Genomic DNA, 57,671 nt, shown 5'->3' with positions numbered 1-57,671 from the left:
CGGCGTCGGGCCGCTCGCGCCGGGAAAAGAAAAAGTTGAATCCCCTACCGGTTCCGCTCCGGGTGCGCGCCTGCCCCTCTTTACTCACACCAAACACAACAGTGGCACGGCTCACAAAGGTCACAGGTTTGACACGGGGTCAGTCGCGACCCGGACACGCCCGCTCGCGACCCACTCGCGACTCACGGTGAGCGGGGGCGCACACCGGGCCCTGTCAGTGGGGTGCGGCATCATCGGCGTGTGACTCGACGCCTGATGCTCCTCGACACCGCCTCGCTCTACTTCCGCGCGTACTTCGGCGTGCCGGACTCGGTCCGCGCCCCGGACGGCACGCCCGTCAACGCCGTACGCGGCCTGCTGGACTTCATCGCCCGCCTCCTCCAGGACCACCACCCGGACGACCTGGTGGCCTGCATGGACGCCGACTGGCGCCCCCAGTGGCGGGTGGACCTCATCCCCACGTACAAGGCGCACCGGGTCGCCGAGGAGGCCCCCGAGGGCTCCGCCGAGCCCGACGAGGAGGAGATCCCGGACACCCTCTCGCCGCAGGTCCCGGTGATCGAGGCGGTGCTGGACGCGCTGGGCATCGCCCGGGTCGGCGCCGCGGGATACGAGGCGGACGACATCATCGGCACGCTCGCCACCCGGGCCACCGGGCCCGTCGACATCGTCACCGGCGACCGCGACCTCTACCAGCTCATCGACGACCGGCGCGGCGTCCGCGTGCTGTACCCGCTCAAGGGCGTCGGGACGCTGCAGCTCACCGACGAGGCGTGGCTGCGCGAGAAGTACGGCGTGGACGGCGCCGGCTACGCCGACCTGGCCCTGCTGCGCGGCGACCCGAGCGACGGCCTGCCGGGCGTGCCGGGCATCGGCGAGAAGACCGCGGCGAAGCTGCTGGCGACCTTCGGCGACCTGGCCGGGATCATGGCGGCGGCCGAGGACCCGGCGGCGAAGCTCACCCCCACCCAGCGCAAGCGGCTGACCGAGGCCCGTCCGTACCTCGACGTGGCACCCAAGGTGGTGCGCGTCGCCACGGACGTCGCGCTGCCCGCCTTCGACCCGGCGGTGCCGAAGGAGCCCGCCGACCCCGCGACGCTGGAGGAGCTGGCCGGCCGGTGGGGCCTGGGCGGGTCGCTGCAGCGCGTCCTCACCGCACTCTCATGATGTGCTGTTAGGTTAGGTGTACCTAACTTATTCTCAGTACGCCCAGGGGGCCCACCGTGGCAGCAGACCGACCCGCCGAACGTCCCGCACGCAAGAAGGCCGTCACCCACCGCGCCCGCGTGGTGCACACCGAGCGCCTCAGCCCGCACATGATGCGGGTCGTGCTGGGCGGCGCCGGCCTGGCGGACTTCCACGCCGGGGAGTACACCGACCACTACGTCAAGCTGCTCTTCCCGGTACCGGGCGTGACGTACCCGGAGCCGTTCGACATGGCGCAGATCCGGGCCGACTTCCCGCGCGACCAGTGGCCCCGCACCCGCACGTACACGGTGCGCGCCTGGGACCCGCAGAGCCTGGAGATGACCCTCGACTTCGTCGTCCACGGCGACGAGGGCCTGGCCGGTCCGTGGGCGCAGCAGGCCGAGGCCGGCGAGGAGATCCGCCTCCTCGGCCCCGGCGGTGCGTACGCGCCCGAGGAGGCGGCCGACTGGCACCTGCTCGCCGGTGACGAGAGCGCGCTGCCGGCCATCGCCGCCTCGCTCGCCCGGATGCCGGCGAACGCGGTGGTGCGCGCCTTCATCGAGGTGCCGGACGCGCGCGAGGAGCAGAAGCTGCGGGCGCCGGCCGGCGCGGAGGTCGTCTGGCTGCACCGGAACGGCGCTCCGGTGGGCGAGCGGCTGGTCGAGGCCGTGCGCGGCATGGAGTGGCTGCCGGGGCGGGTGCAGGCGTTCGTGCACGGCGAGGCGGGCTTCGTGAAGGAGCTGCGCCGGCTGCTGCGCGTCGAGCGCGAGATCCCGCGCGCCGACCTGTCCATCTCCGGCTACTGGCGCCGCGGCCACGACGAGGACGGCTGGCAGGCGTCCAAGAAGGAGTGGAACGCCGCGGTCGAGGCGGAGCAGGAGCAGCAGGCGGCCACGCCGGACGCCTCCTGACCGGCGGGCCCGTCCCGGGCGCCCGCGCACGGCGGGCGCCTCAGCGGTCCCCGGAGCCGTATATCCGGGACGAGGCGTCCGTGTGCGCCATCCGCCGCATCGCCGAGAGCACGGCGTCGCCGATGACGGTGCCCACGACGACGCCTTCGACCAGCCGTTCCACGTCAGCGGCCCGCCCGACGTACGCCAGGTCCGCCGTCGCTATCCGCTCGCACGCGTCGGCGTAGACGTCGAGCACCTCCTCGAAAGCGCCGTGCCCCAGGCCGCGCATCGTGGCCAGCGCACCGGCCAGCGCCTCGCCCGCCGGGCCGTCCGGCGCCGTACGCCAGCCCCGCCGGGCGACCAGCGCGGCGACCGCCTCGCGCGCCCCCGCCAGCTCCGCGGGCTCGGCGGCGTGCGGCGGCGTCAGGCTCTCGTGGGCCGAGCCGAGCACCTTGTGCACCGGCCGGTCCGCGTCCTCCACCGCCGCCAGCACCTCGCGCACGGCCGCGACCGAGAGCCCGCCGACCTCCAGCAGCCCGCGCACCAGCCGCAGCCGCCGCTCGTGCGTCTCGTCGTAGTCGGCCTGGTTCGGGCTGGTCAGACGGCCCGCCGGAAGCAGCCCCTCCCGGACGTAGTACTTGATCGTCGGTACCGCGACCCCGGTCCGCCGGCTCAACTCGCCGATACGCACGCGCCGTTCACTCCCCTTCGAGCCTTGCCAGATGGCTCCCCATCATAGATAGTCCAGCTATCGGATAGCGGTAAGTGCCGCTATCCATTCCTGCGACATGACGATGACGGGGGTCACTCATGCCCGCTCCACTTCTGCCTGCCCTGCGCCGGGCGGCACCGCACCGCCCGCTCACCTGGTTCTCGCTCGCCATGGCCGGCCTGGCCGTCGTCTCGGCGGCGGGCCTGGTCGCCGACGACCGGGTGCTCGTCGGGGCGCCGGTCTGGCTCAAGCCACTGAAGTTCTCGCTCTCCTTCGTCCTCTACGGGCTGACGCTCGCCTGGCTGCTCGGCCGGTCCCCGGCACGCAGCCGTACCGGCTGGTGGGCCGGTACGGTCGTCGCCGCCACCGGAACCGCCGAGATGGCCGTCATCGTCGGCCAGGCCGTCCGAGGCCGGCGCAGCCACTTCAACCTCGCCACCCCGCTGGACGCGGCGCTCTTCCAGGCCATGGGCGCCACCATCGTGGTCCTGTGGCTCGCCACGCTGGTCATAGCCCTGCTCCAGTTCCGCCGTGGCCGGGGCGCCGACCCGGCCGCGACCTGGGCCGTCCGGCTCGGCGTGCTCATCGCGCTGGCCGGCCTGGCGCTCGGCGGGCTGATGCTCGCACCCACCCCGGACCAGCAGGCCGCGGCCGCGCACGGCGTGCGGGACGTCCTCGGGGCGCACAGCGTGGGCGTGCCGGACGGCGGTCCCGGCATGCCGCTGACCGGCTGGAGCACCACCGGCGGCGACCTGCGCATACCGCACTTCGTCGGCATGCACGCACTGCAGCTGCTGCCCCTGTTCCTGCTCGGCCTCGACGTCCTCGGCCGCCGCATACCGAGGCTGCGGGCCGGGCGCACACGGCTGGGGCTCGTCCTGGTCGCCGCTGGCTTCCTCACCGGGCTGCTGGCCCTGGTCACCTGGCAGGCGCTGCGCGGCCAGCCGCTGATACGCCCGGACGCGGCGACGCTGGGCGCGCTGGCGGCCCTGCTGGCCGCGACCGCCCTCGGTGCGTACGCGGCACTGCGCGCGCCGGCCCGGCCCGGCGACGCCCCCACGGACACCACCGCACCGCCCCCTGCCACACCCCGGGAGCTCACCGCATGACGGACGTCCTCTTCGACCTCGCGTTCTGGCTCGCGGCGCCCTTCTGGGCCCTGCTGATCCTCGCTCCCGGCCGGCGGTGGACCGACCGGATCGCCGCCTCGCCGCTGCCGCTGGTCCCGGTCCTCGCGGTCTACGTCGCGCTGACCGTACCGGTCTTCCCGCGGCTGTGGGCCGCCGTGTCCCGCCCCGAACTGGGCGGTTTCCAGGAGCTGATGACCGTGGACGGCGCGGCGGCGGCGATCTGGGCCCAGGTCATCGCCTGGGACCTCTTCCTCGGCCAGTGGATGTACCGCGAGGCCCGCCGCCTGGGCATCCACCCGCTGGTCATGGGGCCGTTGCTGGTCCTGACCGTGCTCCTGTCGCCGATCGGCGTGCTGCTGTTCCTGGCCTTGCGGGTGCTGCGCAGCCGCACGCCGGGGAGGCGTACGGCGAGCCGTACAGCGAACAGCGGGACGGCGGACCCGAAGCCGTCCGCCGTGTGAGGACGCTCCCGTCGGGCGGCCGGCACGCATGCGTGCGCACCGGCCGCCCGACGGCGGGGCTCACCCCACCGACGAGTACGCCACGACCCCGCGCAGCACCCCGTCGACCGCCTTGCGGGCGGCCCGGGTCACCGTCGAGCCCTCCGGCGCGGCTGCCGCGATCTGGCCGAGGACGTCGATGAGCTGCTTGCACCACCGGACGAAGTCACCGGCCGGCATCTCCGCCTCACGGAGCACCGCGTCCAGCCCGACGCCGGACGCCCACTGATACGCCGCCCACGCGAACCCGAGGTCCGGCTCCCGCTGGCCGACGCCCTCCGCCTGGCTGATCCGGTGGTCCTCCTCCAGGGCGTCCAGCCGGCCCCAGATGCGCACCATCTCGCCCAGCGCGGCCCGGGCCTTGCCCGAGGGCAGCTTCGGCGCGACCGCGTCGTCCGCCTGGCGCGCCTCGTACACCAGCGCCGACGCGCACGCCGCCAGCTCCTGGGCCGACAGGCCCTCCCAGACGCCCTCGCGGAGGCATTCGCTCGCCAGCAGGTCCAGCTCGCCGTAGAGCCGCGCCAGCCGACGGCCCTCGTCCGTGACCGTGTCGCCCTGCAGATAGTCCAGCTCGGTCAGCAGCGAGCAGATCCGGTCGAAGGTGCGCGCAATGGTGTTCGTACGGCCCTCGATACGGCGCTCCAGCTGACGCGTGTCCCGCCGCAGCCGGTGGTAGCGCTCCGCCCACCGCGCGTGGTCCTCGCGCTCGTCGCAGCCGTGGCACGGATGCGCGCGCAGCGCGGTCCGCAGCCGCTTGATCTCCCTGTCGTCCGCGGCCTCCGACCGCCTCTTGCGGTGCCGCTCCGGCGGGATGTGCCCGGCCTTCGTCCGCAGCGCGGAGGCCAGGTCACGGCGCGACTGCGGATTGCGCGCGTTGAACGACTTGGGGATGCGCATCCGGTCCAGCGGCTGCACCGGCACCGGGAAGTCGATCGACCCCAGCCGCTTGACCTGCCGTTCAGCGGTGAGCACCAGCGGCCGCGGCCCGTCCTCGGCGTGATGGCCGCGGTGCCCGTTGGTCCGCCCCGACGGCATGCCCGGGTCCAGCACCAGCGCCAGGCCCGCGAACTTCCCCGTCGGCACGTGGATCACATCGCCCGGCTTCAGCTTCTCCAGCGCCGCCGCGGCGGCCGCCCGGCGCTGCGCCGCGCCCTGCTTGGCCAGCTCCGTCTCGCGGTCCTTCAGGTCCCTGCGGAGCCGCGAGTACTCCTCGAAGTCGCCGAGGTGGCAGGTCATCGCCTCGCGGTAGCCCTCGAGGCCCTCCTCGTTCTTCTGCACCTGGCGCGAGATCCCGACCACCGACTTGTCGGCCTGGAACTGCGCGAAGGACATCTCCAGCAGCTCGCGCGAGCGGTGCCGGCCGAACTGCGAGACGAGGTTGACCGCCATGTTGTACGACGGCTTGAAGGAGGAACGCAGCGGATACGTACGGGTGCCCGCCAGGCCCGCGACGGCGGCCGGGTCCATGCCGCGCTGCCACAGCACCACCGCGTGGCCCTCGACGTCGATGCCGCGGCGCCCGGCCCGGCCGGTGAGCTGGGTGTACTCGCCGGGGGTGATGTCGGCGTGCTGCTCGCCGTTCCACTTGACGAGCTTCTCCAGGACCACGGAACGGGCCGGCATGTTGATGCCCAGGGCCAGGGTCTCCGTCGCGAAGACCGCCTTGACCAGGCCCTTCACGAACAGCTCCTCGACCACCTCCTTGAAGGTGGGCAGCATCCCGGCGTGGTGCGCCGCGATGCCGCGCTCCAGGCCCTCCAGCCACTCGAAGTACCCGAGGACGTGCAGGTCCTCGTCGGGGATGCCGGCCGTACGCGCCTCGACGATCTTGCGGACCTTCTCCCGCGCCGCCTGGTCGTTCAGCCGCAGGCCCGAGTACAGGCACTGCTGCACCGCCGACTCGCAGCCCGCCCGGCTGAAGATGAAGGTGATCGCGGGGAGCAGGCCCTCGCTGTCCAGCCGGTCGATCACCTCGGCCCGGCTGGGCGTCCAGATCCGGCTGCGCTGCCGCCGCTCCCGCTCGCGGTCGGCCTCGCGCAGGCCGTTGCGCCCGCGGCGCTTGTCGCGGCCGAAGGTGGGGCGGCTGTTCTCCAGCCGGGCGAGCCGCACCAGGTCGGGGTTGACCTCGCGCTTGCCCTGCCCTGCCTCGCCGTCCTTCTCCTCGAAGAGGTCGTACATCCGGCGGCCCGCCAGCACGTGCTGCCACAGCGGCACCGGGCGGTGCTCCGAGACGATCACCTCGGTGTCGCCGCGCACGGTGTCCAGCCAGTCGCCGAACTCCTCGGCGTTGGAGACCGTGGCGGACAGCGACACCAGCGTCACGGAGTCGGGCAGGTGGATGATCACCTCTTCCCAGACGGCACCGCGGAAGCGGTCGGAGAGGTAGTGCACCTCGTCCATGACCACATAGCCCAGGCCGTCGAGCGCCTGGGAACCGGCGTACAGCATGTTCCGCAGCACCTCGGTGGTCATCACGATCACCGGGGCGTCGCCGTTCACGCTGTTGTCGCCGGTCAGCAGGCCGACCTTCGCGGCGCCGTACCGTTTGACCAGGTCCTGGTACTTCTGGTTCGACAGGGCCTTGATCGGGGTGGTGTAAAAACACTTGCGGCCCTGTCTCAGGGCCAGGTGAACGGCGAACTCGCCGACGATCGTCTTGCCGGATCCGGTGGGAGCGGCGACCAGCACACCCTTGCCGGCCTCAAGGGCCTCGCACGCCTCGATCTGGAACGCGTCCAGCGCGAAGTCGTACATCTCCTTGAAAGGGAAGAGTGCGGTGGCCTGCTCGGCCGCGCGCTCACGCGCGGCGGCATAGCGCTCAGCAGGGGACATGTCCTCGGTCATCGTGTCTACGAGCCTACCGGCCACCTCTGACAGTCACGCGATCTTTATGCCAGGCGGTCCCGCCCGCCCCACGGGAAACACGCCCGAGGGCCCGTTCCCGCCCGGGAACCGGCCCTCGTACGTTCTCCCGCCGCGGCGCACGCGGCGTGGCAGCCGTTACGTGATGTCGTCCATGTCCCCGCGGCGGCTCTCCAGCTCGTGGCCGTTGACCGACTGCTCGGGGAGCGCGCGCGGCGGCGCGACGGGCTCGATGCTGCCGATGTCCTCGGGCGTGAGGTCCAGCTCGGACGCCTCGTCGTCGGCGGGGCCGGACTCGGCGGCCTGCGCCCTGCGGCGGTCGTTCACCAGGGAGACGACCACGGCGGCGAAGTAGAGCACCACGATGGGCGCGGCGAGCGCGATCATCGTGAGCGGGTCGGTGCTGGGCGTGGCGATCGCGGAGAAGACCGTGATGCCCATGACCATGCCGCGCCACCAGCCGAGCATCCGCTTGCCGGAGAGCACGCCGCCGAAGTTCAGCAGGACCAGCAGCAGCGGCAGCTCGAAGGAGAGGCCGAAGACGACGATCATCCTGATGACGATGTCGAGCAGCTTGTCCAGCGGCAGGAGGTTGTCGATGCCGATCGGCGTGAAGTCCAGCAGGACCTTGGCGGTGGTCGGCAGGACGGAGTACGCGAAGTAGCCGCCGACCACGAAGAGCGGGAAGCCGGCGCCGACGAAGCTGAGCGCGTACCGCTTCTCGTTGCGGTGCAGGCCGGGCGCGAGGAACGCCCAGAGCTGGTACAGCCAGATCGGCGAGGAGAGGATCAGGCCGGACATCAGCGAGACCTTCAGGGCGAGCGTGAAGGGACCGAGCAGGTCCAGCATCACGATGCGGGCGCACGTCTCGCCGCCCTGCTTCTTCGCCAGCTCACCGAAGGACAGGTCGCAGCCCACGGACTGCAGCACCGGCTTGGTGATCAGGTTGATGAGGTCGTTGTAGAAGAACGCCGAGACGATGCTCGCCACCACGATGGCCAGCACGGCCTTCGCGAGCCGGTTGCGGAGCTCACGCAGGTGTTCCGCGAGGGGCATCCGTCCCTCGGGGTCCTTGATCTTCTTTTCTTTCCTCGGGGCAGACTTGAGCAACCCACGTCCTCATCTCGTGCGGCGGGCAGCGGTACCGGTCCGCCGCCCCAGTCGGCCCTGGATCAGCGCTTGGTCGTGCTGTCGGTCGGCTCGGCGACCGGACGCGAGCTGTTCACGTCGCCGGGCGCGGCCTGGATCGTCTTCGGGGTCTCGCCCTGGGCGTCCTTGGGCTCGGCGGGCGCGGACTCCGACTGCGAGCCCTCGGACTTCATGGCCTTGGCCTCGCTCTTGAGGATGCGCGCCGACTTGCCGAGGGATCGCGCCATCTCGGGGAGCTTCTTGGCGCCGAAAAGCAGGAGGACGACGACGAGGATGAGGATGATCTCGGGTACGCCGATCTTTCCAGCGAACATAAGTGGTTACCTTCTCACCGAGGCGGCTGGGGTGGGGCTGCCCGGCGGGTCGGACAGGTGTCCGTTCGCCGTGCTCCAGCGATCGTAACGCGCGGGGGTTAACCGGCGGCAATCCCTGTGCATACGCCCGATTGCGGGCCGTGCCTCGCTCGTCGTCCCGCAGTCAGCAGCGTACCGCTCAGGCCCCGCCGGTTTTCAGACCCCGTCCCGACGGGTTCCGGCCATGGTCCCGGCGTCCCCGGCGAGCGGCGCGGCGGCCCGTTCCAGGTCCTGTGCGGCCTGCTGGATCCGGCGGGAGGTCCGGTCCACCTGCCGGGCGAGCCTGCGTACCTCGACGAAGACGCGGACGGCCAGGACGCCGAGCACGGCGAGGCCGAGGAAGCCGAGGGCGATGGCGATCATGGGCCAGAGCATGGGGCGAGCCTACCGGCGCCTACGGGGCAATTCGAACGAGCCCGCACCCCCACCGGGGGATTACCCGGGGCGGGGCGCGCCGGAACCCGCAGGGCCCGCGCGCGCCCCCGGCCACCGACGGCCCCGGTGTCCCGGCAGCATCCGCCCGCCCGGCCGCCCCGCGGCCCGCCGGCTCACCCCGTGTGCAGCCGCAGTGTCCGTACGCCGCCGCCCGTGAGAAGTTCCACGATGCGTTCGCCGGCCGGCTTGCGGACGGCGGAGCCGCAGGCGGGGCAGGTGAAGGAGTAGAAGGTGGTGCGGCGGCTGCCGCCGATGGCCAGCCGCAGTGCGTCCGAGGCCAGCTCGACGCGGCCCCGGCAGTCCGGGCAGGCCGCTTTGAAGACCACAGGCGCGGCCGGTGTCGTCACCGTCGTCATCGCACTCACAGCTCCCCTGCTGTTTCCTCGACTGTCCTGCCTGCTCCGGGCGGGCCGCTCAGCCGCCGTACGCGGCGAGCGCCCGGGCCGCCGCGTCGCGTGCGCTCTCGGCCAGCTCCTGCGGGGCGACGATCCGCCCGTCCCGGCCCAGCCGCAGGGCGAGGCGCCGCAGCGACGCGGGGTCCGGCGTACGGAGGGTGATGCGCAGGCCCCCCTCGGGCAGCTCCTCGGCGGTGTCGTGCGGGTAGTACTCGGCGACCCAGCGGCCGCCGGGCCCCACCTCGATCACGACCTCCGGGTCCTCGGCGGCCGGCTGCACCAGTCCCTCGGACAGGTCACGCAGCTCGACCGGCGGCGGGTCGGAGGGCGCGTCCAGCAGCTTGATCTCGGCCACCCGGTCCAGCCGGAAGGTGCGGCGCGCCTCGGACAGCCGGCACCACGCCTCGACGTAGGTGTGGCCGATGGTGAAGAGGCGGATGGGGTCGACCTCGCGCTCGGTGAGCTCGTCGCGGGCCGGGGAGTAGTACTTCAGCCACAGCCGGCGGCGCTCGGCGATGGCCCGGTCGACGTCGGCGAAGACGCCGCCCTCGGACTCGAAGGTGACCGCGAGCCGGGAGCTGGCGCCCGCGGCCTCGCCGGCCGCTGCCTCCAGCTTGGCGGTGGCGCGCAGTAGCGCCTGCCGGTCGCCCTCGCGCAGGCCCGGCAGGGTGGCCACGGCACGCGCCGCCACGAGCAGCGCGGTCGCCTCGTCGGCGGCCAGCCGCAGCGGCTCGGCCACGTCGTCGGGGTTGTGCCACCAGATGCGGTCGCCGTCGGTGTCGATGTCCAGCAGGTCGCCGCCGCGGAAGCTCGTCCCGCACATGGGCAGGACGTCGAGGTCGGCGATCAGCTCGTCCTCGGTGATGCCGAAGGCCCGGGCCACGTCGCTGACGCGGGCGCCGGGGCGCTCGCGCAGGTACGTCACCAGGGACAGCATGCGGCGGGTCTGGTCGATGGCGTTGGTCGCCATGGTCGGTCGTGTCCCCCTCAGCCCTTGGCCACGGCGCGCAGCCGTTCCACGACGTCGTTGCGCAGTTCGGCCGGTTCCAGTACGACCACGTCGGGTCCCAGTTCGACGAGCCAGGCGTCCAGCCCGTGCCCGTACGGGATCTCCAGCTCGTCCCAGCCCTCGCCCGCCTCGCGGACGGACAGGGCGCGGGCGCGCAGCGGGTAGCCGTGGTCGGCGCGGAGCTTGATGCGGGCCGTGCCGGTGGCGGTCTCGCCCGCCCAGCTCTCCACCGTCTCCCGCACGGTGACGTGGTCGGGCACCTCGGCGGTGAACTTCCCGGCGCGGGAGCGGACCTTGCCGGTGATGCGGGAGAGCCGGAAGACCCGCTCGGCCTGCCGCTCGCGGTCCCAGCCGGCGAGGTACCAGTGGCCGCGCCAGCACTCCAGGATCCAGGGCTCGACCTGACGCTGCTCGGGCGTGGCCGCGTTGGCCTTGCGGTAGTCGAAGACGACTGGGCGGCGGTCCCGGCAGGCCAGCATCAGCGGCTCGAAAGCGGCTTCGTGCGCGGGGATGCGGGGTTCCAGGGCGCTGTGCGGCTGCGCGGGGTCGTACGGGTCCTCGTCCTCGGCGGCGAGCGGCATGCCGGCCGCGCGGAGCTTCTGGAGCGCGCCGCTGGCCGCGCCCGCGAGCCGGGCCTGCTGCCAGATCTTCGCGGCCAGCCCGAGGGCCGCGGCCTCCTCGGCGTCCAGGGTGATCGGCGGGAGGCGGTTGGAGTCGCGGCGGGCGAGGTAGCCGGTGTCGCCGTCGAGGCCCTCGACGGTCTCGATGACCATGCCGAGCTCGCGCAGGTCGTCCTTGTCGCGCTCGAACATGCGGTTGAACGCTTCGTCGCCCGCGCCGGCCACGGTGTCGCCGGGGCCGAACGCCTCCACGTACGCCTCGATGGAACCGCGCAGCTCCCGCTTGGTGAGCGGGCGCCGGGTCCCCAGCAGGCACAGCGCCAGGTTCATCAGCCGCTCGGCCTTGGCAATGGCCATCGACGCCCCTTCTTTCTGTCTCCCGACCGATGACCGTACCGCTACCGCGAGCCGCTTCAAAAGCCGAGGGCCCATACCCCCACAAGGGGGCACGGGCCCTCAATACTCGCGCCTCGCGCCGTGCCGGCGCCGCCGAAGGACGGAACCGGCCACCGGACGCGGTGCCGGCGGGCGAAGATCAACGCCGGGCCGGTGCCGACCGGCCGCCGGCTGCGCCCCGGCTCAGACCGAGACCAGGTCGCAGACGAAGATCAGGGTCTCGCCCGGGGCGATGCGGCCGCCGCCGGCGCCGCGGTCGCCGTACGCCAGGTGCGCGGGGATGGTCAGCCGGCGGCGGCCGCCGACCTTCATGCCCTGCACGCCCTGGTCCCAGCCCGCGATGACCTGGCCGGCGCCCAGCTGGAACTGCAGCGGCTTGCCGCGGTTCCAGCTCGCGTCGAACTCCTCACCGGTGCTGAAGGAGACGCCGACGTAGTGGACGGAGACGGTGTCCCCCGCCTTGGCGACCGGCCCGTCACCCTCCCACAGGTCCACGATCTCCAGATCGGTGGGCGCGGGGCCCTCCGGGAAGTCGATCTCGGGCTTGTCGATGCTCACGTATGTGCTCCTACGAACGAATCGTTCTACAACGCGTGACAGTCTCGCAGATCACGGCCGCGTGATCACCGCGGCCCGCTGCCGGCCTCAGACCGTGCCGAGGATGTCCACCGAGAAGACCAGCGTCTTGTTGGCGAGCTGACCGCCCTGCTGCGGGTTGGTGCCGTACCCGTCCTCGGGCGGGACGACGATGGTGACCCGGTCGCCGACGTGCTTGCCGACGAGGGCCTTGTCCCAGCCCTTGACGACGGAGTTGGTGCCGATCTGGAAGGCCGTCGCGCCGCCGTGGTCCCACGAGGAGTCGAACTTCTTGCCGTCCTCCCAGGACACGCCGGTGTACTGCGCGATCAGACCCTGGCCGGCCTTCACCTTCGGGCCGTCACCCTTGATGAGCACCTGGTCCTTCGTCTCCTTCGGGGGCTTCTGCCCCTTCGGGACGGTGATCGTGGCGGCCTTCTGGCCGTTGTCCTTCACCTCGGGCATGCCGGCCTCGGGGGACGCCTGCTCGCCCTTGGCCATGCCCTTCTTCTCCGCCTTCTTGGCGGCGACCACGTCGACGACCCAGACCAGGCCGTCGCCCGGCTTCACACCGGCCTGCGGGTTCAGCTGGTCGCCGATGAGCGCCTTGGCGGTGCCCTCGATCTCGAAGCGGCTGCCGACCTTCTGGCCCACCACCGACTGCATCACCTTCGTCGGCAGCTGCTGGCTCGCGGTGCCCGCCTCGCCGACGGGCTGCATGCGCGGCGCGCCGGCCTTGGCGCCCGGCGTCTTGGTCCAGCTGCTGCCCAGCGAACGGCCCTTCGTCGTCTGCCCGACGAAGTCCAGCCGGACGAAGTCGCCCTTGGCGACGGTCGCGCCCTTGCCCTTGCTGAGCGTCTTCACGACCGCCTTGTCGGGCGCCTTGGCGTCCTTGTCGACCTTGATCTTGGGCTGCTCGCCGGCCTTGCCCTCCACCGACGCGACACTGGAAGCGGAGTCGTCGTCGGACCCGCACGCGGCGGTGAACAGCAGGACGGGCACGGCGATCGCCGCGGCCGCGGCACGGCGGGTGTTCTTCGTGAGCTTCATCAGTCCAACTCGGGCTAGAGGGGTGGGTGGGCAATGCCCGCCACTCTACGACCTGAACCCCGCCGTGCCACGAGCCGAACGCCGCCGCTTTACCGGAGACAACACGGCGGTGTGCACCGGCGCAATAGCCGTTGACACACCGCCGTGCTCGCGGAACCGTCACATTCCCGCGATGAGCTTCTCCACCCGGTCGTCCACCGACCGGAACGGGTCCTTGCACAGCACCGTGCGCTGCGCCTGGTCATTGAGCTTGAGATGCACCCAGTCGACCGTGAAGTCCCGGCGCTGTTCCTGGGCGCGGCGGATGAAATCGCCGCGCAGCCTGGCCCGTGTCGTCTGCGGCGGCACGGACTTCCCCTCGAAGATCTTCAGATCATTGCACACCCGCGCCGCCTGGCCCTTTTTCTCCAGGAGGTAGTACAGCCCGCGGCGGCGGTGGATGTCGTGGTACGCGAGGTCTATCTGCGCCACCCTCGGGTGCGACATCGTGATGTTGTTCTTGCTGCGGTAACGGTCGATCAGCTGGTACTTCATCACCCAGTCGATCTCGGTCGCGACGCGGTCCAGCTGCTCGTCGCGGATCGCCTCCAGCGTCCGGCCCCACAGCTCCAGGACCCGCTCGACCGTGCCCGTGCGGATGCCGCGGCGGTCGCAGAAGTCCACCGCCTTCTCGTAGTACTCCTGCTGGACCTCCAGGGCCGAGGCTTCCCGGCCGCTGGCCAGCCGCACCTTGCGCTGACCGGTGATGTCGTGGCTGACCTCGCGGATCGCCCGGATGGGGTTCTCCAGGGTCAGGTCGCGCATCACCGTGCCCGCCTCGATCATGCGCAGCACGAGGTCGGTGGCGCCGACCTTGAGCAGCATGGTCGTCTCGGACATGTTGGAGTCACCCACGATGACGTGCAGGCGGCGGTAGCGCTCGGCGTCCGCGTGCGGCTCGTCGCGGGTGTTGATGATGGGCCGGGAGCGGGTCGTCGCGGAGGAGACCCCTTCCCAGATGTGCTCGGCGCGCTGGCTGACGCAGTACACCGCGCCGCGCGGCGTCTGCAGCACCTTGCCGGCGCCGCAGAGCAGCTGACGGGTCACCAGGAACGGAATGAGGATGTCCGCGAGCCTGGAGAACTCCCCGTGCCGGGCCACGAGGTAGTTCTCGTGGCAGCCGTAGGAGTTTCCCGCCGAATCGGTGTTGTTCTTGAAGAGATAGACGTCTCCGGCGATTCCCTCCTCGTGCAGACGGCGTTCGGCGTCGACGAGCAGGCCTTCGAGAATGCGCTCACCGGCCTTGTCGTGGGTGACCAGTTCGGTCACGTTGTCGCACTCGGGAGTTGCGTATTCCGGGTGCGATCCCACGTCCAAGTACAGGCGGGCGCCGTTCCGCAGGAAGACATTGCTGCTGCGGCCCCATGACACGACACGGCGGAAGAGGTACCGCGCCACTTCGTCGGGAGACAGGCGGCGCTGTCCCCTGAACGTACACGTGACGCCGTACTCGTTCTCCAGCCCGAAAATGCGGCGGTCCATGACTGAACATTACGCCTGATGGCCAGCTCTGAAACCGGGTTCGACAGCACCGTTCCGATCATTTTCCGCCGGGACGCCACCCGTGGTCCGCATCGCGGACGGCAGCAGAAAACGCCGCGCGGCCACCATCACTGCCAGCGCGGCGACACCGCCGCCGCCCGCGACCGCGAAACCCGCGGCCGCGCCGCCCAGCTCCACCGCCGGGCCCACTACGGACGTACCCACCGCGGCCCCCACCCCGAACGTGGTGACCAGCCACGAAAAGGCCTCCGTGACCGTGCCGCGCGGCGCGTGCCGGTCCACCACCACGAACGCGCACGCCAGCGCCGGGGCCAGGAACACCCCCGCGAGCCCGGTCAGCGCCGTCATCCCCGCCACGCCCGGCACCAGCGGCAGCGGCAGGTATCCGAGCGCCAGCAGCCCGATCAGCACCCGCAGCCGGTTCTCCGGCTCCCCCGGCCACTCCCGTGCCCCGTACACCACACCGCCGACCAGCGCCCCCGCGCCCAGCGCGGAGAGCAGATAGCTGGACACCATGCCGCCGCCGTGCGTGTCGGCGTACGCCACCGCCGCCACCGCGATCGACCCCAGCGCCAGCCCGACGAAGAAGAACGACCCGACGAGCACGAGCATCCCGGAGGAGCGCAGCGCACCCAGCCAGTGCGCCTCGCGCGGCGCGCTGCGCCATTCGCGGGACGGGGCCGAGACGACCACGGAGAGCGCGCCCAGCACCCCGAGCAGGTTGATGACGAGCAGCGCCACCCGCTCGGACCAGGCCGCGACGCTCAGCGTCACCAGCAGCGGGCCGACCGCGAACATCACTTCCTGGGCCACCGCGTCCAGCGCGTACGCCGCGTGAACCCGCTCCGGGCGCTTCAGCACCCCGGGCCACAGCGCCCGCAGCCCGCCCTCCAGCGGTGGCGTGAAGAACCCGGCGACCACCATCGCCGCGTACGCCGGCCAGAGCGGGTCGATGCCGACGGCGGCCAGCAGGACCATCCCCAAGGCCGACAGGACGGCCGAGGGGAGCATGACCCTCGGCTGGCCCCACAGGTCCACCGCGCGGCCCAGCAGCGGCTGTCCTACGGCGTTGCAGACGCCGTACACGGCCGACAGCGCACCCGCCAGGGCGTAGCTGCCGCCCTCGGCACGGGTGAAGAGCACCACGGCCAGCGCGGCCGTGGCGTTCGGCAGCCGGCCGACCAGCGTGCCGGCCAGCAGCCGCGCCGCGTGGCGCGTCCTGAGCAGCTCCGCGTACCCCGCGGCCATGTCCGCCCCTCTCCCCCGGCCTCCGAGCCGGTCAGCCACCGTGAAGTTTTACGTATAACGCAACCCGCCATACGTACCACGACCACTCACCGGCGGTCCACCGCTGGGCTCTGGACACGGTCCGAACCACCGGCCTCGGGCCGCACGGGCCCGATCCCGGCCGCCGCAGCGGTGCGTACGCCGCGCCCCCTCCTACGTACCATTGCCGCTGACCGCGGATCGGCACGGACCGCAGCACCGCGCGCACGACCACAGCACCGCCGCACGAAGGGCAGCCACACCAGTGACCGAAGAGGGGGCGGCGCGGGGCGACGTGGCGGACGCGCGGGGAGCGACCGCCGCGCCGGGCGCGGGGGCACGTGGCGCCGGAGCACACCCGGCCGCCGACGCCCCCCGTGTCACCAGCAAGGACGTGGCGCGCGCCGCCGGCGTCTCGCAGGCCGCCGTCTCCCTCGTCCTCGGCGACAAGTGGCGCGGCCGGGTCTCGCAGGCCAAGGCCGACGCCGTACGCGCCGCCGCACGCGAACTCGGCTACCGGCCCAACCTCGCGGCGCGCAGCCTCCGCCTCGGCCGTACCCGTACGGCGCTGCTCGTCGTCCCGGCCCTCACCACCGAATTCTTCGCCCGCGTCTACACCGGCGCCGCCCGCATCGCCGCCGACAGCGGCTTCGGCCTCGTCCTCTACCCCTCCCCCGAGGGCATCGGCCCCGCACGGGACCCCTTCGACTCGGCGCGCGCCACCCTCGACGGCGTCATCGCCTCCTCCATGGCGGCCGACGCCCTCGCCGCGCTCTACGGCGAGGGCCTCCCCCTCGTCATGCTCGACAGCGATCCCGACAGCACCCCGGCGGCCGCCACCGTCAACCTCGACATCGCCGACGGCGCCCGCCGCACCGCCGACCACCTGCTCGGCCTCGGCCACCGCCGCCTGACCCACCTCGCGGCGGCCGTCGACTCCTGGACCTTCCACCTGCGCGCCGGAGCCCTGGCCGAGGCCGTACGCGCCGTACCGGGCGCCACCCTGCGCACCGAACCCGCACCGCTCAGCGTGGACGCCGGACTCCGCGCCGCGCACGCGGCACTCACCGCGCCGGGCCCCCGCCCCACCGCCCTCGTCTGCGACGACGACCTGCTCGCCGCGGGCGCCTGCAAGGCAGCCCGCCGCCTCGGCCTCCGCGTCCCCGAGGACGTCTCCGTCACCGGCTTCGACGACCTCGCCCTGGCCACCGCGCTCGAACCCGAACTCACCACCGTACGGCTGCCCGCCGAGGAGTTCGGCGCCGCCGGCATGCGCGCCCTCATCGACGTACTCGACGGCCGGCCGCCCGCAGCGCCCACCACCCTGCCCGTCGAACTGGTCGCCCGCGGCTCCACCGCCGCGCCGCCTCCCGACGCGCCGTAAGGCGGCGCGGCCCCGAAACGCCGCGCGCCCCGGCAGGCAGGGCCCACCGGGGCGGCGCGGAACGCCGGAAGCGCGGCTCAGCTCTCGGAGTCGGAGCCCTCCTCGGCCTCGCCGCCGGCCTCGCCGGACTCGGCGGCCGGCGTCGCGGCAGCGCCGTCCGCCTCCAGCAGCCGGGCCAGCTGACGGCCCAGCACCCGCTTGAACTTCCGCTGCTGCGGCCGCTTGCGGTCCAGCACCGCGACCTCCAGCTGCTCGGCGGTCAGCGTGCGCTCCCCGCCGTTGTTGTCCCGCGACAGCGACTCAACGGCGAGCTTCAGCGCCTCGCCCAGCGTCATGCCGTCCCGGTGGTGCTGATCGAGGTAGCTGCTGATCTGGTCGGCATTGCCGCCGACCGCGACCGAACCGTGCTCGTCCACGATCGAACCGTCATGCGGCAGCCGGTAGATCTGGTCGTCCTCCGGGGTGGCACCCACCTCGGCGACCAGCAGCTCCACCTCGTACGGCTTCTCGCCCGCACTGGAGAAGATCGCGCCGAGCGTCTGGGCGTAGGTATTCGCCAGCCCGCGCGCCGTCACGTCCTCACGGTCGTAGGTGTACCCCCGCAGATCGGCGTAGCGCACACCACCGATCCGGAGGTTCTCGAACTCGTTGTATTTGCCGACCGCCGCGAAGGCGATCCGGTCATAGATCTCACTGACCTTGTGCAGTGCACGGGAAGGATTCTCGGCGACGAAAACGACGCCGTCGGCATACTGCAGGACGACAACACTGCGACCACGCGCGATGCCCTTGCGGGCGTATTCGGCGCGATCGGCCATGGCCTGCTGGGGTGAGACATAGAACGGCGTCGACACCGGCTATCCGTCCCTTTCTGTCAATGGCTCTCTCACGGCGAAAGCCCCTCCGGATCCGTCATCCACTGTCGTCACGTCAGAGCAGCGCGGCCCGCGGACCGTCGGGCTGCTCCATACGCCGCTCGTGGACGGCACGGGCGATCTCGGAGACCTCGTCCTCGGTGAGCTTCTTGAAACCCTCGTCATTGATCACCGTGACGATGGGATAGATCCGCCGGCCCATGTCCGGACCACCGGTGGCCGAGTCGTCGTCCGCCGCGTCGTAGAGCGCCTGCACGACCGCGGTCGTCGCCTCGCCCTCGGAGAAGTCGTCCCGGAAGAGCTTCTTCAGAGCACTGCGCGCGAACACCGACCCGGAGCCGGTCGCCGCGTACCCCTTCTCCTCGGAACGCCCGCCGGTCACGTCGTACGAGAAAATACGGCCCTTCTCGCGGTCCAGGTCGTACCCCGCGAACAGCGGCACCACGGCCAGGCCCTGCATGGCCATGCCCAGGTTGCTGCGGATCATCGTCGAGAGGCGGTTCGCCTTGCCCTCCAGGGACAGCTGCGCACCCTCGACCTTCTCGTAATGCTCCAGCTCCAGCTGGAAGAGCTTGACCATCTCGACGGCCAGGCCCGCGGTGCCGGCGATGCCGACCGCGCTGTACTCGTCCGCCGGGAAGACCTTCTCGATGTCCCGCTGCGCGATGACGTTGCCCATCGTCGCCCGGCGGTCACCGGCGAGCACGACGCCCCCCGGGAAGGTCGCCGCCACGATCGTCGTGCCGTGCGGCGCCTCGATCGCACCCTGCACGGGCGGCAGCGGCCGGTTCCCCGGCAGCAGCTCCGGCGAGTGCTCACTGAGAAAGTCCATGAACGAGGAGGACCCAGGCGTCAGGAAGGCAGCCGGTAGACGCCCGGTGTTGTGAGTATTGGCTTCCACACGTTTCCTTCCGGATATGCGATGGCCCGACGCGCGACGTCGGGGTCACCCTGAAACTTGCCTAGTGCCGAACAGAAGTCGAAGCAGTATGCCCCGGACCTTACCTCTCCCGTGATCATGATTCTCATGCACGGGCAGGGGCTTGAGGCGGGTACCGCTGCGCCGCCGGGGAGGGCTGCTTCGGCCACGCGTCGTCCTGCGCCGGCGAAGGCCGCTCGCGGCGTCCGAAGGTGACGCCGCGAGCAGCTCCCCGACTCACAACCGCTGGCCGGCACCCCGACCAACTCGACTGAATGCCTTCGTTACGAAGGCGAGATCACTCTCCGCCCTTCTGAACGAAGGAGCGAACGAAGTCCTCGGCGTTCTCCTCGAGCACGTCGTCGATCTCGTCCAGGACGGAGTCCACGTCGTCCGACAGCTTCTCCTGGCGTTCCTTGAGGTCCTCGGACGCCTCAGCGTCCTGGGTCTGCTCCTCGACCTCTTCGGTGCTGCGCGAAGCCTTCTGCTGCCCGCCGCCGGTGTCCTTGGTCGCCATATCCCTCACCCCGCTCGGTTCGCCCCGCTCGATGTGACTGTCAAGATCAGACCCTACAAGCTGGGTCCGACATCGGCCCTGCACTTTCCCTCAACGTTCGGGACCCACTTCGATGATTCCCGCCGGGCGGCCTTTTCAGCCGCCCGGCGGGGACCGGATCGGTCACGATCGGGCCGCTCATCAGGCCGTGAGCGGCCCGTACGCGCCCTCGCCGCCTCAGCCGCCGCTCAGCACCCGCACCAGGTCTTCCGCCGTGCGGCAGCGGTCCAGGAGCTCCTTGACGTGGTTCCGCGTGCCCCGCAGCGGCTCCAGGGTCGGAACCCGCTGGAGGGAGTCGCGGCCCGGCAGATCGAAGATCACCGAGTCCCAGGAGGCGGCCGCGACGTCGTCCGCGTACTGCTCCAGGCAGCGGCCCCGGAAGTAGGCCCGGGTGTCCTCCGGCGGCTTGATCTCCGCCGTCTCCACGTCCGGCTCGGTCAGCAGCCGCTGCATCTTGCCGCGCGCCGCCAGCCGGTTGTACAGGCCCTTGTCGGGCCGTACGTCGGCGTACTGGAGGTCGACCAGGTGCAGCCGCGCGGCGTCCCAGTCCAGGCTGTCACGGCGCCGGTAGCCCTCCATGAGCTCCCGCTTCGCGACCCAGTCCAGGGTGCCGGACAGGCTCATCGGGTCGTTCTCCAGCCGGCCCAGCACGTCCTCCCAGCGGGTGAGGACGTCCTTGGTCTGCTCGTCGGCGTCGGCGCCGAACCGCTCCTCGACGTACTTACGCGCCAGCTCGTAGTACTCCATCTGGAGCTGTACGCCGGTGAGCGTCCGGCCGCTGCGGAGCGTGATCAGGTGCTGCAGCGACGGGTCGTGCGAGACCTGGTGGAGGGTGCGCACGGGCTGGTCGACGGCGAGGTCGACATTGATGAAGCCGTCCTCGATCATGGAGAGGACCAGGGCCGTCGTGCCGAGCTTGAGGTACGTCGAGATCTCGGAGAGGTTCGCGTCGCCGATGATCACGTGCAGCCTGCGGTACTTCTCCGCGTCGGCGTGCGGCTCGTCGCGGGTGTTGATGATGGGCCGCTTGAGCGTCGTCTCCAGCCCCACCTCCACCTCGAAGTAGTCGGCGCGCTGACTGAGCTGGAAGCCGTGCTCGTGGCCGTCCTGGCCGATGCCGACCCGCCCCGCGCCGCAGACGACCTGCCGGGAGACGAAGAAGGGGGTGAGGTGGCGCACGATGTCCGAGAAGGGGGTCTCCCGCTTCATCAGGTAGTTCTCGTGCGTGCCGTAGGAGGCGCCCTTGTTGTCGGTGTTGTTCTTGTAGAGGTGGATCGGCTGGGCGCCGGGGACCTGGCCGGCCTTCTCGGCGGCCTCGGCCATGATGCGCTCGCCGGCCTTGTCCCACAGCACGGCGTCGCGCGGATTGGTGACCTCGGGGGCGCTGTACTCGGGGTGCGCGTGGTCGACGTAGAGCCGCGCACCGTTGGTGAGGATGACGTTGGCCAGGCCGATGTCCTCGTCGGTGAGCTGGCTGGCGTCCGCATTCTCGCGCGCGAGGTCGAAGCCGCGGGCGTCCCGCAGCGGGTTCTCCTCCTCGAAGTCCCACCGGGCGCGGCGCGCCCGGTGCATCGCCGCCGCGTAGGCGTTGACGACTTGGGACGAGGTGAGCATGGCATTGGCGTTGGGGTGGCCGGGAACGGAGATGCCGTACTCCGTCTCGATGCCCATTACTCGCCGTACGGTCATGCGGCCCTCCTTGCCCGGCGGCGCCCCCGGCTGGGGTCGGCGCTCAAGTACCGCTGCGCTTCCGGTCCGTATGCGGTCCCCGCTTCCGCACGTAGTAGTGCGGCGGTACCGAAGAGCCTAGAACGCCGGAACGGCGCTGGGGAGATCATTACAGTCATTGCTCCAGTCCGGTTTTCCCTGTTCCGCCGGGTCCCCTCCAGGGCGCGTCCCACCCCTGGAAATGCGTCCGGCTGCGGACGCCCCGCCTGGGACATCCGCAGCCGGTGAGCGGTGTTACAGGTACTGACCGGTGTTCGCCACCGTGTCGATGGAGCGGCCGGTGTCCGCGCCCTGCTTGCCGGTGACGAGGGTGCGGATGTAGACGATCCGCTCGCCCTTCTTGCCGGAGATGCGGGCCCAGTCGTCGGGGTTGGTGGTGTTGGGGAGGTCCTCGTTCTCCTTGAACTCGTCCACGCACGCCTGGAGCAGGTGGGCGACCCGGAGGCCCTTCTGGTTCTGCTCGAGGAAGGCCTTGATCGCCATCTTCTTGGCGCGTCCGACAATGTTCTCGATCATGGCGCCGGAGTTGAAGTCCTTGAAGTACAGGACTTCCTTGTCACCGTTGGCGTAGGTGACCTCCAGGAAGCGGTTCTCCTCGGACTCCGCGTACATCTGCTCGACGACCGACTGGATCATGGCGCTGACCGCGGCCTTCGGCGATCCGCCGTGCTCGGCGAGGTCGTCGGCGTGCAGCGGCAGCCGGTCCGTGAGGTACTTCGAGAAGATGTCCTTGGCGGCCTCGGCGTCCGGACGCTCGATCTTGATCTTCACGTCCAGCCGGCCGGGGCGCAGGATCGCCGGGTCGATCATGTCCTCGCGGTTCGAGGCACCGATGACGATCACATTTTCCAGGCCCTCCACGCCGTCGATCTCGGAGAGCAGCTGCGGAACGATGGTGTTCTCCACGTCCGAGCTGACGCCCGAGCCACGGGTGCGGAAGAGGGAGTCCATCTCGTCGAAGAAGACGATGACGGGCGTGCCCTCACTGGCCTTCTCCCGCGCCCGCTGGAAGACCAGGCGGATGTGCCGCTCGGTCTCACCGACGTACTTGTTGAGGAGCTCGGGGCCCTTGATGTTGAGGAAGAAGCTCTTCCCCGCGGGCTTGCCGGTCACCTCGGCGACCTTCTTGGCCAGGGAGTTGGCGACCGCCTTGGCGATGAGCGTCTTGCCGCAGCCGGGCGGGCCGTAGAGCAAGACACCCTTCGGCGGGCGCAGTTCGTGCTCCTTGAACAGATCGGGGTAGAGATACGGGAGCTCGACGGCGTCCCGGATCAGCTCGATCTGGCCGCCCAGACCGCCGATCTTGGTGTAGTCGATGTCCGGTACCTCTTCGAGGACCAGCTCTTCGACCTCGCTCTTGGGGATGACCTCGTAGACGTAGCCGGAGCGGGGCTCGAGCAGCAGGGCGTCGCCGGGACGGATGGTGACGTCCAGCAGCGGCTCGGCGAGCCGTACCACCCGTTCCTCGTCGGTGTGCCCGATGACCAGGGCGCGCTCGCCGTCCTCGAGGATCTCCTTGAGGGTGACGATGTCCCCGGCCCGCTCGAACTCCATGGCCTCGACCACGTTGAGCGCTTCGTTGAGCATGACCTCCTGGCCACGCCTGAGCTCTGCGAGCTCGACGCTCGGGCTGACATTCACACGGAGCTTTCGGCCTCCGGTGAAGATGTCGGCCGTGTCGTCCTCGTTCGCCTGCAGGAAGACGCCGAAGCCGGCCGGCGGCTGAGCGAGCCGGTCGACCTCCTCCTTGAGCGCGACGATCTGGTCGCGGGCCTCACGGAGTGTGTTGGCGAGCCGCTCGTTCTGAGCCGATACGCCAGCCAGGTTTGTCTGCAGCTCGACGATCCGCTCTTCGAGAATCCTCGTGTGACGCGGAGAGTCGGCGAGCTTGCGTCGCAGGACGGCGATCTCCTGCTCGAGATAGGCAACCTGGCCGGCAGGGTCGTCAGACCCCCGCCCCGGCCGGATGCCGCGGTTGATGTCGTCGTCGTGGGCTGCCACGGTCCTCACCTCCTCCAAGGGGAGCTGGACGCTTCCTGACCCTACCTGGGCCGGTGCAGGTTGAAACCCCTAGATCGAAAAGACTGTCGGGGTGTGTCCGATCTTCACCCTTGCGCACGTCCTCACCCTGGGGTGATACCCACCCGACAACATCCGAAAGCGACCGGTTGTATCGTCGACACGGTCAACACCCGTCAGGGGTGGCACCACTTAGTCGGCAACGATGGAACGTACGCGGGAACGGCAGGCGAGATGAGCGCCCAGGAAGAAGTCACCGAGCTCGAGGTCTGGATCGACCAGGACCTGTGCACGGGGGACGGCATCTGCGCGCAGTACGCGCCGGAGGTCTTCGAGCTCGACATCGACGGGCTGGCGTACGTGAAGAGCGCCGACGACGAGCTGCTGCAGGAGAAGGGCGCCACCACTCCGGTCCCGCTGCCGCTGCTCAACGACGTGCGGGACTCCGCGAACGAGTGCCCCGGCGACTGCATCCACGTGCGCCGCGTGTCGGACAAGACGGAGGTCTACGGGCCGGACGCGGAGTAGCCGCGGGAGGACGCCTCGCGACCGGTTGCCGGCGCGGGGCGGGGCCGGGCTCCGGCGGTCGCGGGCGGCTGTCCGCGGGGCGTGACGGGTTTGCCAGCAGGGCCTGGCGGTTCCTGGTGGACCATGGCCGGTTTCCGGCGGGGCATGGGCGGTTCCTGGCAGGCGACGGCCGGTTCTGACGGGTCCGTGGCCGGTTTCCGGCGGGTCCACGGCCGGTCTGCAGCGGGGCGCGGGCGTTCCGTACGGGCTCGGCCGGTACGTGTAGCGGCCTCTTCCGGTACGTGTACCGGACTCCGGCCGGTCGTTATCGGGCTCCGGCCGGTCGTTGTCGAACCTCGGACGGTCCGTGCCGGGCTTCGACGGTCCGTACTGTGCTTCTACGGCCCGTACTGGGCTTCAACCGTCCGTACTGGGCTTGGGACGGCCCGTATCGGCCTGGGGCCGGGCGGTGCCTGGCAATGACCGGCAGCGCCCGCCCGTATGCCGCCGCCCGTCGGCCGTCGACCGACGGGCCTTCACGGCCGGGCCTCTCAGACGCCTCGGGACTCGGAGACGTCGCCATTCGACGCGGGGAGTTCGCTCTGGACGAACTTCCCGTTCTGCCACTGCCACTTGGCGCCCTTGCGGACGTCGGGGCAGCAGCGCGGCACATCGGTGGCGGAGTACCCCAGCAGCGTGGCGCGCACGGCCCGGCCGGTCAGCCCGAGGTCCTGCACGCTCATCTTTTCCCTGGGGTCGACGAGGGTCGCCACCACGCGCGGCGCTGCGCCCTTCACGGAGGGCGTGGCGAGGACGTACACACCGCTGGGCGGGGTGCCCATCTCGGCCTTGCAGCGCACCACCGCGACGGTCTCGGGGCCGCCGTCGCCGTCGAGGTCCCCCGAGACCTTGTCGGTCACCTGTACCGGGTTGGGGCCGCAGTCGAGGGGGTAGTGCGCGGCGCGGGCGTCCGGGGCGGTGGCCGCGGGGGCCGGCCGGGCGCCGGACGAGGTCGCGGCGGAGGCGGTGGGGACCGTGGCAGTGGGCTGGACCAGGGAGGCGAGGGCGACCACGCCGGCGACGGCGGTCGCCGTGGCGAGCCACTGCATGGGGGTCGTGCTGGTGTGCGGAAGGTCCGGACCTGCCAAGGACTGCACGCGGGATAACTCCTGGGAAGAGCTGTGGCGGTGGGGGTTGCCGGGCATCGTTCCACACGACGCACCGCCACGGAACCAACAAGTCCGGGCCAAGAAGAAAACTTGAGGAACTCGGCCCTTGTCCTGGAAACGCGGGTGCCGCGCCGGTGGTTCCCGTACCGGTGAAAACGGCACGGACGGGATGATTCCGCGGTCACCGCCGCCCGGTGGCCCCTGGTAGCCGCCTGACCGGCACGCGGAGCGCCCGTTCGCCGCCCGTTCGCCGCGCGGTCGCCACCGGGTACGGGGCCTGTACGCCACCGGGTATGCGTCGGCGCCGCCCGTGGTTCCCTGCGGGGAACTCACGGGCGGCGCCGTTCGGTTCGGTACGCGATGGAGAGGGCTGCCTCCGGACCGGAGCGCCGGCCACCCGTGGCGCCGGCTCTCCCGTCGGATGCGCGGCCACCGGCGGCGGGCGCCGGCTCCCGTACGTCAGCTCTCGGTGGTGTCTCCGCCGCTCTCCTGGCCCGCGGCCTGCTCCTGCTGCTCGCGCGCCTTCTTCTCGCGCAGCTTCTGGGCCGGGCTCTTGTGGGTCTCGGCGGGCGCGGACTGGCCACCGGGGCCGGTGTAGTCCTCGCCGTACGCGCCCTTGGCGGGCCGGCGGCGGCGCAGCGGCGGCTCCACGCCGTCCGCGAGGCGGCGGGCGGTGAGCAGGAAGCCGGTGTGGCCGATCATGCGGTGGTCGGGGCGGACGGCGAGGCCCTCGACGTGCCAGGTGCGGACCATGGTCTCCCAGGCCGACGGCTCGTTGAAGGTGCCGTGCTCGCGGATGGCCTCCACCGTGCGGGCCATCTGCGTCGTGGTGGCGACGTACGCGCACAGGATGCCGCCCGGGACGAGCGCCTTGGAGACGGCGTCCAGGCACTCCCACGGGGCGAGCATGTCCAGGATGACCCGGTCGACGTCCGTGTCGGAGAGGTTGTCCTGGAGGTCACCGACGGTGAGCGTCCAGGCGGGGTGCGGGCCCCCGAAGTACCGCTCGACGTTCTGAGTGGCGATCTCGGCGAAGTCGGCGCGCCGCTCGTAGCTGTGCAGCATGCCCTGGTCGCCGATGGCGCGCAGCAGGAAGCTGCTGAGCGACCCGGATCCCACTCCCGCCTCGACGACGCGGGCGCCGGGGAAGATGTCGGCCATCGCCAGGATCTGCCCCGCGTCCTTGGGGTAGACCACGGCGGCACCGCGGGGCATGGACAGGACGTAGTCGGGGAGCAGGGGGCGCAGCGCGAGGTAGGCGACGTTCCCGGTGGTACGGACAACACTGCCCTCGGGAGCGCCGATCAGCTCGTCGTGGGGGAAGGCTCCCTTGTGGGTGTGGAAGCTCTTCCCCGCTTCGAGCGTGAACGTGTAGTGGCGACCCTTGGGATCGGTGAGCTGGACCTGGTCCCCGACCTTGAAGGGCCCGCGACGGCGGGCGGCACCGGTCGGTTCGGACATGTGACCAGCCTACCGGGCGCACGGACCGCTCCGTACCAGGGCGGGTCGGGCGGCGCACCGGGGCGGGTCGGACAGCCGTACGCGCCGGGCTCCCCGGGACCGGGGCCAGCACGGGCGCCTGCGCCTGCGCCTGCCGCAGAGGATCCGCCTACGAGACCGGCGCGGGCGCTGCGCCTACGTGGCCGGTGCGCCCGCCGCGGCCGTACGCCTGTCGCGGCAGCGCCCCTGTCACGGGCAGCGCCCCTCTCGCGGCCGCTGCGGCCACCGCACGCACTGCGCTTGCCGCGGGCTCTGCGGCCACCGCACACGCTGCGCCTGCCGCGGGCGCTGCGCCTGCCGCACGCGCTGCGCCTACATGGCCGGTCGAACACCCCCGTCCCCCCAGCCGGGGGTTACCCAGGAGGGGCGGGCGGGAACCGGCCCGCGCGACCGTGCGCCCCGCCCGTGCCCCTCAGGACGGGTGAGGCCACAGAACAGACGGGCGGGGCCCTCAGGACGGCGAGCCCCCCTCAGCGGCCCAGGTCGCCTCAGGACGGGCGGGCCATGGCTGCCACGAAGGCCTTTTCGACGTCGGCGGTGGAGAGGACGCCGTAGATCTCGCCGGTGTCCTCCACGACCAGGTACTCGGTGGCCGGGGTGGCGCGGAGGTGGTCCAGCAGGTCCTCGCCGGCCAGCTCGGCCGGTACCCGCATGCCCTCCTTCAGCTCCTGGGCAAGGCCGCCGACCGCGACCCACGGGCGGCGGTGCTCGGGGATGGCCACGATCGCCGTCTCGCGTACGACCGCGGTGGGCACGCCGTGCCCGTCGACGACCACCAGGGCGCGGGCACCCGCGTCATTGGCGCGGCGCAGCGCCTCGGAGAGCGGCAGGCTCGGCTCCACGGGGACGGCGCGCCGGGTGAGCGTACGGGCGCGGAGGTCGGGGAGGTGTTCGCGGAGCCGGGCCATGCGCAGGCTGTTGCCGGCCCCGGTCCAGATGATCGCGGCGAGGATCGCGGCGAGCAGGGCGTCGCTGAGGGAGTCGACGCCGCCGATGTCGGGGCGTTCGTTGCCCAGCGCCCCGGTGTGGGTGAGCAGCGGCAGTCCGACGAGGACGGCGACGGCGAGCGCGCGGCCGACCCAGGCGGCGGCGACGGTGCCGGTCATCGGCTTGCCGCTGATGGCCCAGACGACGGCGCGGAGCATCCGGCCGCCGTCGAGCGGGAGGCCGGGGAGCAGGTTGAAGATCGCCACGATGAGGTTGGAGATCATCAGCCCGGCGACCAGTACGCCGGGGACCGTGCCGGGCTCGACGAGGTACATCGCGCCGTAGAAGACCGCGGCGAGGACGAGGGAGAGCAGCGGGCCCACGAAGGCGAGGACGAACTCCCGCCCCGGGGTCTCGGACTCCTTCTCGATCTCCGAGACGCCGCCGAAGAACTGGAGCTGGATACGGCGCACGGGGAGCTTGAAGCGGAGCGCGGCGACGGTGTGCGCCAGCTCGTGCACCAGTACGGACGCGTAGAAGGCGACGGCGAAGAAGAGGGAGACGAGGTAGCGGGCGGCGCCGAGCTCGGGCAGGACGCGCTCCAGCTGGCCGCCGAAGACCCAGGTGATGAGGGCGGCGACGAGGAACCAGCTGGGGGCGACGTACACGGGCACGCCGAAGGGCTTGCCCATGAGGATGCCGCCGCCGATCCCCCGGCGTCCGTTGGCGGCGCCGTCGACGGACCCGGGCGTGACGGCGGACCGGCGCTGCGCCCCACCGGGAGCGGGCCCACCGCCGGGAGTAGTCCCACCGGGCGCGGCCCCGCCAGGAGCGGACGCGTCGGGCGCCGATGCCCCGCGGGCGTCGCCCCCCGTCCCGCCGGTCCCGCCCTCGGGGTCACCCTCCGGGGCGCTCCGAGCGGCGCCCCCGGCCGTCTCCAGCCCCTCCTCGGGCGCCGTCTCCGGTGCCGTCTCCGTCACCCTCTCGGGTACGTCCTTTCCGGGTACGTCCTTCGTGGGTGCGTCCTTCGTGGGTACGGCGGCCCCCGGTACGGCGCTCTTCTCGGGTACGCCCCTCTCCGGTACGGCGCTCGGCTCGCCCTTGTCGGAGGCGTCCCTCTCGGGCTCCGGGCCCCCGTCCTGGGCGGGCTCGGGTGCGGCGGCGGACTCCTGGGCGTCCTGCGGGCCCTGCGGCTTCCCGCTCTCGTCCACGGTGTCCCCTCGTCGATGTGCGGCCTTCGCCCTGGCCGGCGTGACCGGTGCGATACCACGATCATGCAGGGCGAAGCGGTCCGCCGTCGATGGTATGCGGAGTGTTGTCGGTGGCGGGCCGTAGGGTCTAGGGCTATGGACACGAGCACCGAGAAGGCCGTAGGGGCTGCGCCGGCCGCGGCGCGCCCGGTGGCGCTGTCGCCCTCCCGCGCGAGCGATTTCATGCAGTGCCCGCTGCTGTACCGCTTCCGGGTGATCGACAAGCTGCCGGAGAAGCCCAGCGAGGCGGCCACCCGGGGCACGGTGGTGCACGCGGTCCTGGAGCGGCTCTTCGACGCGCCGGCCGCCGAGCGTACGGCGACGGGCGCGCGGTCCATGGTGCCGGGCGAGTGGGCGAAGCTGCTGGAGAAGCGCCCGGAGCTGGCCGAGCTGTTCGCGGACGATCCGGAGGGCGAGCGGCTGGCCCGCTGGCTGGCGGAGGCCGAGACGCTGGTGGAGCGGTGGTTCTCGCTGGAGGACCCGACGCGGCTGGAGCCGGCCGACCGCGAGCTGTACGTGGAGACGGTGCTGGACTCGGGGCTGCGGCTGCGCGGCTTCATCGACCGGGTGGACGTGGCGCCGACGGGCGAGGTGCGCCTGGTGGACTACAAGACGGGCAAGGCGCCGCGTCCGGAGTACGCCGAGGGCGCGCTCTTCCAGATGAAGTTCTACGCCCTGGTGGTGTGGCGGCTGAAGGGCGTGCTGCCGCGCCGGCTGCAGCTGGTCTATCTGGGCAGCGGTGACGTGCTGACGTATGACCCGACCGAGGCGGACCTGCGGGGCGTGGAGCGCAAGCTGCTGGCGCTGTGGGACGCGATCCAGCGGGCGACGGACTCGGGCGACTGGCGGCCGCGGCCGACGAAGCTGTGCAACTGGTGCGACCACCAGGCGGTGTGCCCGGAGTTCGGCGGCACTCCCCCGCCGTATCCGCTGGCGCCGGGCGCCGAGGGCGCCGACGGGGGCGCAGCGCCCGCCGGGCCGGTGCTTCCGGTGATCCCCGCGCCGCAGCCCGGAGACGTGGCGGCAGGGCAGAATGGGGCGGCAGGCCAATCGAAGGAGAGTTCGTGACTATCCGCGTCCTGCTGGTCGACGACCAGCCGCTGCTGCGTACCGGCTTCCGGATGATCCTGGAGGCGGAGCAGGACATCGCGGTCGTCGGCGAGGCCGGTGACGGCATGCAGGCGCTGGACCAGGTGCGGGCGCTGCAGCCCGACGTGGTGCTGATGGACATCCGCATGCCGCGGATGGACGGGGTGGAGGCGACCCGCCGGATCACGGGCCCGGAGAAGGACGGCCCGGCGAAGGTGCTGGTGCTGACCACGTTCGACCTGGACGAGTACGTGGTGGAGGCGCTGCGGGCCGGCGCGAGCGGTTTCCTGCTGAAGGACGCCCCGGCGAACGAGCTGGTGCAGGCGATCCGGGTGGTGGCGGCCGGCGAGGCGATGCTCGCGCCGAGCATCACGCGTCGGCTGCTGGACAAGTACGCCACGCATCTGCCGTCGGGCGAGGAGCCGGTGCCGGACACGCTGGGCACGCTCACCGAGCGCGAGGTGGAGGTGCTCAAGCTGGTGGCCCGCGGCCTGTCGAACGCGGAGATCGCGGCGGACCTGTTCGTCAGCGAGACGACGGTGAAGACGCACGTGGGCCATGTGCTGACGAAGCTGGGCCTGCGGGACCGGGTGCAGGCGGCGGTGTACGCGTACGAGAGCGGGCTGGTGCGCCCCGGCGCGCAGTGAGCCGGCGGCCCGGCGCACGGCCGCCGGGCTCGCCGTCCCAGCAGCAAGGCCCGGCGCGGTCCCCCGCGCCGGGCCTTCACTGCTTCACGTCCTCCGGGCCGCTCAGTCCTCGGAGCTCTTGCTGATCTCCCAGAACCGGAAGACGGTCGAGGAGTCCAGCGTCCACTCCAGGCCGGAGACGGTGTCCCGGGCGACGGCGTACTGCTTGCCCTGCCACAGCGGGATGACGGGCAGCTCGTCGGCGACGATCTGCTGCACCTCGCGGTAGTCCTTCTTGGTGGCGCCGCGGTCGGGCTCGGCGGCGGTCCTGGGCAGCAGCTGGCGGGTGATCCGCGGCGAGTCGTAGCCGTTGTTCAGGACGTTGCCCTTGCCGAAGAACGGCTGGGTGAAGTTGTCGGGGTCGGGGTAGTCGGGGACCCAGCCCTTGACGTACACGCCGTACTTGCCGGCGGCGACGCCCTTCTCGTACTGCTCGATCGGCACGCTCCTGACCTTGGCGTCGAAGAGGCCGCTGGCGTTGAGCTGCTTCGCGATCTCCTGCATCGCCGCGTCGGTGTCGGGGCCGTAGCGGGTCGGGGTGGACCAGATGGTGAGCTTGGCCTTGCCCTGGATGCCGGCGGAGCGGAGCGCCGCCTCGGCCTTGTCGCGCTGCGGGCGGGACCCGTAGGTGTCGAAGAAGGCCGTGGTGTGGCCGGTGATGCCGGCCGGGACGATGGAGAACAGCGGCTCGACGGTGCGCTGGTAGACGTCGCGGACCAGGGCCGCGCGGTCGATGGTGTACGCCATGGCCTTGCGGACGCCGAGCTTGCCGGTGACCGGGTCCTTGGTGTTGAGGACCAGGTGCATGACCTCGGCGCTGTCGCCCTCGACGACCTGGGTGTGGCCGCTGTCGACGGCCTGGTCGAGGCCGGCGATGTCCTTGTTGGCGAGGCCGCGGTAGGCGAGGTCGATCTTGCCGCCCTGCACGGCGTCCTTCAGTGCCGTCTGGGAGTCGAAGAACTTCATGGTCATGCCGGAGTTCTTGACCTTGGCGGGCCCCTTGTAGGAGGGGTTGACCGCGAAGCGGGCCTGCTCGTCGTTGTAGCTGCTGAGCTTGTAGACGCCGGAGCCGACGGCCTTGCCGTCGGTGCGGAGCTTGTCGGCCGGGTACTCCTTGCGGTCGACGATGGAGCCGGCACCAGAGGCGATCTTCATGGGGAAGGTCGCGTCGGGCTTCTTCAGGTGGAAGACGACGGTCTTGTCGTCCGGGGTCTGGATCTTGTCCAGGCCGGCGAGCATGACGGCCGGGCCGTCCTTGTCGTTGATCCGCAGGGTGCGGTCGAAGGAGTACTTCACGTCCTTGGACGTGAGCGCGTCCCCGTTGCTGAACTTCAGCCCGTCCTTGAGGATGCAGCGGTAGACCCGGCTGCTGGTGTCGGTGAAGGTGCAGCTCTTGGCGGCTTCCGGCTGGGGCGTGGTGCTGCCCTTGGGGAAGCTGATCAAGGACTGGAAGACGTTGTTGAACAGGAGCCAGGAGCCGGGGTCGTAGCCGGACGCCGGGTCGATCGACTTGATGGCGTCAGTCATGCCCATGACCACGGGTTCACCGACCCCGGCACCCTCGTCGTCGCCCGAGCCGCACCCGGCAAGCAGGGCTGCGGCCAGCCCCGCACACAAGGGGACGGCGAGCAGCTGGTCACGTTTCCTCACGTGCGCGTTCCTCACAGTTGGTGTCGCGGTTGCCTGCCGACGGGGCCGTCGGCCGATGAGAGCGAGCGGCTCGCTCTTCGGGCGGGCCGGCCGGTGCCCGGTGGGGCGCCGGCCGGCCGTTGCTCGGGCGTCAGTCGGCGACGCCGCGGCCCAATTCCCAGATCTGCAGCGCGGAGGAGGAGTTCAGCGCCCACTCCACGCCGGTGATGTCGTCGCGCGCGGCGACGTACTGCTTGCCCTGCCACAGCGGGAGGACGGGAACGTCGTCGGCCACGATGTTCTGTGCCTTCTTGAAGCTGCCGGCGGCGGCGTTGCGGTCGGCCTGCTGCCGGGTGGCGGGGATCAGCTGGTCCTCGATCGTGTGGTTGCGGTACGGGGAGCCGAGGAAGTTGCCCTTGCCGATGAAGGGTGCGAGGTAGTTGTCGGCGTCGGGGATGTCGGCGTACCAGCCCATGCCCCAGACCGGGTACTTCTGCTTGGCGGAGTCCTCGCGGAACTGCTGCCAGCTGTCCACGCCCTTGAGTGTCACGTCGAAGACGCCGTCCTTGTTCAGCTGCTTGCGCAGCTCCTGGAACTCGTCCTTGGTGATCGACCCGTAGTGGTGCTCGGTGTAGGCCAGGGTGAGCTTCACGGGCGTGTGGATGCCCGCGCGCCGCAGGATGTTCTTGGCCTCGGCGGGGTCGGGATTGCCGTACTTGCTGAAGAAGGAGTTGATGTGGCCGGTGAGGCCGGTCGGGACCAGGGAGTACAGCGGGTCGCCGGTGTGCGCGTAGACGTCGCGGACCAGGGCCGGGCGGTCGACCATCTGCGCGACGGCCTGCCGGACGGCCTTGTTGCGCACGGCGGGCGCGTCGGTGTCGAAGGCGAGGTAGCGGATCTCCTGGCCGGGCATCTCCTGGAGCACGACGTGGGAGTCGCGGGAGTTCTGCAGGCCCTCGACCTGTTGCGGCGACAGGCTGCGGTTCATCAGGTCGATGTCGCCCTTGCGGAGCGCCTTCTCCATGGCGTCCGAGTCGTCGAAGAACCGCATCTCGACCTTGTCGTTCTGCGGGTCGATGCCGCCCTTGTACTCGGGGTTGCGGGTGAAGACGGCCTTGGTGACGCGGTTTCCGTTGTGCTCGGCCGCCAGCTTGTACGGGCCGGAGCCGACCAGGTCGAAGCCCTTGTAGAGGGCGTTGCGCGGATAGACCTTGTGGTCGACGATGGCGGCGGCCGGGGTCGCGAGCTTCTGCGGGAAGGTCGCGTCGGGCTTCTTGAGGTGGAAGACCACCTCGTGCCGGCCGGCGGTCTCGACGGTGTCGATGTTGTTCATCAGCGACACGGGGCCGTTGGCGTTGTTGATGCGCAGCATCCGGTCGACGGAGAACTTCACGTCGGCGGCGGTGAGCGAGTCGCCGTTGGAGAACGTCAGGCCGTCGCGGAGGGTGCAGCGGTACTGCTCGTTCTGCGTGTCGCGGAAGCCGCAGGAGCGGGCCGCCTCGGGGACCGGTGCGGTGCCGGTGCGGGGCAGCCGCATCAGGGTCTGGAAGGTGCCGCGGAGGACGTTCCAGGCGCCGACGTCGTAGGTCTGCACGGGGTCGAAGGGGGCCGGTGCCGCCTTGGACGCCTCGATGGTGTCGGTGGTACCGACGACGATCGCCTTACCGTCCCCACCTGCACTGTCGCTGCTGCCGCAGGCGGCCAGTGCAGGGGCGAGCAGGCCGACCAGGGCCGGCAGCACCAAGGTCTTGCGATTCATCGTCGGCAGGTTCCTTATCAGCGCAGAGGTGTTGCTCGCGTCGACATTAGTAGGAACGGTCAGCGGGTCTGTGACACAGCAGAGTTGAGCGCATATCACGCCGGGATAACGCTCCCGGGGTGACCGATATCCGGACACCGGAACGATTCGTACGCTGACTCACCAATCAGGACACTTACCCTCGCCGAACCCTCCGCCTCACCCCCTTGGAACGCCCGTTCCGCCGCTTGTCGAGAGCCGGGCGCGTGATAAACGTCACGGATCATAATGCAACCGGCAGCATGGGAATTCAGCGGAAGCATTAGTCACGGAAAATGAGCGGCCCGCTCCTCAGCGTCCCTTCCCGCTTTCCGTCCGCGACGCTCAGTGCCCGGTCATCCCTTTTCCGTGATGAGCGACCGCAGAAAAGGCAGATCGACCTCTTCCAGCGACCCGACGACGGTGCGCGTGGGCGTTGGCTCGATGGGCAGCAGCGACGGCACCGCCACCACCCGGCAACCGGCCGCCTCGGCCGCCGTCACGCCCGTCACGGTGTCCTCCACCACCGCGCAGCGCGCCGGGTCCACGCCGAGCCGCGCCGCGGCGGTCAGGTACGGGTCGGGGTGCGGCTTGGTCCGCGGGAGATCGTCGCCCGCGAGGGTGAGGTGGAAGTGCTCCGCACCCAGCGAGTCGAGCATGCGGTCGATGATGTCGCGGTGCGAGGCGGAGACCAGCGCGGTCGGCACCCGGTGCGCGGCCAGCTCGGCGAGCAGCCGGCGGGCGCCCGGCATGAGCGGCACCCCGCGCGCGATCCGCTCGGCGAACCGGGCGTTGAGCAGCGTGGTCAGCTCGGCGAGCGCGATCGTGGCGCCGGTGGCCTGGATCAGGTACGAGGCGCTGCGGCTCATCGGGCCGCCGACCACCACTTGGCGGTGCGCCTCGTCCAGGACGTACCCGAGATCGGCGAAGACCTCGGCCTCCGCCTCCCACCAGAAGTTCTCGGTGTCGACGAGGGTGCCGTCCAGATCGAGGAAGACGGCCTGGAGGGTGGAGCCTTCGGCCGTTCGGGTGCCGACGGCGGGGATGCTGCTGGTCATCCGTACACCTCCGTTGCAGGGGTCCCTGGAGGGACAAAAGGGCCGGTCGCCTCTCCTGCGGGAAAGACGACCGGCCGCTACCGGACCGATAAGTGTACGACTGTGCCGGTCCGTACGCTTCGGTGCCCGACCGGACTCCCGGCTTCGGGCCCCGCCGGAACCCGGACCGGCCGGACGGCCGGTCCGGCCCACCGCGCTACCGCGCGTTGAAGTACTTCGCCTCCGGGTGGTGGATGACGATGGCGTCGGTGGACTGCTCCGGGTGGAGCTGGAACTCCTCGGAGAGCTCCACGCCGATCCGCTCCGGCTGCAGCAGGTCCGCGATCTTGGCGCGGTCCTCCAGGTCCGGGCAGGCGCCGTAGCCGAGGGAGAAGCGGGCACCGCGGTACTTCAGCGCGAACATGTCCTCCATCTCGGCGGGGTCCTCGCCCTGGAAGCCCAGCTCGGCGCGGACCCGGGCGTGCCAGTACTCGGCGAGGGCCTCGGCGAGCTGGACGGAGAGGCCGTGCAGCTCCAGGTAGTCGCGGTAGGAGTCGGCCGCGAAGAGCTTGGCGGTCTCCTCGCCGATCTTCGAGCCGACGGTGACGACCTGGAGGCCGACCACGTCGGTCTCGCCGGACTCCTCCGGACGGAAGAAGTCCGCCAGGCACAGCCGGCGGCCGCGGCGCTGGCGCGGGAAGGTGAAGCGGGTCCGCTCGGTGCCGTCCTCGTTGAGCAGGATGAGGTCGTCGCCCTTGGAGTGGCAGGGGAAGTAGCCGTACACCACGGCCGCTTCGAGGACGTTGTCGGTCTGGAGCCGGTCCAGCCAGCCGCGCAGCCGCGGCCGGCCCTCGGTCTCCACCAGCTCCTCGTACGTCGGGCCGTCACCCGTACGGGCCTGCTTCAGGCCCCACTGGCCCTTGAAGAGCGCGCCCTCGTCCAGCCAGGAGGCGTAGTCCGCGAGCTGGATGCCCTTGACCACGCGGGTGCCCCAGAACGGCGGGGTGGGGACCGGGTTGTCGGTGGCCACGTCGGAGCGCACCGAGCCCTCGGGCTCCTCCACCTCCAGCTCGGCGGTGTCCCGCTTGGGCACCCGGCGCTGCTTGAGCTCGGGCAGGGTGGCGCCGGGCACGCCGCGCTTGACGGCGATGAGGGCGTCCATCAGGCGCAGGCCCTCGAAGGCGTCGCGGGCGTAGCGGACCTCGCCCTCGTAGATCTCGTGCAGGTCCTGCTCGACGTACGCGCGGGTGAGGGCCGCGCCGCCGAGGATGACGGGGAAGTCGGCCGCCATCTTGCGCTGGTTCAGCTCCTCCAGGTTCTCCTTCATGATCACCGTGGACTTCACCAGCAGCCCGGACATGCCGATGACGTCGGCCTTGTGCTCCTCGGCGGCCTCCAGGATCGCGGAGACCGGCTGCTTGATGCCGAGGTTGACCACGTTGTAGCCGTTGTTGGACAGGATGATGTCCACGAGGTTCTTGCCGATGTCGTGGACGTCGCCGCGGACGGTGGCCAGCACGATGGTGCCCTTGCCCTCGTCGCCCTCCACCTTCTCCATGTGCGGCTCCAGGTACGCCACCGCGGTCTTCATGACCTCGGCGGACTGGAGCACGAACGGCAGCTGCATCTGCCCGGAGCCGAAGAGGTCACCGACGACCTTCATGCCGGCCAGCAGGGTGTTGTTGACGATGTCCAGCGCCGGGGTGGTCTGCAGCGCCTCGTCCAGGTCCTCCTCCAGACCGTTGCGCTCGCCGTCGATGATGCGCCGCTGCAGCCGCTCCTCCAGGGGCAGCGCCGCCAGCTCCTCGGCCTTGCCGGCCTTCAGCGACTTCGCCGTCGCCCCCTCGAAGAGGGCCATCAGCTTCTGCAGCGGGTCGTAGCCCTCGCGGCGCCGGTCGTAGATGAGGTCCAGCGCCGCGGTGACCTGCTCCTCGTCGAACCGCGCAATGGGCAGGATCTTGCTCGCGTGCACGATCGCGGAGTCCAGCCCGGCCTTGACGCACTCGTCCAGGAAGACGGAGTTCAGCACGATGCGCGCGGCCGGGTTCAGGCCGAAGGAGATGTTGGACAGGCCGAGGGTGGTCTGCACCTCCGGGTGGCGGCGCTTGAGCTCGCGGATCGCCTCGATGGTGGCGAGGCCGTCCTTGCGGGACTCCTCCTGACCGGTGCAGATGGTGAAGGTCAGGGTGTCGATGAGGATGTCGGACTCGCGGATGCCCCAGTTGGTGGTGAGGTCGTCGATGAGCCGTTCGGCGATCTCGACCTTCTTCTCCGGGGTGCGGGCCTGGCCCTCCTCGTCGATGGTCAGCGCGATCAGTGCCGCGCCGTGCTCGCGGGCCAGCGCGGCGACCTTGGCGAAGCGGGAGTCGGGGCCGTCGCCGTCCTCGTAGTTCACCGAGTTGATCACCGCGCGGCCGCCCAGCTTCTCCAGGCCCGCCTGCAGGACGTCGACCTCGGTGGAGTCCAGCACGATCGGCAGCGTGGAGGCGGTGGCGAACCGGCCGGCCAGCTCGGTCATGTCCGCGACGCCGTCCCGGCCGACGTAGTCGACGCACAGGTCGAGCATGTGGGCGCCCTCGCGGATCTGGTCCCTGGCCATCTCCACGCAGTCGTCCCAGCGGCCCTCCAGCATGGCCTCGCGGAACTTCTTCGAGCCGTTGGCGTTGGTCCGCTCGCCGATCGCCAGGTACGCAGTGTCCTGCCGGAAGGGCACCGTCTGGTACAGCGAGGCCGCACCCGGCTCGGGGCGCGGGTCCCGCGCGGTCGGGGCTGCGCCGCGGACGCGCTCGACGACCTGGCGCAGGTGCTCCGGCGTCGTGCCGCAGCAGCCGCCGACCAGGGACAGGCCGTACTCGGCGACGAAGGTCTCCTGCGCGTCGGCCAGCTCGCCGGGGGTCAGCGGGTAGTGGGCGCCGTCCTTGCCCAGCACCGGCAGGCCCGCGTTGGGCATGCAGGAGATCGGGACGCGGGAGTGGCGGGCCAGGTAGCGCAGGTGCTCGCTCATCTCCGCCGGGCCGGTGGCGCAGTTCAGGCCGATCATGTCGATGCCCAGCGGCTCCAGCGCGGTGAGCGCGGCGCCGATCTCCGAGCCCAGCAGCATCGTGCCGGTCGTCTCGACGGTGACCGAGCAGATGATCGGCAGGTTGGTGCCGGTGGCCTCCAGCGCGCGGCGGGCGCCGAGGACGGCGGCCTTGGTCTGCAGCAGGTCCTGGGTGGTCTCCACCAGCAGTGCGTCGGCGCCGCCGGCGATCATGCCCTCGGCGTTCTGCTGGTAGGCGTCGCGCAGGGTGGTGTAGGGCGCGTGGCCCAGCGTGGGCAGCTTGGTGCCGGGGCCCATCGAGCCCAGCACCCAGCGCTGCTGTCCGGTGCTCGCGGTGAACTCGTCGGCGACCTCGCGGGCGATGCGGGCGCCGGCCTCGGACAGTTCGAAGACCCGCTCGGGGATGTCGTACTCGCCGAGCGCGGCGTGGTTGGCGCCGAAGGTGTTGGTCTCCACGCAGTCCACCCCGACCGCGAAGTACTCCTCGTGCACCGAGCGCACGATGTCGGGGCGGGTGAGGTTGAGGATCTCGTTGCAGCCCTCCAGCTGCTGGAAGTCCTCCAGGCTGGGGTCCTGGGCCTGGAGCATGGTGCCCATGGCTCCGTCGGCGACCACCACGCGCGAGGCGAGCGCCTCGCGGAAGGCATCGATACGGGCGGAGGGTGTGGTCGTAGGCGTGTGCGAGGCCATGGAGCTGCTCCCGTGGTTGCGACGGCTGTCGGCTTTGCGTCTTCCAGTACGAAGGCGCACCGGGTCAGGGTAACCGCCGGACACCTTCCCGTGACGGCCGTCCCACGGCGTGGGACGGCGGGGGTACTCGTCCGGGGCAGGCGGCACGGGGCCGTGCGGGTCCCGCCGGCGTGCGGGGCGGTGGGCGCGCCGCCGGACCGGGCGTGATCATGGTGCGATGCGCGGCCCACTCCCCCGGGGTCGGCATCGACCGATATCGTTTGGCATTGTCGAACCGCTTCTCCCGGAGGTTGCTCCATGGCACGGACCATTCAGTCGCTGGAGCGCGCCGCGGCCATGCTGCGGCTGCTGGCCGGCGGCGAACGGCGCCTCGGGCTCTCCGACATCGCCTCGGCGCTGGACCTGGCCAAGGGGACGGCGCACGGCATCCTGCGCACCCTTCAGCAGGAGGGCTTCGTGGAGCAGGACGCCGCCTCCGGCCGGTACCAGCTCGGCGCCGAGCTGCTGCGGCTGGGCAACAGCTACCTGGACGTGCACGAGCTGCGGGCGCGCGCCCTCGTGTGGACCGACGACCTGGCCCGCTCCACCGGCGAGAGCGCCTACCTGGGCGTGCTGCACAAGCAGGGCGTGCTGATCGTGCACCACGTCTTCCGGCCCGACGACAGCCGGCAGGTGCTGGAGGTGGGCGCCATGCAGCCGCTGCACAGCACGGCGCTGGGCAAGGTCCTCTCGGCGTACGACCCGGTGGCGCACAGCGAGGCGGTGGAGGCGCCGCGGGAGGCGTTCACCGCGCGCACCCTCACCGATCTGGAGGACTTCGAGGGCGTGCTGGACCTCACCCGTGCCCGGGGCTGGGCGGCGGACGTGGAGGAGACCTGGGAGGGCGTGGCGTCGGTGGCCGCGCCGATCCACGACCGGCGGCGGATGCCGGTGGGCGCGGTGGGCATCACGGGGGCCGTGGAGCGGGTGCAGCGGGACGGGGAGCTGCGTCCCGAAATCATCGCCGCGGTGAGGGATTGCGCACGGTCCGTGTCCAGGGATCTCGGCGCACAGCGCTTCTAACCGATTTGTCCGGTATTTCTGCTTAGGTTTTCCCTCACAGGACCCTTGACGGGCTACTGGCCGTAAACAAAACTGCCGTTCGTCGGTCGGCATTGTCGAACGCAATACGACGATTGTCGTATGGTGGGCAATGCCGGATCGCCGACCAACGCCCTCACCGAGGGCTCGGACCACCGGAGGGACCCGGGGTACGGCGCATCTCGGTGTCCATCTGGACGAAGGACAAAGGAGTCGCGGGTGTCCAGCTCCGACATCTTCATCAGCGAGACCATCGGTACCGCTGTACTGATCCTGCTGGGCGGTGGCGTGTGCGCCGCCGTCACTTTCAAGCGCTCGAAGGCGTACGAGGCCGGCTGGGTGGCCATCGCCCTCGGCTGGGGATTCGCCGTCCTCACCGGCGCTTACATCGCGGCCAAGTCCGGCGCGCACCTGAACCCCGCCGTCACGATCGGCCTGGCCATCCAGGGCGGCATCGAGTGGAGCCAGGTCCCGGTGTACTTCGCCGGCGAGCTGTTCGGCGCCATGATCGGCGCGGTCTGCGTGTGGCTCTCGTACTACGGCCAGTTCAAGGCCCACCTCACGGACCCCGAGGTCATCACCCCGCCGAAGGGTGAGGAGGGCCTCGTCGACCAGGCCCAGGCCCCGAAGGCGGGGCCGGTGCTCGGCATCTTCTCCACCGGCCCGGAGATCAGGAACGCGTGGCAGAACCTCGTCACCGAGATCATCGCCACCATCGTGCTCGTGCTGGCGATCCTGACCCTCGGCCTGAGCGACGACGGCAAGGGCGTCGGCCCGCTCGGCAGCCTCCTGGTGGCGTTCGTCGTCGTCGGGATCGGCCTGTCGCTGGGCGGCCCGACCGGTTACGCCATCAACCCGGTCCGTGACCTCGGTCCGCGCATCGTGCACGCACTGCTGCCGCTGCCCAACAAGGGCGGCTCCGACTGGGGCTACGCCTGGATCCCGGTCGTCGGGCCGCTGATCGGCGGCGCCCTCGCGGGCGGCATCTACCAGCTCGCGTTCGCCTGAGCCGCCGCAGCAGAAGCCGTACGAGACAAGAGCCGCACTCCCCACCGCACCTCCTGGAGCACACACCATGAGCGACACCCACACCACCGGCCCGTTCATCGCGGCCATCGACCAGGGCACGACCTCCAGCCGCTGCATCGTCTTCGACCGCGACGGCCGCATCGTCTCGGTCGACCAGAAGGAACACGAGCAGATCTTCCCCAAGCCGGGCTGGGTCGAACACGACGCCACCGAGATCTGGGAGAACGTCCAGCAGGTCGTGGCCGGCGCCGTCGAGAAGGCCGGCATCACCGCCGCCGACGTGAAGGCCATCGGCATCACCAACCAGCGCGAGACCACGCTGCTCTGGGACAAGCACACCGGCGAGCCCGTCCACAACGCCATCGTCTGGCAGGACACCCGCACCGACGCGCTCTGCAAGGAGCTCGGCCGCAACGTCGGCCAGGACCGCTTCCGCCGTGAGACGGGCCTGCCGCTGGCCTCCTACTTCGCCGGGCCGAAGATCCGCTGGCTGCTGGACAACGTCGACGGGCTGCGCGAGCGCGCCGAGGCCGGCGACCTGCTCTTCGGCACCATGGACTCCTGGGTGATCTGGAACCTCACCGGCGGCGTCAACGGCGGCAAGCACGTCACCGACGTCACCAACGCCTCCCGCACCCTGCTGATGAACCTGCGGAACCTGGAGTGGGACCCCAAGATCCTCAGCTCCCTGGACATCCCGGCGTCGCTGCTCCCGGAGATCAAGTCCTCCGCCGAGGTGTACGGCGAGACCGCCTCCGGCGTGCTGGCCGGCGTGCCCGTGGCCTCCGCGCTCGGCGACCAGCAGGCCGCCCTCTTCGGCCAGACCTGCTTCGACAAGGGCGAGGCCAAGTCCACGTACGGCACCGGCACCTTCATGCTGATGAACACCGGCGGCGAGCCGGTCAACAGCTACAACGGCCTGCTGACCACGGTCGGCTACCGCATCGGCGACCAGGCCCCGGTCTACGCGCTGGAGGGCTCCATCGCCGTCACCGGCTCGCTGGTGCAGTGGATGCGCGACCAGATGGGCCTCATCAACTCCGCCGCCGAGATCGAGACCCTGGCCTCCACGGTCGAGGACAACGGCGGCGCCTACTTCGTACCGGCCTTCTCCGGCCTGTTCGCGCCGTACTGGCGCTCCGACGCGCGCGGCGTGATCGCGGGCCTGACCCGGTACGTCACCAAGGCGCACATCGCACGCGCCGTCCTTGAGGCCACCGCCTGGCAGACCCGCGAGATCACCGACGCCATGACCAAGGACTCCGGCGTCGAGCTGACCGCGCTGAAGGTCGACGGCGGCATGACCTCCAACAACCTGCTGATGCAGACGATCTCGGACTTCCTGGACGCGCCGGTGGTGCGCCCGATGGTCGCCGAGACCACCTGCCTCGGCGCTGCCTACGCGGCCGGCCTGGCCGTGGGCTTCTGGTCCGGCACCGACGAGCTGCGCGCCAACTGGCGGCGGGCCGCCGAATGGACCCCCCGCATGGACGCGGCCACCCGTGACCGCGAGTACAAGAGCTGGCTCAAGGCCGTCGAGCGGACCATGGGCTGGATCGAGGACGAGGAGTAATCACATGAGCACCCTGCAGAGCGTCCCGGCACTCGGGACGCACCCGGCCGACGGTTCGCTCCCGAGCCGCGCCGAGACCCGGGAGCGGCTCGACAAGGCGACGTACGACCTCCTGGTGATCGGCGGCGGCATCCTGGGCATCTCCACCGCCTGGCACGCCGCGCAGTCGGGACTGCGGGTGGCACTGGTGGACGCCGGCGACTTCGCCGGCGCCACCTCCTCCGCCTCCTCCAAGTTGCTCCACGGCGGTCTGCGCTACCTGCAGACCGGCGCGGTGAAGCTGGTGGCGGAGAACCACTTCGAGCGCCGCGCCGTCTCCCGCCAGGTCGCCCCGCACCTGTCGAACCCGCTGACCTTCTACCTGCCGGTCTACAAGGGCGGCCCGCACGGCGCGGCCAAGCTCGGCGCGGGCGTCTTCGCCTACTCCGCGCTCTCCGCGTTCGGCGACGGCGTCGGGCACGTCATCAGCCCGGCCAAGGCCCAGCGGGACGTACCGGAGCTGCGCACGGAGAACCTCCGCGCGGTCGCCGTCTACGGCGACGACCAGATGAACGACTCCCGGATGGCCCTGATGACGGTCCGCGCGGCCGTCGCGGCCGGCGCCACCGTGCTGAACCACGCCGAGGTCACCGGGCTGCGCTTCACCCAGGGCCGGGTCACCGGAGCCGACCTGAAGGACCGCACCGACGGCACCGAGTTCGGCGTCAACGCCCGGCTGGTGCTGAACGCCACCGGCCCGTGGGTGGACCACCTGCGGAAGATGGAGAACCCGAACGCGGCCCCCTCCATCCGCCTCTCCAAGGGCGCGCACCTGGTCCTCAAGCGCACCTCCCCCTGGAACGCGGCGCTGGCGACCCCGATCGACAAGTACCGCATCACCTTCGCGCTGCCGTGGGAGGACATGCTCCTGCTCGGCACCACCGACGAGGAGTACGAGGGCGACCCCGCGGACGTCGCGGTCAACGAGAAGGACGTCGCGCAGATCCTGGACGAGGCGGCGTTCTCCGTCCGGGACCAGCAGCTCTCCCGCGACCTGATCACCTACTCCTTCGCGGGCCTGCGGGTGCTGCCGGGCGGCCCCGGCGACACCTCCAAGGCCAAGCGGGAGACGGTCGTCACCGAGGGCGCCGGCGGCATGCTGTCGGTGGCCGGCGGCAAGTGGACGACGTTCCGGCACATCGGACGTACGGTCATGAACAAGCTCGCCGCGCTGCCCGGCCACCCGCTGGGCGAGGACATGGAGCCGATCTCGGAGCTGCCGCGGAAGCTGCCGCTGCCGGGCATCGCCAACCCGCAGGCGGTCGCGCACCGGCTGCTGGTCGACGGCGGTACGCCGGGCCCTCGGATGTCCGCCGACACCGCCCGGCACCTGGCCACCCACTACGGCTCGCTGTCCTTCGACATCGCCCGGCTGGCGAACGAGGACCCGGCGCTGGCCGAGCGGATCCACCCCGACGCGCCCGAGATCTGGGCGCAGGTGGTGTACGCGCGGGACCACGAGTGGGCCGAGACCGCGGACGACGTGCTGCGCCGCCGTACGACGCTGACGATCCGGGGCCTGGCGACGGACGACGTCCGTGCCAAGGTCGCGGACGTGCTGGCGGCCCGCAAGAGCTGAGGCAGGGGCCGGCGGGCGCGCCCGCCGGCCGTACCGGGGCGGGATTCCGGGAGACCGGAGTCCCGCCCTCGGGCGTCTCCGGGGCCATAATGGCCTCCCCTCAGACATCGGATGTCTGACGGTCGTTTCCGGCGGTTTTCCGGCATACGAACGGGGAGGTCGGCCATGGCGGTCACGGACGAGGCCATCGAGAAGATCAAGGGCATGATCGTCTCCGGCGCGCTGCGCCCCGGCGACCGGCTGCCCAAGGAGAGCGAACTCGCCGCCGAACTGGGCCTGTCCCGCAACTCCCTGCGCGAGGCGGTCCGCGCGCTGGCGCTGATCCGCATCCTGGACGTGCGCCAGGGCGACGGCACGTACGTCACGAGCCTGGACCCGCAGCTGCTGCTGGAGGCGATGAGCTTCGTGGTGGACTTCCACCGCGACGACACCGTCCTGGAGTTCCTGGCCGTCCGCCGGATCCTGGAGCCGGCCGCCACCGCGATGGCCACGGCCCGGCTCACGCCGCCCCAACTGGACGCGCTGGACGCCCAGCTGGACGCGCTCGGCACCGCGCCCTCGGTGGAGGACCTGGTCGCCGCCGACCTGGAGTTCCACCGCGGCATCGTGGCCGCGTCCGGCAACTCGGTGCTCTGCTCCCTGCTGGACGGCCTCTCCGGGCCCACCACCCGCGCGCGCATCTGGCGCGGGCTCACCCAGAAGGACGCGGTGACCCGCACCCTCACCGAGCACCGCGCCATCGTCGGCGCGCTGCGGGCCCGGGACGCGGAGGCAGCGCGCGCCTGGGCCACCGTGCACATCGCCAGCGTCGAGCAGTGGCTGCGGGCGTCGCTGTGACGGGCGGGGCCGGCTGAGGCCCGCGGTCCGTACCGGCGGCGTCTGCGCAGCCGTGGAAACCGGCCGTCGTGCCGTGCGGCCGGACGCCGCCGGCGGGCCCGCGCCGGGGTCCCGTGGGGCCGGTGGCACGGAGGGACATCCGATCTGTGCCGCGCTCCGATGTCTGGGCGGCGCCGCCGCGCCACCGCCCCGATGACGTGCGGCGGTTGCCGGGGACAGATCGGATGAATGAGTACTCGTTAGTGCAGAGGGGCTGCGTGCGGGTACCACCGACGCCGTAGGCTGGGGGCGCACGGAACGGGAACAGCAACCGGTGGCCGCCGACGGGGGGCCGACCGGCCGGAAGGAGGCGTTGGGTGATCGAGCTGGAGGGGGTGCCCGAGCTGATCGACCCGGTCATGGTGGCCGCGTTCGAAGGCTGGAACGACGCCGGCGACGCCGCCTCCGCCGCGGTCGCGCATCTCGACCGGGAGTGGAAGGGCGAGGTCTTCGCCGCGCTGGACGCCGAGGACTACTACGACTTCCAGGTCAACCGCCCGACCGTCTTCATGGAGGACGGCGTACGCAAGATCACGTGGCCGACGACGCGGCTGTCCGTGGTCCGGGTGGGCGGCGAGAAGCCGCGCGACCTGGTGCTGGTGCGCGGCATCGAGCCCAGCATGCGCTGGCGGTCCTTCTGCAACGAGATCCTGGGCTTCGCGCACGAGCTGGGCGTGGAGATGCTGGTCGTGCTGGGCGCGCTGCTCGGCGACACCCCGCACACCCGCCCGGTCCCGGTCAGCGGGGTCACCTCCGATCCGGACCTGGCGCGCACGATGGACCTGGAGGAGAGCAAGTACGAGGGCCCGACGGGCATCGTCGGCATCCTCCAGGAGGCCTGCACGCACGCCGGGGTGCCGGCGGTCAGCCTGTGGGCGGCCGTGCCGCACTACGTCTCGCAGCCGCCCAACCCCAAGGCGACGCTGGCCCTGCTCAACCGCCTGGAGGACCTGCTCGACCTGCGCATCCCGCTGGGCGAGCTGAGCGAGGACGCGCGGGCCTGGCAGCTGGGCGTGGACCAGCTGGCGGCGGAGGACAGCGAGGTCGCGGAGTACGTCCAGTCGCTGGAGGAGGCCCGGGACACCGCCGAGCTGCCGGAGGCGTCGGGCGAGGCCATCGCGCGCGAATTCGAGCGCTATCTGCGGCGCCGGGACCCGCAGGCGGGGCCCGGCGTGGCGACCGACGGCGGGCTCGGCGACGGCCGTGACGCCTCCTACCTGCGCGACACCTCCAGCGGGCGGACCCGCCCGCCCAAGCCGCCGAAGCCGGAGGCGGGCGGCCAGGGGCCGGCCCGCGGCGCGGCGGACGGCCCCGCGAAGCAGCAGGACGACCAGGAGCGCGGCGGGCAGGGGGACGAGCAGACGGGTCCGCCGGACTCCTCGGACCCTGATTCCTCGGAGGACTGACCGGAACGCAGCGGGGCGGTGCAAAGGCACCGCCCCGCTTCGTCGTTCCCGCCTCCGGACGTGCCGTCCACGGGCACTTCCGTCCCAGCTCCCCGCGTACGTCTCCGTAGTGTTTGACCGCTTGACGGCGTGTCATAGGTTTCCGGCCGATTTGCCCACGCTTCCCATTTAGGCCGGATCCCAAACGTAGGGGCCTTCACCGGGCTGGACGAAGACCGTCGGAGGTAGCAGGGTGACGCCCCGAAGCCCCGGCGACACCGCGCCGCAACATCCGGTACACACCGCTGTTGCACGCGGCGGAGTGTGCGGGGTGCGCAGGGCACGGAGCGGCAGGGCACGGAGCAGCACCCGAAGGGAGCGGTCCCAGCGATGACCGATCAGGCACCTCCCGGTACGGGCCCCGGCATGGCGGGCCCCGGACCCGACGGAGCGGGATTCACCTACCAAGGAGCCGAACCGGAGCTGATCGTCGTCGCGCGGGCCGAGCCCCGGCTCCGCGCCGGCGCCGACGGCATCCGGTCGGCCTCAGGAGCGGACGTCTCCGCACTGGAGATGTTCCTCAGTGACCAGCAGCTCACTCTGGAGCCGCTGTTCGGCAACGAGGACCGGATCCAGGCGGCCATGCCCCAGGAGCTCGCGGCGGGCACCACCGCGCTGCCGGACCTCTCGCTCTTCTACCGGGTGCGGGGCGGGGACCAGCGGGCCGTCGAGCTGACCGCCCGGCTCTCCGCCCTCCCGGAGATCGAGACGGCGTACCTCAAGCCGGGGGCCGTACCCGCCTCCTTCCCCGCCCGCGGCCCCGAAGAGGGCCAGGGGCGCAAGGAAGGGGCGCCGGCGACCCCCGACTTCACCGGCCGGCAGGGCCACCTCGGCGCAGCGCCCGAGGGCGTGAACGCCGTGTGGGCCTGGCAGCGCAAGGGCGGCGACGGCGAGGGCGTGACCGTCATCGACGTCGAGGGCGCCTGGCAGCTGGGCCACGAGGACCTGGCGGAGCGGCTCGCCGGCATCGTGATCGGCACCCCGTTCCAGGACCTGGCCTGGCGCAACCACGGTACGGCCGTGCTCGGTGTCATCGGCGGCGACCGCAACGACAAGGGCGTGGTGGGCATCGCACCCGGCGCCGTGACCGCCGCTGCCTCCATCCAGGGCATCGGTTCGGCTGCGGCGATCCTCGCGGCGGCCGAGCGGCTCTCGCGGGGCGACATCCTGCTGGTCGAACTGCACCGGCCGGGCCCGCGGTACGACTTCGAGCACCGCGACGACCAGCGCGGCTACATCGCGCTGGAGTGGTGGCCGGACGACTTCGCCGCGATCCGCTGGGCGACGGCCAAGGGCGTCGTGGTCGTGGAGGCGGCCGGCAACGGCGCGGAGAGCCTGGACGACGCGCTGTACGAGCGCCGCCCCGACCGCTTCCCGGAGTGGTGGCGCAACCCGTTCAACCCCTCCAACCAGACCTCCGGCGCGATCCTCGTCGGGGCCGGCGCCCCGCCGCCCGGCACGCACGGCCGCGACCACGGCCCGGACCGCTCCCGGCTCGGGTTCTCCAACTACGGCACGCGGCTGGACGCCCAGGGCTGGGGCCGCGAGGTCACCACGACCGGCGGCTTCTGGGACCGGCCCGGCGACCTCCAGGGCGGTACCGAGGAGATCGCCTGGTACACCGACAGCTTCTCGGGCACCTCATCGGCCTGCCCCGTCGTGGCGGGCGCGCTGGCGTCGCTGCAGGGCATGCTCAAGGCGGCGGGCATGGAACCGATGAGCCCCGAGAAGGCACGCGAAGTGCTGCGGAACACCGGGTCGCCGCAGCAGGACGCACCGGGCCGGCCGGCCTCCCAGAGGATCGGCAACCGGCCCGACATCAGGGCGGCGGTGACGCACCTGGTGCCCACCTCGGTCGGCTCCGGCCAGGCCGAGCGGTACTGGGACGAGTTGCTTCCGTACCCCCGAGAACTCCCCCCGCGGCTCCGGCTGTTCGTGGCCGGCGCGTGGCGGAACCTGAACCGGCCGGCGCCAGAGGTGCGCCAGGCGGTGCACGCCGCCTTCGCGGGGGGACGGCCCGACGTACGTGTGTGGTACTCCGACGACGAGGTCGTGGGCCTGGTCATCACAGGCTGACGGGCTGGTCGTCACCGGCTGAAGCACACCCACAAAGTCAGGGAAGGCAGACCCTCATGACCACTCAGATGAACCCCCTCGCCCAGCTCGGCCAGCAGGGCCCCAGCACCTCCCCGTTCGGCCAGCAGGGCATGGGCCAGCAGCAGCCCTTCGGGCAGCAGCAGCCGTTCGGCCAGCAGATGCAGCAGCCCATGGGCGGGCTGGAGCAGCTGCAGCAGCTCGGCCAGCAGCAGCCGTTCCAGCAGCTGCTGCAGCAGCTGGGCGGCCAGCAGCCTCAGCAGTACGGCCAGGCGCAGCAGATGGAGCAGCAGCACGAGCAGCAGTACCAGCAGCACCTGCAGCAGATCCAGCAGCAGGTCGTCCAGCAGGTGCAGCAGGTTCAGCAGCAGGAGGCGCAGCAGCTGGCCTCCGGTGTGGCGAACGCCTTCATCTCCATCCCGCAGCCCCTTCCGGGCCAGCCGCGGCTGATCGTCCTGCGCATCAACAACCAGCTGCGCGTTCTGCCCAACCCGACCACCGAGACCTTCGACCAGGTCCAGGAGGCTTTCGCGTTCGGTCAGCACGTGGTCGGCATCTGGCACACCCAGGCCCCGAGCGTCCTGCGCAGCGTCCGCATCCAGCGGATCTGACGCAGCCCGGACGCCACGGCGGCACGCCACCGGGCGGTCATCGGCTGAACCGGTGCCGGTGACCCGCGGGTGAGCGAGAAAGGGGCGCTTCCTCCTCGGAGGAAGCGCCCCGTTACATGTGTGTGCGGTCAGCGGGTCACAGCGCCACGCCGAGCAGCGCGTCCACGGCCCGGGACACCAGGCCCGGCGCGCCCTCGTCGGTGCCGCCCTCGGCCTGCTGCTTCGCGGCCCAGCGGTCGACGGCGGCGAGCGCGGCCGGCGAGTCCAGGTCGTCGGCGAGCGCCTCGCGCAGCTCCTCCAGGAGCGCCTCGGCGGGCGGGCCGTCCGGGCGGGAGACCGCGGCGCGCCAGCGGGCGAGCCGGTCCACCGCGTCCTGCAGGACCTGGTCGGTCCACTCCCAGTCCGCGCGGTAGTGGTGGGCCAGCAGGGCGAGCCGGATGGCGGCCGGGTCGGTGCCGGCCCGGCGCACCTTGGAGACGAAGACCAGGTTGCCCTTGGACTTGGACATCTTCTCGCCGTCCAGGGCCACCATGCCGGCGTGCACGTACGCCTTGGCGAACGGGTGCTCGCCGGTCAGCGCCTGGGCGTGCGAGGCGCCCATCTCGTGGTGCGGGAACGCCAGGTCCGAGCCGCCGCCCTGCACGTCGAAGCCCATGCCCAGGTGGTCCAGGGCGATGGCGACGCACTCGATGTGCCAGCCGGGGCGGCCCCGGCCGAGCGAGCCGCCGTCCCAGCTGGGCTCGCCGTCGCGGGCCGCCATCCACAGCATCGGGTCCAGCGGGTTCTTCTTGCCCGGGCGCTCCGGGTCGCCGCCGCGCTCGGCGGAGAGCAGCCGCATCGCCTCGGCGTCCAGGTTCGAGACCCCGCCGAAGTGCGGGTCGGACTCGACGGAGAAGTAGATGTCGCCTTCGAGCTCGTACGCGGCACCGGAGTCCCGGAGCCGCTCCACCAGCGGCACGATGCCCGGTATGGCCTCCACGGCGCCGATGTAGTGCTGCGGCGGCAGCATCCGCAGGGCGGTCATGTCCTCGCGGAAGAGCGCGGTCTCCCGCTCGGCGAGCGCGGTCCAGTCGTCGCCGGTGGCCACGGCCCGCTCCAGCAGCGGATCGTCGACATCGGTGACGTTCTGTACGTAGTGGACCTGCCGCTTCGTGTCGAGCCACACGCGCTGCACGAGGTCGAACGCGTTGTAGGTCGCCGCGTGACCCATGTGGGTCGCGTCGTACGGCGTGATGCCGCAGACGTAGAGACGGGCGACGGGACCGGGGGCGAGGGTCACCCGTCCGCCGGTCGCGGTGTCGTGGATCCTCAGGTCGCGGCCCTGGCCGGGCAGGGCGGGGACCTCAGAAGCGGGCCATGCATGCATGCCATGAGCGTAACCGGACGCAGGTTCCGGATACGAACCGGAGTGTGGGTCTTGGCCTGATAGGCGGTCTTGCGTCTTCGGCGCGGGTGTGCCTCACCGTGCCGTACGGGTCAGATCGGGGGCCACGGGATCGGCGGCCACTCGCCGCTGGGCTGCGGGTGCACGCCGGAGCGGAGCATCGCGGCGATCCGCTCGCGCAGTGCGGTGATCTCGTCCCCGGTGAGACATTCGGCCAGTCGGGCGGCGAGCGGCTGCCCGTCGGCGGTCTCCGCTGCCAGCCGCTCCAGCGCGGCGACGGCCTCCTCGGTCAGCGGTTCGCCGGCCCAGCCCCACAGGAGGGTGCGCAGCCGGTCCTCGACGTGGAAGGTCACCCCGTGGTCGATCGCATGGACGTGCCCGTCGGCGGTGGGCAGCAGGTGGCCGCCCTTGCGGTCACCGTTGTTGATCACCGCGTCGAGGACGGCGAGCCGGCGCAGCCGCGGGTCGTCGGCGTGCACCAGGAGCGCGGTACGCCCCTCGCCGACCTCGGCGAAGCCGACCGCCTTCCAGCCGGGTCCCGGCTCCTCCTCCTCGACCAGGGCCAGCAGCTCGGGGCTGTCGCCCTCGCCGGACGCCTCGATCCACTCCTGGACCATGCCGCGCCCGTACGGGCCGTCGCGCAGCACCGTGGGCGGGATCAGGTCCCAGCCGGTGGCGCGGGAGACCTCGTACGCGGCGACCTCGCGCTGGGCGAGGGTGCCGTCGGGGAAGTCCCACAGCGGGCGCTCCCCCGCGACCGGCTTGTACACGCAGTGGGCGGTCCGGTCCTCGTACGTCACGGAGCAGTACAGGACGGCGTTGGACGCCTCGCGGACCCGGCCCAGGACGGTCAGCTCGCCGTGCTCGAGGTGCTTCTCGAGCTCGGCGGGCGTCAGGCGTCCCGCCGGTATCCGTTCTGGCGCGGACATACGTGTCCCTCCGGGTCGAGCGGCAGGCTGCACAGCGGGCACGGCGGGCGCCCGGCGTTCACGACTTCCAGGGCGCGCTTGGCGAAGGCGCGGGCCATGGTGCCGGTGAGCCGGACGCGGAGCATCGGGGGGCCGTTCTCGTCGTCCTGGAGCAGCCGCTCCTCGGCCTCGGCGAGGTCCTCGTCGTTGTCGGCGTCCAGCTCGACCAGCGCCTGCGCCTCGACGATCATGCGCTCCTCGTCGCCGTCCCAGGCCAGCGCCATGGTGCCGACGCGGAACTCCTCCTCCACCGGGCTCTCCAGCGGTGCCGTGTCGTCGATCTCGGACGGGGCGACGGCCGGCACCGGGGCGTTGCCCCCGCTGCGGCGCACCACCTCGTCCAGCAGCTCGTCCATGCGCTCGGCGAGTGCGGCGACCTGGGTCTTCTCCAGGGCGACGCTGGTGGTGCGGCCGGCCGCGCTGGCCTGGAGATAGAAACTGCGGCGGCCAGGCAGCCCGACCGTGCCGGCCACGAAGCGGTCCGGCGCGTCGTAGAAGAACACCTGACGGGACAAGGTCCTGCTCCGATTGCTCGACTGCGGGGATCTGTGGTCACGGGAACGGGATCACAGGTGGCGTGGCGGGCAGCGCCGTCGCACCACCCTACTGCGCCATCTGATCACGTCGCTCCCGCGCCACCGCCGATCGTCGCGTCGCGCTCGGCGGCGGCGCCGGAGCCGTCCTCCTTGGGGGCCAGCGAGCCGAAGTCGCCGGTGTCGCCGAGCCGGATCAGGTACGGGCGCAGCGGCGTGTAGCGGATCGCCGTGACCGAGCAGGGCTCGACGGACACCCGCTGGAAGAGGTCCAGGTGCATGCCGAGCGCGTCGGCGACGAGCGACTTGATGATGTCGCCGTGCGAGCACATCAGGTACACCGCCTCGGGCCCGTGCTGCTCCTCGATGCGGGCGTTCCAGGCCCTGACCGCGTCCACGGCGCGGTTCTGCATGGTGCGCATCGTCTCGCCGCCGGGGAAGCCGGCGGCGGAGGGGTGCTGCTGCACGGTGTTCATCAGCGGCTCGTCGGCCAGCTCGGCGAGCTTGCGGCCCGACCAGTCGCCGTAGTCGCACTCGTTGATGCCGTCCTCGGTGTGCAGCGGCAGGTCCGGGCGCGCCGCGAGCAGCGGGGCCAGCGTCTCCCGGCAGCGCTGGAGCGGGCTGCACACGGCTGCGGCGAGCGGCACGGCGGCGAGCCGGCCGGGCAGCGCTGCGGCCTGTGCGGCGCCCCGCTCGTCCAGGGAGACGCCGGGCGTGCGCCCCGCGAGGACGCCGGAGTTGTTGGCGGTGGAGCGGCCGTGCCGTACGAGGATCAGCGTGGGCATGGCGACCACCCTACGTCCCGGCCGGGAGCGGAGCGCGGGCCGTCCGCCGGCCGCCCTGGCAGGAGTGGCCGCAGGCAGCGAGAATGCCCGGTGTGATCGTGGATTGTGCCATCTACCGGAACGGCCGGCGGATCGAGAAGCCGGCGGACTACTCCACCGCGCTCGAGGAGGCCCGCGCGGAGGGGCACTCCTTCCTGTGGCTCGGTATGCATGAGCCGACCGAGGAGGAGTTCGAGCAGGTCAGCGAGGAGTTCGGGCTGCATCCGCTGGCCGTGGAGGACGCGCTCAAGGCGCATCAGCGGCCGAAGCTGGAGGTGTACGACGACTCGCTGTTCATGGTCCTGAAGCCGATCGAGTACGACGACGAGGCGGACAGCGTCAGCTCGGGCGAGCTGATGCTCTTCATCGGCGACTGCTTCGTGGTGACGGTGCGGCACGGCGAGGGCAGCCCGCTGGCGGCCGTGCGCCGCCGCCTGGAGCACGAGCCCGAGGTCCTGGAGCAGGGCCCGACGGCGGTGCTGTACGCGGTCAGCGACGCGGTCGTCGACCACTACATCGACGTGGCCGCCGAACTCCAGCTGGACCTGGAGGAGTTGGAGGCCGAGGTGTTCGCGCCGGTGTCCTCCGAAGGGGGCCGGGCCGGCCGCGGCAGCCGGAACACCGCACAGGCGATCTACAACTTCAAGCGGGAGGTGCTGGAGTTCCGGCGGGCCACGGGGCCGCTCGCCGAGCCGATGGCGCGGCTGCGGAACCCCGGCGTACCGTTTGTGCACGACGGCGCGCGCCCTTTCTTCCGCGACGTGGACGACCACCTGACGCGGGCGAACGAGTCCGTGGAGGGCATGGACCGGCTGCTGTCGGACATCCTCTCGGCGCACCTCGCGCAGATGGGCGTGCGGCAGAACGACGACATGCGCAAGATCTCGGCGTGGGCGGCGCTGGCCGCCGTGCCGACCATGGTCGCGGGCGTGTACGGCATGAACTTCGAGCACATGCCCGAGCTGAGGTGGACCTTCGGCTATCCGGCGTGCCTGCTGGTCATGGCCGGCCTCGAACTGTGGCTGTACCAGCTCTTCAAGCGGCGCGGGTGGCTGTAGGGGCCGGCCGGTTCCGGCACCGCGGGCCGGGCTTCCCAGGCGCCTCCCTGGCGCCGCCCCGAGCCGTCAGGCGAATTCGGGTGCCGCGGGGGCCGGGCCGCCCAGCGCGTCCCGCCGCTCCGGCATCCGCAGGCTGACCATGCGCCGCCAGCCGTACGCCTGCTCGTAGGCGTACAGGGCGTGGATGCCGGCCGTGAGCAGCGCCCGCTTGGCGCGGGGCCAGCGCAGGATGTGGCCCATCCGCTCCATGACCGCGAGGCTGACGTCGCGGTGGACGGCGATCTCGGCCTGTACGCCCTCGCGCAGGGCCCGCCGGATCTCCTCGGCATACCCGGCGCCGGAGAGCCGCAGCAGCTCCTCGTGGCAGTAGGCCAGGTGGTTGTCCTCGTCCCTGGCGATCATCCGGACCGCCTTGCCGACCTCCGGGTGGTCGCCGAAGTGTTTCTGCAGCAGTCCCATCTGCGCCGCTGCCCGCTCCTCGGTGATCCGGCTGTGCGCCAGGTAGGCGACGATGTCCGTCTCCGTCAGCGGCTCGTCGCGCTGCAGCTTCTCGTGCGCCAGCCCGATGCCGCGCCGCTCCAGGAGCATGGTGTAGTCGGCCGCGGCCGGTACCGCGACGGCCTGGAGCCCGCGCCGCCGCAGCAGGGCGTTGAAGATCCGGCCGTGCTTCTCCTCGTCAGCGCCGTGCCGGGCGATCTTGCGGGCCATGGCCCGCTGGCTCTCCGGGACCAGCGCGGCGATCCGCCCGTTCTCCCAGCCGCCCTGGGTCTCACCGCTCGCGGCGATGGAGCAGAACAGCCGGAAGGATTCGTCGTGGTCCAGGATCTCCTGGAAGAGACTCTTCGCCGTGAGCATCGACGGACCTCCATGACTCCACCTCGAACAGGACACCCGCAAAGGAAAAGTCAAGTGCGGTGCCGGGTCCGCGGCAACACGGAGCCCGGCGAACTCCTCCGAACGATGGACCGGAGCCCCCTGTGCGGGGCGTAACCACCCCGGGCGTCGGCGCGTTGTGCTGTGTGACGGCCGTGGCGGGGAAGACCCCCGAGCCCCCACCACGGCCGCAGTCGTCCGGCCCTGGGGGCCACTTCCCCGCCCCCAGGGCCGCCTCCCCGCCGCCGGCGGGTGCCGTTGCCGGTGTCCGGCCGGTCCGGCCCCGGACCGCCCCTCGGACCAGTCCGGCCCTCGGGCCGTCCCTCAGGCCAGTCCGGCCCGCTCCAGCGCCTCGGTGCCCGCCCGCAGCGCGGCGATCCGCTCCTCCAGCGTGAAGCCCGCCGGGGACAGCGTCAGCGTCGTCACCCCGGCCGCCGCGTACGCCTGCATGCGGTCCGCGATCCGCTCCACCGAGCCGAGCAGGGTGGTGGAGTCGATGAGCTCGTGCGGGACGGCGGCCGCAGCGGCGTCCTTCTCGCCCGCCAGGTACTTCTCCTGGATCTCGGCCGCCGCCTCCCCGTAGCCCATCCGCTGCGCGAGCCGGTTGTAGAAGTTCTGCTTCCGGCTGCCCATGCCGCCCACGTAGAGCGCGGTGTACGGGCGGAAGGCGTCGGCGAGCGTGCGTACGTCCTTGTCCTCGCCCACCGCGATCGGAAGCGTCGGGCAGACGTCGAAGCCCTCCATGGTCAGCCCGGCCTTCTCCCGGCCCGCGCGCAGGTGCGAGATCGCGGTGTCCTGGAGGTGCTCGGCGGCGGGGAAGATCAGCAGCGCGCCGTCGGCGATCTCGCCGGTCTGCTCCAGGTTCTTCGGCCCGATCGCCGCGATGTACAGCGGAATGCGCTCGCGCTTGGGGTGCACCGTCAGCTTGATCGGCTTGCCCGGACCACCGGGGAGCGGCAGCGTCCAGTGCTCGCCCTCGTAGGACAGCCGCTCACGCGCCATCGCCTTCCGGACGATCTCCACGTACTCGCGGGTGCGCGCCAGCGGCTTGTCGAACTTGACGCCGTACCAGCCTTCGGAGACCTGCGGGCCCGAGACGCCGAGGCCGAGCCGGAAGCGGCCGTCGGAGAGGGAGTCCAGGGTGGCGGCGGTCATCGCGGTCATGGCGGGGGTGCGGGCCGGGATCTGGAAGATCGCCGAGCCGACGTCGATCCGCTCGGTCTGCGCGGCCACCCAGGACAGCACGGTCGGCCCGTCCGAGCCGTACGCCTCCGCCGCCCAGCAGACCGCGTAGCCGAGCCGGTCGGCCTCCTGCGCGACGGCGAGGTTGTCCCCGTCCATGCCGGCACCCCAGTAACCGAGGTTGATCCCGAGCTTCATGCGGCTCCCCTCACATCGATGACGATCACTCGCCATGTTCGATCTTCGCCGTCCGCCCCACAAGAGCGCCGGATCCCTGGCATGACACAGCGTCTTACTCGTCGGTAACGACGTCGTGCGGGGACTGTAACGCGGCGCCCCCGCACGGCGTAAGGGATGGCCCGGCCGCCGCCGTGCCGGGCGTTGTCCACAGGTCCCCGCAAGTCCGGGACGGGCCAGTAACCTCAGGGCCCATGGAGCAAAGGCACCTCGGCCGCACCGGCCTGCGCGTGTCCCGTCTCGGCCTGGGCACGCTGACCTGGGCGCGCGATACGGACGACCGCGACGCCGCCGACCAGTTGAAGACCTTCTGGGAGGCGGGCGGCACGCTCGTGGACACCGCCGACGTCTATGCCGACGGCGGCGCCGAGTACCTCCTGGGCCGGCTCGTGGAGGGCATGGTGCCCCGCCGGGATCTGGTCATCGCCACCAAGGCCGGCAGCGTCCTGGAGGCCGACCGCCGGGTCGACGGCTCCCGCCGCCACCTCCTCGCGGCGCTCGACGACTCCCTGGAGCGCCTCGGCACCGACTACGTCGACCTGTGGCAGGTGCACGCCTTCGACCCGCACACCCCGCTGGAGGAGACGCTCCAGGCCCTCGACATCGCCGTCAGCAGCGGCCGCGCGCGGTACGTCGGCGTCGCGAACTTCTCCGGCTGGCAGCTCGCCAAGGCCGCCACCTGGCAGCTGGCCGCGCCGACCGTGCGCGCCCGGCTGGCCAGCGCGCAGATGGAGTACTCCCTCCTCCAGCGCGGCGTGGAGCGCGAGGTGCTGCCCGCTGCCCGCGACCTCGGGCTGGGCCTGCTGCCCTCCTCCCCTCTCGGCCGCGGCGTCCTCACGGGCAAGTACCGGCACGCCACGCCGCCCGACTCGCGCGGCGCGTCCGAGCACCTGGCGCCCTTCGTGGCGCCGTATCTGGACGAGGCGGCCGGCCGGATCGTCGACGCGGTCGCCACGGCCGCCGACGGCCTCGCCGTGACCCCGCTCCAGGTCGCCCTGTGCTGGCTCCGCGACCGCCCGGGAGTGACCGCTCCGCTCCTCGGCGCACGCACTGCGCAGCAGCTCAGGGCGGCATTGTCAGTGGAGACCCTTAGTCTTCCTGACGAGATCCGGCGTGCACTGGACGACGTCTCCGCGCCCGTGCACCGCTACCCCGACCACGACTGGAGCACCCTGTGAACACCGACCACCCCACCGGCGCCCCCGCCCCTGCCGAGGCCCCGGAAACCCCGGCTCCGGCGGGCGACGACGCCCCGCAGCCGGCCACGGGGGCCGACGCGGGGGGCACCGGCGCGGACGAGACGGCGCCGGGCGGCGCGGCCCGGTCGGCGGAGGACGGCGGCACCGCGGCCGCGGGCGGGGCTTCCGGCGACGGGGACGCTGGTGGCGAGACGTCCGGGGCTGCTGGGAGTGCTGGAGGGGCCGGTGC

General features: G+C 71.6%; 48 protein-coding genes and 1 pseudogene. 19 read left to right on the top strand and 30 right to left on the bottom strand.

Going from position 1 to position 57,671, the window contains the following annotated elements; genetic code table 11:
- Positions 1-255 precede the first annotated feature (255 nt).
- Both C3486_RS19435 and C3486_RS19430 read left to right on the top strand, forming a co-directional pair.
- Positions 256-1,167, top strand: a complete 912-nt coding sequence (locus tag C3486_RS19435; RefSeq protein ID WP_103833997.1) for a 5'-3' exonuclease — start codon at positions 256-258, stop codon at positions 1,165-1,167.
- 56 nt (positions 1,168-1,223) lie between these two features.
- Positions 1,224-2,099, top strand: coding sequence for a siderophore-interacting protein (locus C3486_RS19430; RefSeq protein ID WP_258052868.1), 876 nt, complete (start codon positions 1,224-1,226; stop codon positions 2,097-2,099).
- A 40-nt stretch (positions 2,100-2,139) separates the two neighbouring features.
- On the opposite strand, the gene C3486_RS19425 is transcribed toward C3486_RS19430, so the two are convergent.
- Complete coding sequence (locus tag C3486_RS19425) at positions 2,140-2,772, bottom strand: MerR family transcriptional regulator (protein WP_103833996.1); 633 nt, start codon at positions 2,770-2,772, stop codon at positions 2,140-2,142.
- 191 nt (positions 2,773-2,963) lie between these two features.
- On the opposite strand from C3486_RS19425, the gene C3486_RS19420 reads away from it, so the two are divergent.
- Together C3486_RS19420 and C3486_RS19415 are read left to right on the top strand one after the other, a co-directional pair.
- The gene (locus C3486_RS19420; protein ID WP_103834005.1) at positions 2,964-3,902 is read left to right on the top strand and encodes a hypothetical protein; all 939 of its coding nucleotides are present in this window, start codon (positions 2,964-2,966) and stop codon (positions 3,900-3,902) included.
- On the top strand, positions 3,899-4,384 hold the full coding sequence (locus C3486_RS19415) for an ABA4-like family protein (protein ID WP_103833995.1): 486 nt from the start codon (positions 3,899-3,901) through the stop codon (positions 4,382-4,384). Before C3486_RS19420 ends, C3486_RS19415 begins: the two co-directional genes overlap by 4 nt.
- 60 nt (positions 4,385-4,444) lie before the next feature.
- Here C3486_RS19415 and C3486_RS19410 read toward each other — a convergent pair whose 3' ends face one another.
- The 11 genes from C3486_RS19410 to C3486_RS19360 all read right to left on the bottom strand — a co-directional run bounded on the left by C3486_RS19410 (position 4,445) and on the right by C3486_RS19360 (position 16,058).
- Positions 4,445-7,267, bottom strand: coding sequence for an RNA helicase (locus tag C3486_RS19410; RefSeq protein WP_103833994.1), 2,823 nt, complete (start codon positions 7,265-7,267; stop codon positions 4,445-4,447).
- A 156-nt stretch (positions 7,268-7,423) separates the two neighbouring features.
- Positions 7,424-8,395 carry a twin-arginine translocase subunit TatC gene (tatC, locus tag C3486_RS19405; RefSeq protein ID WP_103833993.1) on the bottom strand — a complete coding sequence of 324 codons (972 nt, stop codon included), beginning with the start codon at positions 8,393-8,395 and terminating at the stop codon, positions 7,424-7,426.
- Positions 8,396-8,457: 62 nt separating this feature from the next.
- Positions 8,458-8,748 carry a Sec-independent protein translocase subunit TatA gene (gene tatA / locus C3486_RS19400; protein WP_103833992.1) on the bottom strand — a complete coding sequence of 97 codons (291 nt, stop codon included), beginning with the start codon at positions 8,746-8,748 and terminating at the stop codon, positions 8,458-8,460.
- 195 nt (positions 8,749-8,943) lie between these two features.
- Complete coding sequence (locus tag C3486_RS19395) at positions 8,944-9,162, bottom strand: hypothetical protein (RefSeq protein WP_103833991.1); 219 nt, start codon at positions 9,160-9,162, stop codon at positions 8,944-8,946.
- A gap of 173 nt (positions 9,163-9,335) precedes the next feature.
- Positions 9,336-9,578 carry a hypothetical protein gene (locus C3486_RS19390; protein ID WP_103833990.1) on the bottom strand — a complete coding sequence of 81 codons (243 nt, stop codon included), beginning with the start codon at positions 9,576-9,578 and terminating at the stop codon, positions 9,336-9,338.
- Positions 9,579-9,636: 58 nt separating this feature from the next.
- Complete coding sequence (locus C3486_RS19385) at positions 9,637-10,587, bottom strand: YafY family protein (RefSeq protein ID WP_103833989.1); 951 nt, start codon at positions 10,585-10,587, stop codon at positions 9,637-9,639.
- A gap of 17 nt (positions 10,588-10,604) precedes the next feature.
- A complete protein-coding gene (locus C3486_RS19380) occupies positions 10,605-11,603 on the bottom strand; it encodes a YafY family protein (protein WP_103833988.1) in 999 nt (332 codons plus the stop codon).
- Positions 11,604-11,825: 222 nt separating this feature from the next.
- Complete coding sequence (locus C3486_RS19375) at positions 11,826-12,200, bottom strand: FKBP-type peptidyl-prolyl cis-trans isomerase (RefSeq protein WP_103833987.1); 375 nt, start codon at positions 12,198-12,200, stop codon at positions 11,826-11,828.
- An 87-nt stretch (positions 12,201-12,287) separates the two neighbouring features.
- Positions 12,288-13,268: an FKBP-type peptidyl-prolyl cis-trans isomerase gene (locus C3486_RS19370; RefSeq protein ID WP_103833986.1), complete on the bottom strand. Its 981-nt coding sequence runs from the start codon at positions 13,266-13,268 to the stop codon at positions 12,288-12,290.
- 159 nt (positions 13,269-13,427) lie between these two features.
- The gene (pafA, locus tag C3486_RS19365; RefSeq protein ID WP_030616433.1) at positions 13,428-14,789 is read right to left on the bottom strand and encodes a Pup--protein ligase; all 1,362 of its coding nucleotides are present in this window, start codon (positions 14,787-14,789) and stop codon (positions 13,428-13,430) included.
- A 9-nt stretch (positions 14,790-14,798) separates the two neighbouring features.
- Positions 14,799-16,058 (bottom strand): MFS transporter, encoded by a 1,260-nt coding sequence (locus tag C3486_RS19360; protein WP_103833985.1) that lies wholly within the window; start codon positions 16,056-16,058, stop codon positions 14,799-14,801.
- A 412-nt stretch (positions 16,059-16,470) separates the two neighbouring features.
- Here C3486_RS19360 and C3486_RS19355 point away from each other — a divergent pair, with 412 nt between their 5' ends.
- Complete coding sequence (locus C3486_RS19355; protein WP_181138608.1) at positions 16,471-17,460, top strand: LacI family DNA-binding transcriptional regulator; 990 nt, start codon at positions 16,471-16,473, stop codon at positions 17,458-17,460.
- Between the two features lie 77 nt (positions 17,461-17,537).
- Here C3486_RS19355 and prcA read toward each other — a convergent pair whose 3' ends face one another.
- From prcA to arc, 5 genes are all read right to left on the bottom strand, one after another.
- Positions 17,538-18,314, bottom strand: coding sequence for a proteasome subunit alpha (gene prcA, locus C3486_RS19350; RefSeq protein ID WP_103833983.1), 777 nt, complete (start codon positions 18,312-18,314; stop codon positions 17,538-17,540).
- Between the two features lie 76 nt (positions 18,315-18,390).
- Entirely contained in the window at positions 18,391-19,236 is an 846-nt protein-coding gene (prcB, locus tag C3486_RS19345) for a proteasome subunit beta (protein ID WP_103833982.1), read from the bottom strand.
- Between the two features lie 316 nt (positions 19,237-19,552).
- Complete coding sequence (locus tag C3486_RS19340) at positions 19,553-19,771, bottom strand: ubiquitin-like protein Pup (RefSeq protein WP_030252037.1); 219 nt, start codon at positions 19,769-19,771, stop codon at positions 19,553-19,555.
- Positions 19,772-19,987: 216 nt separating this feature from the next.
- Positions 19,988-21,499 (bottom strand): depupylase/deamidase Dop, encoded by a 1,512-nt coding sequence (gene dop / locus C3486_RS19335; RefSeq protein WP_374936896.1) that lies wholly within the window; start codon positions 21,497-21,499, stop codon positions 19,988-19,990.
- 273 nt (positions 21,500-21,772) lie between these two features.
- Positions 21,773-23,539: a proteasome ATPase gene (gene arc / locus C3486_RS19330; protein ID WP_103834004.1), complete on the bottom strand. Its 1,767-nt coding sequence runs from the start codon at positions 23,537-23,539 to the stop codon at positions 21,773-21,775.
- Between the two features lie 252 nt (positions 23,540-23,791).
- Here arc and C3486_RS19325 point away from each other — a divergent pair, with 252 nt between their 5' ends.
- On the top strand, positions 23,792-24,085 hold the full coding sequence (locus C3486_RS19325; RefSeq protein WP_103833980.1) for a ferredoxin: 294 nt from the start codon (positions 23,792-23,794) through the stop codon (positions 24,083-24,085).
- A gap of 530 nt (positions 24,086-24,615) precedes the next feature.
- Here C3486_RS19325 and C3486_RS19320 read toward each other — a convergent pair.
- The 3 genes from C3486_RS19320 to C3486_RS19305 form a co-directional block, all read right to left on the bottom strand.
- Positions 24,616-25,221, bottom strand: a complete 606-nt coding sequence (locus tag C3486_RS19320) for a hypothetical protein (protein ID WP_103833979.1) — start codon at positions 25,219-25,221, stop codon at positions 24,616-24,618.
- 471 nt (positions 25,222-25,692) lie between these two features.
- Positions 25,693-26,694, bottom strand: coding sequence for a tRNA (adenine-N1)-methyltransferase (locus C3486_RS19315; protein ID WP_258052867.1), 1,002 nt, complete (start codon positions 26,692-26,694; stop codon positions 25,693-25,695).
- 527 nt (positions 26,695-27,221) lie between these two features.
- Entirely contained in the window at positions 27,222-28,871 is a 1,650-nt protein-coding gene (locus tag C3486_RS19305) for a site-2 protease family protein (RefSeq protein WP_258052866.1), read from the bottom strand.
- 135 nt (positions 28,872-29,006) lie between these two features.
- On the opposite strand from C3486_RS19305, the gene C3486_RS19300 reads away from it, so the two are divergent.
- Together C3486_RS19300 and C3486_RS19295 are read left to right on the top strand one after the other, a co-directional pair.
- On the top strand, positions 29,007-29,978 hold the full coding sequence (locus C3486_RS19300) for a RecB family exonuclease (RefSeq protein WP_258052865.1): 972 nt from the start codon (positions 29,007-29,009) through the stop codon (positions 29,976-29,978).
- Positions 29,975-30,646: a response regulator transcription factor gene (locus tag C3486_RS19295; RefSeq protein WP_103833978.1), complete on the top strand. Its 672-nt coding sequence runs from the start codon at positions 29,975-29,977 to the stop codon at positions 30,644-30,646. The genes C3486_RS19300 and C3486_RS19295 overlap by 4 nt, the downstream gene beginning before the upstream one ends.
- 102 nt (positions 30,647-30,748) lie before the next feature.
- Here C3486_RS19295 and C3486_RS19290 read toward each other — a convergent pair whose 3' ends face one another.
- The 4 genes from C3486_RS19290 to metH form a co-directional block, all read right to left on the bottom strand.
- Positions 30,749-32,335, bottom strand: coding sequence for an ABC transporter substrate-binding protein (locus tag C3486_RS19290; RefSeq protein ID WP_103833977.1), 1,587 nt, complete (start codon positions 32,333-32,335; stop codon positions 30,749-30,751).
- A 130-nt stretch (positions 32,336-32,465) separates the two neighbouring features.
- On the bottom strand, positions 32,466-34,073 hold the full coding sequence (locus C3486_RS19285) for an ABC transporter substrate-binding protein (protein ID WP_103833976.1): 1,608 nt from the start codon (positions 34,071-34,073) through the stop codon (positions 32,466-32,468).
- A gap of 374 nt (positions 34,074-34,447) precedes the next feature.
- Complete coding sequence (locus tag C3486_RS19280; RefSeq protein WP_103833975.1) at positions 34,448-35,149, bottom strand: HAD family phosphatase; 702 nt, start codon at positions 35,147-35,149, stop codon at positions 34,448-34,450.
- A 196-nt stretch (positions 35,150-35,345) separates the two neighbouring features.
- A complete protein-coding gene (gene metH, locus C3486_RS19275; RefSeq protein WP_103833974.1) occupies positions 35,346-38,858 on the bottom strand; it encodes a methionine synthase in 3,513 nt (1,170 codons plus the stop codon).
- Between the two features lie 297 nt (positions 38,859-39,155).
- On the opposite strand from metH, the gene C3486_RS19270 reads away from it, so the two are divergent.
- From C3486_RS19270 to C3486_RS19235, 8 genes are all read left to right on the top strand, one after another.
- Positions 39,156-39,920, top strand: a complete 765-nt coding sequence (locus C3486_RS19270) for an IclR family transcriptional regulator (RefSeq protein WP_103833973.1) — start codon at positions 39,156-39,158, stop codon at positions 39,918-39,920.
- Between the two features lie 237 nt (positions 39,921-40,157).
- On the top strand, positions 40,158-40,946 hold the full coding sequence (locus C3486_RS19265) for an MIP/aquaporin family protein (RefSeq protein ID WP_103833972.1): 789 nt from the start codon (positions 40,158-40,160) through the stop codon (positions 40,944-40,946).
- A gap of 67 nt (positions 40,947-41,013) precedes the next feature.
- Positions 41,014-42,540, top strand: a complete 1,527-nt coding sequence (gene glpK / locus C3486_RS19260; protein ID WP_103833971.1) for a glycerol kinase GlpK — start codon at positions 41,014-41,016, stop codon at positions 42,538-42,540.
- A 4-nt stretch (positions 42,541-42,544) separates the two neighbouring features.
- Positions 42,545-44,158, top strand: coding sequence for a glycerol-3-phosphate dehydrogenase/oxidase (locus C3486_RS19255; protein WP_103833970.1), 1,614 nt, complete (start codon positions 42,545-42,547; stop codon positions 44,156-44,158).
- Between the two features lie 165 nt (positions 44,159-44,323).
- The gene (locus tag C3486_RS19250) at positions 44,324-44,995 is read left to right on the top strand and encodes a FadR/GntR family transcriptional regulator (RefSeq protein ID WP_103833969.1); all 672 of its coding nucleotides are present in this window, start codon (positions 44,324-44,326) and stop codon (positions 44,993-44,995) included.
- 356 nt (positions 44,996-45,351) lie between these two features.
- Positions 45,352-46,440 carry a PAC2 family protein gene (locus C3486_RS19245; RefSeq protein ID WP_103833968.1) on the top strand — a complete coding sequence of 363 codons (1,089 nt, stop codon included), beginning with the start codon at positions 45,352-45,354 and terminating at the stop codon, positions 46,438-46,440.
- 369 nt (positions 46,441-46,809) lie between these two features.
- Complete coding sequence (locus tag C3486_RS19240) at positions 46,810-48,555, top strand: S8 family peptidase (protein WP_103833967.1); 1,746 nt, start codon at positions 46,810-46,812, stop codon at positions 48,553-48,555.
- Positions 48,556-48,611: 56 nt separating this feature from the next.
- Complete coding sequence (locus C3486_RS19235; protein ID WP_258052864.1) at positions 48,612-49,184, top strand: hypothetical protein; 573 nt, start codon at positions 48,612-48,614, stop codon at positions 49,182-49,184.
- Between the two features lie 136 nt (positions 49,185-49,320).
- Here the strand turns inward: C3486_RS19235 and mshC are convergent, their stop codons facing one another.
- The 4 genes from mshC to C3486_RS19215 all read right to left on the bottom strand — a co-directional run bounded on the left by mshC (position 49,321) and on the right by C3486_RS19215 (position 52,854).
- A complete protein-coding gene (gene mshC, locus C3486_RS19230; RefSeq protein ID WP_103833966.1) occupies positions 49,321-50,550 on the bottom strand; it encodes a cysteine--1-D-myo-inosityl 2-amino-2-deoxy-alpha-D-glucopyranoside ligase in 1,230 nt (409 codons plus the stop codon).
- 110 nt (positions 50,551-50,660) lie between these two features.
- Positions 50,661-51,497, bottom strand: a complete 837-nt coding sequence (locus C3486_RS19225) for an SCO1664 family protein (RefSeq protein WP_103833965.1) — start codon at positions 51,495-51,497, stop codon at positions 50,661-50,663.
- Positions 51,461-52,051, bottom strand: a complete 591-nt coding sequence (locus C3486_RS19220; RefSeq protein WP_103833964.1) for a DUF3090 domain-containing protein — start codon at positions 52,049-52,051, stop codon at positions 51,461-51,463. Before C3486_RS19220 ends, C3486_RS19225 begins: the two co-directional genes overlap by 37 nt.
- Before the next feature lie 104 nt (positions 52,052-52,155).
- The gene (locus tag C3486_RS19215) at positions 52,156-52,854 is read right to left on the bottom strand and encodes a histidine phosphatase family protein (RefSeq protein WP_103834001.1); all 699 of its coding nucleotides are present in this window, start codon (positions 52,852-52,854) and stop codon (positions 52,156-52,158) included.
- A gap of 83 nt (positions 52,855-52,937) precedes the next feature.
- On the opposite strand from C3486_RS19215, the gene corA reads away from it, so the two are divergent.
- On the top strand, positions 52,938-53,951 hold the full coding sequence (gene corA / locus C3486_RS19210) for a magnesium/cobalt transporter CorA (RefSeq protein WP_103833963.1): 1,014 nt from the start codon (positions 52,938-52,940) through the stop codon (positions 53,949-53,951).
- Between the two features lie 66 nt (positions 53,952-54,017).
- Here corA and C3486_RS19205 read toward each other — a convergent pair whose 3' ends face one another.
- Together C3486_RS19205 and C3486_RS19200 are read right to left on the bottom strand one after the other, a co-directional pair.
- Entirely contained in the window at positions 54,018-54,806 is a 789-nt protein-coding gene (locus C3486_RS19205) for a hypothetical protein (RefSeq protein WP_103833962.1), read from the bottom strand.
- A 342-nt stretch (positions 54,807-55,148) separates the two neighbouring features.
- Positions 55,149-56,204 carry an LLM class F420-dependent oxidoreductase gene (locus C3486_RS19200; protein WP_103833961.1) on the bottom strand — a complete coding sequence of 352 codons (1,056 nt, stop codon included), beginning with the start codon at positions 56,202-56,204 and terminating at the stop codon, positions 55,149-55,151.
- 233 nt (positions 56,205-56,437) lie between these two features.
- On the opposite strand from C3486_RS19200, the gene C3486_RS19195 reads away from it, so the two are divergent.
- Both C3486_RS19195 and C3486_RS37690 read left to right on the top strand, forming a co-directional pair.
- Entirely contained in the window at positions 56,438-57,421 is a 984-nt protein-coding gene (locus C3486_RS19195; protein ID WP_103833960.1) for an aldo/keto reductase, read from the top strand.
- Positions 57,418-57,671: pseudogene (locus tag C3486_RS37690) on the top strand (hypothetical protein); the annotation flags it as partial. The gene C3486_RS19195 and the pseudogene C3486_RS37690, both read left to right, overlap by 4 nt.

Origin of the sequence: Streptomyces sp. Ru73, from assembly GCF_002920575.1 — a bacterium.
Lineage (GTDB): Bacteria > Actinomycetota > Actinomycetes > Streptomycetales > Streptomycetaceae > Streptomyces.
The sequence above is the reverse complement of the archived record's forward strand: the minus strand, read 5'-3'. Positions and strand labels throughout refer to the sequence as shown.

Bases quoted from the DNA above. Each gene is read 5' to 3' on its own strand.
- C3486_RS19435 (WP_103833997.1), top strand. From the start codon at position 256: ATGCTCCTCGACACCGCCTCGCTCTACTTCCGCGCGTACTTCGGCGTG.
- C3486_RS19420 (WP_103834005.1), top strand. From the start codon at position 2,964: ATGGCCGGCCTGGCCGTCGTCTCGGCGGCGGGCCTGGTCGCCGACGAC.
- C3486_RS19415 (WP_103833995.1), top strand. From the start codon at position 3,899: ATGACGGACGTCCTCTTCGACCTCGCGTTCTGGCTCGCGGCGCCCTTC.
- C3486_RS19410 (WP_103833994.1), bottom strand. From the start codon at position 7,267: ATGACCGAGGACATGTCCCCTGCTGAGCGCTATGCCGCCGCGCGTGAG.
- tatA (WP_103833992.1), bottom strand. From the start codon at position 8,748: ATGTTCGCTGGAAAGATCGGCGTACCCGAGATCATCCTCATCCTCGTC.
- C3486_RS19395 (WP_103833991.1), bottom strand. From the start codon at position 9,162: ATGCTCTGGCCCATGATCGCCATCGCCCTCGGCTTCCTCGGCCTCGCC.
- C3486_RS19390 (WP_103833990.1), bottom strand. From the start codon at position 9,578: ATGACGACGGTGACGACACCGGCCGCGCCTGTGGTCTTCAAAGCGGCC.
- C3486_RS19385 (WP_103833989.1), bottom strand. From the start codon at position 10,587: ATGGCGACCAACGCCATCGACCAGACCCGCCGCATGCTGTCCCTGGTG.
- C3486_RS19380 (WP_103833988.1), bottom strand. From the start codon at position 11,603: ATGGCCATTGCCAAGGCCGAGCGGCTGATGAACCTGGCGCTGTGCCTG.
- C3486_RS19370 (WP_103833986.1), bottom strand. From the start codon at position 13,268: ATGAAGCTCACGAAGAACACCCGCCGTGCCGCGGCCGCGGCGATCGCC.
- pafA (WP_030616433.1), bottom strand. From the start codon at position 14,789: ATGGACCGCCGCATTTTCGGGCTGGAGAACGAGTACGGCGTCACGTGT.
- C3486_RS19360 (WP_103833985.1), bottom strand. From the start codon at position 16,058: ATGGCCGCGGGGTACGCGGAGCTGCTCAGGACGCGCCACGCGGCGCGG.
- C3486_RS19340 (WP_030252037.1), bottom strand. From the start codon at position 19,771: ATGGCGACCAAGGACACCGGCGGCGGGCAGCAGAAGGCTTCGCGCAGC.
- dop (WP_374936896.1), bottom strand. From the start codon at position 21,499: ATGACCGTACGGCGAGTAATGGGCATCGAGACGGAGTACGGCATCTCC.
- C3486_RS19325 (WP_103833980.1), top strand. From the start codon at position 23,792: ATGAGCGCCCAGGAAGAAGTCACCGAGCTCGAGGTCTGGATCGACCAG.
- C3486_RS19315 (WP_258052867.1), bottom strand. From the start codon at position 26,694: ATGTCCGAACCGACCGGTGCCGCCCGCCGTCGCGGGCCCTTCAAGGTC.
- C3486_RS19300 (WP_258052865.1), top strand. From the start codon at position 29,007: ATGGACACGAGCACCGAGAAGGCCGTAGGGGCTGCGCCGGCCGCGGCG.
- C3486_RS19285 (WP_103833976.1), bottom strand. From the start codon at position 34,073: ATGAATCGCAAGACCTTGGTGCTGCCGGCCCTGGTCGGCCTGCTCGCC.
- C3486_RS19280 (WP_103833975.1), bottom strand. From the start codon at position 35,149: ATGACCAGCAGCATCCCCGCCGTCGGCACCCGAACGGCCGAAGGCTCC.
- metH (WP_103833974.1), bottom strand. From the start codon at position 38,858: ATGGCCTCGCACACGCCTACGACCACACCCTCCGCCCGTATCGATGCC.
- C3486_RS19270 (WP_103833973.1), top strand. From the start codon at position 39,156: ATGGCACGGACCATTCAGTCGCTGGAGCGCGCCGCGGCCATGCTGCGG.
- glpK (WP_103833971.1), top strand. From the start codon at position 41,014: ATGAGCGACACCCACACCACCGGCCCGTTCATCGCGGCCATCGACCAG.
- C3486_RS19255 (WP_103833970.1), top strand. From the start codon at position 42,545: ATGAGCACCCTGCAGAGCGTCCCGGCACTCGGGACGCACCCGGCCGAC.
- C3486_RS19250 (WP_103833969.1), top strand. From the start codon at position 44,324: ATGGCGGTCACGGACGAGGCCATCGAGAAGATCAAGGGCATGATCGTC.
- C3486_RS19240 (WP_103833967.1), top strand. From the start codon at position 46,810: ATGACCGATCAGGCACCTCCCGGTACGGGCCCCGGCATGGCGGGCCCC.
- C3486_RS19235 (WP_258052864.1), top strand. From the start codon at position 48,612: ATGACCACTCAGATGAACCCCCTCGCCCAGCTCGGCCAGCAGGGCCCC.
- mshC (WP_103833966.1), bottom strand. From the start codon at position 50,550: ATGCATGCATGGCCCGCTTCTGAGGTCCCCGCCCTGCCCGGCCAGGGC.
- C3486_RS19225 (WP_103833965.1), bottom strand. From the start codon at position 51,497: ATGTCCGCGCCAGAACGGATACCGGCGGGACGCCTGACGCCCGCCGAG.
- C3486_RS19215 (WP_103834001.1), bottom strand. From the start codon at position 52,854: ATGCCCACGCTGATCCTCGTACGGCACGGCCGCTCCACCGCCAACAAC.
- corA (WP_103833963.1), top strand. From the start codon at position 52,938: ATGCCCGGTGTGATCGTGGATTGTGCCATCTACCGGAACGGCCGGCGG.
- C3486_RS19205 (WP_103833962.1), bottom strand. From the start codon at position 54,806: ATGCTCACGGCGAAGAGTCTCTTCCAGGAGATCCTGGACCACGACGAA.
- C3486_RS19200 (WP_103833961.1), bottom strand. From the start codon at position 56,204: ATGAAGCTCGGGATCAACCTCGGTTACTGGGGTGCCGGCATGGACGGG.
- C3486_RS19195 (WP_103833960.1), top strand. From the start codon at position 56,438: ATGGAGCAAAGGCACCTCGGCCGCACCGGCCTGCGCGTGTCCCGTCTC.